At 62.8% G+C, this 56,642-nt stretch carries 57 protein-coding genes (2 of these 57 cut by a window edge); 35 read left to right on the forward strand and 22 right to left on the reverse strand.

Features of this window, described 5'->3' with window-relative positions; all coding sequences use genetic code 11:
• The 3 genes from VNH11_10820 to VNH11_10830 all read right to left on the reverse strand — a co-directional run.
• Positions 1-2,236: the 5' portion of a carboxypeptidase regulatory-like domain-containing protein gene (locus tag VNH11_10820; GenBank protein HVA46847.1), read on the reverse strand. Its footprint begins 722 nt before the window's first position; 2,236 of the gene's 2,958 nt are visible here — the first part of the coding sequence; its start codon is at positions 2,234-2,236; its stop codon lies off the left edge, out of view.
• Positions 2,233-2,619: a BlaI/MecI/CopY family transcriptional regulator gene (locus tag VNH11_10825; GenBank protein HVA46848.1), complete on the reverse strand. Its 387-nt coding sequence runs from the start codon at positions 2,617-2,619 to the stop codon at positions 2,233-2,235. The genes VNH11_10820 and VNH11_10825 overlap by 4 nt, the downstream gene beginning before the upstream one ends.
• 130 nt (positions 2,620-2,749) lie before the next feature.
• Positions 2,750-2,986: a hypothetical protein gene (locus VNH11_10830; GenBank protein HVA46849.1), complete on the reverse strand. Its 237-nt coding sequence runs from the start codon at positions 2,984-2,986 to the stop codon at positions 2,750-2,752.
• Positions 2,987-3,129: 143 nt separating this feature from the next.
• Here VNH11_10830 and VNH11_10835 point away from each other — a divergent pair, with 143 nt between their 5' ends.
• From VNH11_10835 to VNH11_10850, 4 genes are read left to right on the forward strand one after another with little or no spacing between them, the layout of a single operon-like run.
• Complete coding sequence (locus tag VNH11_10835) at positions 3,130-3,495, forward strand: response regulator (GenBank protein HVA46850.1); 366 nt, start codon at positions 3,130-3,132, stop codon at positions 3,493-3,495.
• 28 nt (positions 3,496-3,523) lie between these two features.
• On the forward strand, positions 3,524-4,312 hold the full coding sequence (locus VNH11_10840) for a class I SAM-dependent methyltransferase (GenBank protein ID HVA46851.1): 789 nt from the start codon (positions 3,524-3,526) through the stop codon (positions 4,310-4,312).
• Between the two features lie 44 nt (positions 4,313-4,356).
• A complete protein-coding gene (locus VNH11_10845) occupies positions 4,357-4,611 on the forward strand; it encodes a hypothetical protein (protein HVA46852.1) in 255 nt (84 codons plus the stop codon).
• Positions 4,612-4,613: 2 nt separating this feature from the next.
• Positions 4,614-4,991, forward strand: a complete 378-nt coding sequence (locus VNH11_10850) for a type II toxin-antitoxin system PemK/MazF family toxin (GenBank protein ID HVA46853.1) — start codon at positions 4,614-4,616, stop codon at positions 4,989-4,991.
• A 362-nt stretch (positions 4,992-5,353) separates the two neighbouring features.
• Here VNH11_10850 and VNH11_10855 read toward each other — a convergent pair whose 3' ends face one another.
• Positions 5,354-7,003 carry a S41 family peptidase gene (locus VNH11_10855; protein HVA46854.1) on the reverse strand — a complete coding sequence of 550 codons (1,650 nt, stop codon included), beginning with the start codon at positions 7,001-7,003 and terminating at the stop codon, positions 5,354-5,356.
• A 607-nt stretch (positions 7,004-7,610) separates the two neighbouring features.
• On the opposite strand from VNH11_10855, the gene VNH11_10860 reads away from it, so the two are divergent.
• From VNH11_10860 to trpD, 3 genes are read left to right on the forward strand one after another with little or no spacing between them, the layout of a single operon-like run.
• Entirely contained in the window at positions 7,611-7,922 is a 312-nt protein-coding gene (locus VNH11_10860) for a hypothetical protein (protein ID HVA46855.1), read from the forward strand.
• A gap of 34 nt (positions 7,923-7,956) precedes the next feature.
• Positions 7,957-8,412, forward strand: a complete 456-nt coding sequence (locus tag VNH11_10865; GenBank protein HVA46856.1) for a hemerythrin domain-containing protein — start codon at positions 7,957-7,959, stop codon at positions 8,410-8,412.
• 32 nt (positions 8,413-8,444) lie between these two features.
• Positions 8,445-9,479, forward strand: coding sequence for an anthranilate phosphoribosyltransferase (trpD, locus tag VNH11_10870; protein ID HVA46857.1), 1,035 nt, complete (start codon positions 8,445-8,447; stop codon positions 9,477-9,479).
• 22 nt (positions 9,480-9,501) lie between these two features.
• Here the strand turns inward: trpD and VNH11_10875 are convergent, their stop codons facing one another.
• Complete coding sequence (locus tag VNH11_10875) at positions 9,502-9,918, reverse strand: helix-turn-helix domain-containing protein (GenBank protein ID HVA46858.1); 417 nt, start codon at positions 9,916-9,918, stop codon at positions 9,502-9,504.
• Between the two features lie 236 nt (positions 9,919-10,154).
• Here VNH11_10875 and VNH11_10880 point away from each other — a divergent pair, with 236 nt between their 5' ends.
• The 5 genes from VNH11_10880 (at position 10,155) to VNH11_10900 (ending at position 15,533) form a co-directional block, all read left to right on the forward strand.
• A complete protein-coding gene (locus tag VNH11_10880; protein HVA46859.1) occupies positions 10,155-11,495 on the forward strand; it encodes an adenylosuccinate synthase in 1,341 nt (446 codons plus the stop codon).
• A complete protein-coding gene (locus tag VNH11_10885; protein ID HVA46860.1) occupies positions 11,464-12,222 on the forward strand; it encodes an isoprenyl transferase in 759 nt (252 codons plus the stop codon). Before VNH11_10880 ends, VNH11_10885 begins: the two co-directional genes overlap by 32 nt.
• A gap of 485 nt (positions 12,223-12,707) precedes the next feature.
• Positions 12,708-14,069 carry a DUF3696 domain-containing protein gene (locus VNH11_10890; protein ID HVA46861.1) on the forward strand — a complete coding sequence of 454 codons (1,362 nt, stop codon included), beginning with the start codon at positions 12,708-12,710 and terminating at the stop codon, positions 14,067-14,069.
• The gene (locus VNH11_10895; protein ID HVA46862.1) at positions 14,059-14,511 is read left to right on the forward strand and encodes a hypothetical protein; all 453 of its coding nucleotides are present in this window, start codon (positions 14,059-14,061) and stop codon (positions 14,509-14,511) included. The genes VNH11_10890 and VNH11_10895 overlap by 11 nt, the downstream gene beginning before the upstream one ends.
• A 146-nt stretch (positions 14,512-14,657) precedes the next feature.
• A complete protein-coding gene (locus tag VNH11_10900; GenBank protein ID HVA46863.1) occupies positions 14,658-15,533 on the forward strand; it encodes a phosphatidate cytidylyltransferase in 876 nt (291 codons plus the stop codon).
• Positions 15,534-15,624: 91 nt separating this feature from the next.
• Here VNH11_10900 and VNH11_10905 read toward each other — a convergent pair whose 3' ends face one another.
• The 3 genes from VNH11_10905 to VNH11_10915 all read right to left on the reverse strand — a co-directional run bounded on the left by VNH11_10905 (position 15,625) and on the right by VNH11_10915 (position 19,425).
• On the reverse strand, positions 15,625-16,476 hold the full coding sequence (locus VNH11_10905) for a hypothetical protein (GenBank protein ID HVA46864.1): 852 nt from the start codon (positions 16,474-16,476) through the stop codon (positions 15,625-15,627).
• A gap of 4 nt (positions 16,477-16,480) precedes the next feature.
• The gene (locus VNH11_10910) at positions 16,481-18,112 is read right to left on the reverse strand and encodes an AAA family ATPase (GenBank protein HVA46865.1); all 1,632 of its coding nucleotides are present in this window, start codon (positions 18,110-18,112) and stop codon (positions 16,481-16,483) included.
• A 104-nt stretch (positions 18,113-18,216) separates the two neighbouring features.
• Positions 18,217-19,425, reverse strand: coding sequence for a hypothetical protein (locus tag VNH11_10915; GenBank protein ID HVA46866.1), 1,209 nt, complete (start codon positions 19,423-19,425; stop codon positions 18,217-18,219).
• A 114-nt stretch (positions 19,426-19,539) separates the two neighbouring features.
• On the opposite strand from VNH11_10915, the gene VNH11_10920 reads away from it, so the two are divergent.
• From VNH11_10920 to VNH11_10940, 5 genes are all read left to right on the forward strand, one after another.
• Complete coding sequence (locus VNH11_10920; protein HVA46867.1) at positions 19,540-20,217, forward strand: phosphoribosylanthranilate isomerase; 678 nt, start codon at positions 19,540-19,542, stop codon at positions 20,215-20,217.
• Positions 20,218-20,291: 74 nt separating this feature from the next.
• Complete coding sequence (ahcY, locus tag VNH11_10925; GenBank protein HVA46868.1) at positions 20,292-21,605, forward strand: adenosylhomocysteinase; 1,314 nt, start codon at positions 20,292-20,294, stop codon at positions 21,603-21,605.
• A gap of 199 nt (positions 21,606-21,804) precedes the next feature.
• Positions 21,805-23,106 (forward strand): DUF1015 domain-containing protein, encoded by a 1,302-nt coding sequence (locus tag VNH11_10930; protein HVA46869.1) that lies wholly within the window; start codon positions 21,805-21,807, stop codon positions 23,104-23,106.
• Between the two features lie 244 nt (positions 23,107-23,350).
• Positions 23,351-24,097 (forward strand): ParA family protein, encoded by a 747-nt coding sequence (locus VNH11_10935; GenBank protein HVA46870.1) that lies wholly within the window; start codon positions 23,351-23,353, stop codon positions 24,095-24,097.
• Positions 24,090-25,025 carry a ParB/RepB/Spo0J family partition protein gene (locus VNH11_10940; protein ID HVA46871.1) on the forward strand — a complete coding sequence of 312 codons (936 nt, stop codon included), beginning with the start codon at positions 24,090-24,092 and terminating at the stop codon, positions 25,023-25,025. The genes VNH11_10935 and VNH11_10940 overlap by 8 nt, the downstream gene beginning before the upstream one ends.
• Before the next feature lie 308 nt (positions 25,026-25,333).
• Here VNH11_10940 and VNH11_10945 read toward each other — a convergent pair whose 3' ends face one another.
• Positions 25,334-26,308: a UDP-glucuronic acid decarboxylase family protein gene (locus VNH11_10945; protein HVA46872.1), complete on the reverse strand. Its 975-nt coding sequence runs from the start codon at positions 26,306-26,308 to the stop codon at positions 25,334-25,336.
• A gap of 154 nt (positions 26,309-26,462) precedes the next feature.
• Here VNH11_10945 and VNH11_10950 point away from each other — a divergent pair, with 154 nt between their 5' ends.
• The 9 genes from VNH11_10950 to hypE all read left to right on the forward strand — a co-directional run bounded on the left by VNH11_10950 (position 26,463) and on the right by hypE (position 37,897).
• On the forward strand, positions 26,463-28,793 hold the full coding sequence (locus VNH11_10950) for a UvrD-helicase domain-containing protein (GenBank protein HVA46873.1): 2,331 nt from the start codon (positions 26,463-26,465) through the stop codon (positions 28,791-28,793).
• A 444-nt stretch (positions 28,794-29,237) separates the two neighbouring features.
• The gene (locus VNH11_10955) at positions 29,238-29,897 is read left to right on the forward strand and encodes a hypothetical protein (GenBank protein HVA46874.1); all 660 of its coding nucleotides are present in this window, start codon (positions 29,238-29,240) and stop codon (positions 29,895-29,897) included.
• 193 nt (positions 29,898-30,090) lie between these two features.
• Positions 30,091-31,800, forward strand: a complete 1,710-nt coding sequence (locus tag VNH11_10960) for a carboxypeptidase-like regulatory domain-containing protein (GenBank protein ID HVA46875.1) — start codon at positions 30,091-30,093, stop codon at positions 31,798-31,800.
• A gap of 15 nt (positions 31,801-31,815) precedes the next feature.
• Positions 31,816-32,214 (forward strand): hypothetical protein, encoded by a 399-nt coding sequence (locus tag VNH11_10965; GenBank protein ID HVA46876.1) that lies wholly within the window; start codon positions 31,816-31,818, stop codon positions 32,212-32,214.
• A gap of 294 nt (positions 32,215-32,508) precedes the next feature.
• Positions 32,509-34,671, forward strand: coding sequence for a carboxypeptidase-like regulatory domain-containing protein (locus VNH11_10970; protein ID HVA46877.1), 2,163 nt, complete (start codon positions 32,509-32,511; stop codon positions 34,669-34,671).
• An 80-nt stretch (positions 34,672-34,751) separates the two neighbouring features.
• Positions 34,752-35,114: a hypothetical protein gene (locus tag VNH11_10975; GenBank protein ID HVA46878.1), complete on the forward strand. Its 363-nt coding sequence runs from the start codon at positions 34,752-34,754 to the stop codon at positions 35,112-35,114.
• Positions 35,115-35,171: 57 nt separating this feature from the next.
• Entirely contained in the window at positions 35,172-35,480 is a 309-nt protein-coding gene (locus tag VNH11_10980) for a HypC/HybG/HupF family hydrogenase formation chaperone (protein HVA46879.1), read from the forward strand.
• Positions 35,481-35,502: 22 nt separating this feature from the next.
• Complete coding sequence (hypD, locus tag VNH11_10985) at positions 35,503-36,618, forward strand: hydrogenase formation protein HypD (GenBank protein HVA46880.1); 1,116 nt, start codon at positions 35,503-35,505, stop codon at positions 36,616-36,618.
• Between the two features lie 241 nt (positions 36,619-36,859).
• Positions 36,860-37,897, forward strand: a complete 1,038-nt coding sequence (hypE, locus tag VNH11_10990; GenBank protein HVA46881.1) for a hydrogenase expression/formation protein HypE — start codon at positions 36,860-36,862, stop codon at positions 37,895-37,897.
• Here the strand turns inward: hypE and VNH11_10995 are convergent.
• Positions 37,894-38,493: a hypothetical protein gene (locus tag VNH11_10995; GenBank protein HVA46882.1), complete on the reverse strand. Its 600-nt coding sequence runs from the start codon at positions 38,491-38,493 to the stop codon at positions 37,894-37,896. The two genes, hypE and VNH11_10995, sit on opposite strands and share 4 nt — an antisense overlap.
• 50 nt (positions 38,494-38,543) lie before the next feature.
• Positions 38,544-39,317, reverse strand: a complete 774-nt coding sequence (locus VNH11_11000; GenBank protein ID HVA46883.1) for a cyclase family protein — start codon at positions 39,315-39,317, stop codon at positions 38,544-38,546.
• 94 nt (positions 39,318-39,411) lie between these two features.
• Here VNH11_11000 and VNH11_11005 point away from each other — a divergent pair, with 94 nt between their 5' ends.
• Positions 39,412-40,458: an SMP-30/gluconolactonase/LRE family protein gene (locus tag VNH11_11005; protein ID HVA46884.1), complete on the forward strand. Its 1,047-nt coding sequence runs from the start codon at positions 39,412-39,414 to the stop codon at positions 40,456-40,458.
• A gap of 312 nt (positions 40,459-40,770) precedes the next feature.
• Here VNH11_11005 and VNH11_11010 read toward each other — a convergent pair whose 3' ends face one another.
• From VNH11_11010 to VNH11_11045, 8 genes are all read right to left on the reverse strand, one after another.
• Positions 40,771-41,121 carry a type II toxin-antitoxin system PemK/MazF family toxin gene (locus VNH11_11010; GenBank protein ID HVA46885.1) on the reverse strand — a complete coding sequence of 117 codons (351 nt, stop codon included), beginning with the start codon at positions 41,119-41,121 and terminating at the stop codon, positions 40,771-40,773.
• Positions 41,118-41,354 (reverse strand): hypothetical protein, encoded by a 237-nt coding sequence (locus VNH11_11015; protein ID HVA46886.1) that lies wholly within the window; start codon positions 41,352-41,354, stop codon positions 41,118-41,120. Before VNH11_11015 ends, VNH11_11010 begins: the two co-directional genes overlap by 4 nt.
• A gap of 69 nt (positions 41,355-41,423) precedes the next feature.
• The gene (locus VNH11_11020; GenBank protein ID HVA46887.1) at positions 41,424-42,920 is read right to left on the reverse strand and encodes a DUF1501 domain-containing protein; all 1,497 of its coding nucleotides are present in this window, start codon (positions 42,918-42,920) and stop codon (positions 41,424-41,426) included.
• 12 nt (positions 42,921-42,932) lie between these two features.
• The gene (locus VNH11_11025; protein HVA46888.1) at positions 42,933-43,355 is read right to left on the reverse strand and encodes a hypothetical protein; all 423 of its coding nucleotides are present in this window, start codon (positions 43,353-43,355) and stop codon (positions 42,933-42,935) included.
• Between the two features lie 28 nt (positions 43,356-43,383).
• Positions 43,384-43,911: a hypothetical protein gene (locus VNH11_11030; protein HVA46889.1), complete on the reverse strand. Its 528-nt coding sequence runs from the start codon at positions 43,909-43,911 to the stop codon at positions 43,384-43,386.
• Between the two features lie 25 nt (positions 43,912-43,936).
• Positions 43,937-45,217: a tyrosine--tRNA ligase gene (gene tyrS / locus VNH11_11035; GenBank protein HVA46890.1), complete on the reverse strand. Its 1,281-nt coding sequence runs from the start codon at positions 45,215-45,217 to the stop codon at positions 43,937-43,939.
• A 1-nt stretch (position 45,218) separates the two neighbouring features.
• Positions 45,219-45,956, reverse strand: a complete 738-nt coding sequence (ispD, locus tag VNH11_11040) for a 2-C-methyl-D-erythritol 4-phosphate cytidylyltransferase (GenBank protein ID HVA46891.1) — start codon at positions 45,954-45,956, stop codon at positions 45,219-45,221.
• Positions 45,957-46,179: 223 nt separating this feature from the next.
• On the reverse strand, positions 46,180-47,118 hold the full coding sequence (locus VNH11_11045; protein HVA46892.1) for a protein phosphatase 2C domain-containing protein: 939 nt from the start codon (positions 47,116-47,118) through the stop codon (positions 46,180-46,182).
• A 517-nt stretch (positions 47,119-47,635) separates the two neighbouring features.
• Between VNH11_11045 and VNH11_11050 the strand changes: the two genes are divergently transcribed.
• Complete coding sequence (locus VNH11_11050) at positions 47,636-48,502, forward strand: glycosyltransferase family 2 protein (protein HVA46893.1); 867 nt, start codon at positions 47,636-47,638, stop codon at positions 48,500-48,502.
• Here VNH11_11050 and VNH11_11055 read toward each other — a convergent pair.
• Positions 48,499-48,888 carry a PilZ domain-containing protein gene (locus VNH11_11055; GenBank protein ID HVA46894.1) on the reverse strand — a complete coding sequence of 130 codons (390 nt, stop codon included), beginning with the start codon at positions 48,886-48,888 and terminating at the stop codon, positions 48,499-48,501. The genes VNH11_11050 and VNH11_11055 overlap by 4 nt on opposite strands.
• A gap of 269 nt (positions 48,889-49,157) precedes the next feature.
• Between VNH11_11055 and VNH11_11060 the strand changes: the two genes are divergently transcribed.
• From VNH11_11060 to VNH11_11075, 4 genes are all read left to right on the forward strand, one after another.
• The gene (locus VNH11_11060) at positions 49,158-50,933 is read left to right on the forward strand and encodes an aspartate kinase (GenBank protein HVA46895.1); all 1,776 of its coding nucleotides are present in this window, start codon (positions 49,158-49,160) and stop codon (positions 50,931-50,933) included.
• Positions 50,934-51,737 carry an ABC-2 family transporter protein gene (locus VNH11_11065; protein HVA46896.1) on the forward strand — a complete coding sequence of 268 codons (804 nt, stop codon included), beginning with the start codon at positions 50,934-50,936 and terminating at the stop codon, positions 51,735-51,737.
• 63 nt (positions 51,738-51,800) lie between these two features.
• A complete protein-coding gene (locus VNH11_11070; protein HVA46897.1) occupies positions 51,801-52,628 on the forward strand; it encodes an ABC-2 family transporter protein in 828 nt (275 codons plus the stop codon).
• Positions 52,629-52,860: 232 nt separating this feature from the next.
• On the forward strand, positions 52,861-53,757 hold the full coding sequence (locus tag VNH11_11075) for a TIM barrel protein (GenBank protein ID HVA46898.1): 897 nt from the start codon (positions 52,861-52,863) through the stop codon (positions 53,755-53,757).
• A 19-nt stretch (positions 53,758-53,776) separates the two neighbouring features.
• Here VNH11_11075 and VNH11_11080 read toward each other — a convergent pair whose 3' ends face one another.
• Both VNH11_11080 and VNH11_11085 read right to left on the reverse strand, forming a co-directional pair.
• Positions 53,777-54,286 (reverse strand): hypothetical protein, encoded by a 510-nt coding sequence (locus VNH11_11080; GenBank protein ID HVA46899.1) that lies wholly within the window; start codon positions 54,284-54,286, stop codon positions 53,777-53,779.
• Between the two features lie 157 nt (positions 54,287-54,443).
• The gene (locus tag VNH11_11085; protein ID HVA46900.1) at positions 54,444-54,626 is read right to left on the reverse strand and encodes a hypothetical protein; all 183 of its coding nucleotides are present in this window, start codon (positions 54,624-54,626) and stop codon (positions 54,444-54,446) included.
• Between the two features lie 668 nt (positions 54,627-55,294).
• Between VNH11_11085 and VNH11_11090 the strand changes: the two genes are divergently transcribed.
• The 3 genes in view from VNH11_11090 to VNH11_11100 are tightly spaced (at most 8 nt apart) and all read left to right on the forward strand, a layout consistent with a single transcriptional unit that may run on beyond the window.
• Positions 55,295-55,930 carry a hypothetical protein gene (locus VNH11_11090; GenBank protein HVA46901.1) on the forward strand — a complete coding sequence of 212 codons (636 nt, stop codon included), beginning with the start codon at positions 55,295-55,297 and terminating at the stop codon, positions 55,928-55,930.
• Entirely contained in the window at positions 55,920-56,234 is a 315-nt protein-coding gene (locus VNH11_11095; GenBank protein ID HVA46902.1) for a transcriptional regulator, read from the forward strand. The genes VNH11_11090 and VNH11_11095 overlap by 11 nt, the downstream gene beginning before the upstream one ends.
• 8 nt (positions 56,235-56,242) lie before the next feature.
• Positions 56,243-56,642, forward strand: the start of a protein-coding gene (locus tag VNH11_11100) for an alpha/beta fold hydrolase (protein ID HVA46903.1). Its footprint extends 1,058 nt past the window's final position; only the first 400 of its 1,458 coding nucleotides appear in the window; the start codon lies at positions 56,243-56,245; its stop codon lies off the right edge, out of view.

Consider the following 56,642-nt stretch of genomic DNA (forward strand, 5'->3'; position numbering starts at 1 on the left):
GCAGGTCGAACAAAACGGCGTCGTCCGGCGCTGAGCGAAACACGGCCTTTCCCTGAGCGTCAGTCCGCGCGCTCAGCTTCAGCGTGCGATAGCCGCGCCAGGTATCGCTGACCACCCATACCTCGTTGAGGGCCTTGCCGTTTACGTCCGTGACCTGAACGCTCAGCGTGTGGCCCGGTTGCAACTCAAATCGCAAATCTTTGGTCTCTTCGCTGAGGGCCAGCTCCTGGAACGTGGGTGAAAAGCCTTCGCCCTGCACCGTGACCAGCGATCTGCCCGGCTTGCAGTTCTTCAAGACGAACCGCCCCTGAGCGTCCGTCGTTGCTTCGGGCTCGTTCGTGCCGAAGCGGCTGAAGCCCAGCCGCGCCTGAGCCCCTGCAACGGCCTTGCCATCTCGATCGACCACTTGCCCTGCCACTTGCAGGCCCTGCTTGAGCACAGCCACATTGCTTAGGCCTCGATTGGCTGTCGAGTAGCCCGACAAATAATCCGCATGCTCAACGCGAATGCCGACCGCGCCGATGTCGGCTGGCGCATCATCCCAAGTCCAATGGCCGTCGGCATCCGTGTTGAGCGTGGCCGCCGTGAACATGTAATTCGCCAGCTTCGGCCAAGTGACGGGCATGGAGACATCGAGCGAGGCGCCCGCGATCGGCCGGCCTTTTTCGTCCTCGACCATGCCACCGATTTGTGTGCCTTCATCGAAACGCAGGTCGATGCGCGCCGGCATTTCGATCTTCTGCTGCTCGCCGCGCCAGACGTGATGAATCGAAACGAAGCCAGCCTTGGCGGCCGTCATCCAGAGGTGATTGATCTCTTCCTTGGCCGGCCAGGTCAGCCGCGCTTGGCCATCGCGGTCGGTCGTCACGAATTGATTGAAGTTCTGCCCGCCGATTCGGCCGCCGAACCGCAGGCCCGCGCCGGCCAGTGGCTCGTCCGTGTCGGCGCTGACCGCTTGAATCAACGTCGTTTGATTCGTCTTGTCCGGCGCGTTCGGCTCGGTCTCCTTGGCGGCGTGGTTGTTCTCGGTTTTGCTCGCCGTCGCCTTGTCGGGCGACTGCCGCGCGGCGGTGGGCGGTTCGGCGATCGTTTCGCTGATGGTGAGGCCGCCCCACAGCAAGCTGGCGGCGGCGACCACGGCAACCGCCGCGGCCACTCGCCATTTAGGCAAACTTATGATTCCGGTTTGCCGCCGCATCGCCTCGATGCGGTGCAGGACGCGAGAGCTGCGCGCCATCGCCAGGCCGACCACTTTGGGCTGCTCCGCAAGGCGCAACGCGAGGCGCGCCAAGATGCAAACATAGAAATCGGCGTCTTTGATGCAGCCGGCGGCCAACGCGTCGCAGACGTAGTCGCAAGCATCGACATGTGCCCGCCGCGCCAACCAGATGAGCGGGTGAAACCAGAGCGCGATCGACAGCGCGTGCAGCAGCAGATTGAACGCGGGATCATTCCCCTTCAGGTGAGCGAGCTCATGCGCCAGAATCGCGCCCAGTTCCTCGCGTCGCGCCGCCTCGCATTGGCACGAAGGCAGCAAAACGAGCGGTCGCCAAACACCGATCAGGCACGGCGTTGCGAGGCGCTTGGTCTGTACGATCCGAAAGGCACGCCGCAGTTGCAACCGGGCGGCCGCAACGGTCGCTTCACCGGCCACCCAGCCGGGCACGGCGAACGAGTCGGTCCTGATAAGGCGCAGGCGGACAATTCCGACCGCCGTCCAGAGAATACCGACCAGTGCGCCGATGGACCAGCAAGTGAGCGCCAGAGCAGCCAGCGACAAGGTCCGCGGCGCCAGGTGGGCGGCCGTTGTTTCAGCGCGTTCGCCCGTCGCGTCGCAAGCGTCGTCTGAAGACGGCGGTTGGCCGGGGGGGCCGTGATCTGCACTCGTCCCTTCCTGGGCGATGGCCGGCGCCTGCCGGGCCGCGGCGCCTTCGCTCGCCGGAGGCGGCGTGGTGCGGGCCGCCGTGAATGAAACGTCGCGCATTGTTTCGCCGGCGTCAAGGTGTGTGGATTCGATGGCACTGGTATTTTCCATCGCCTGTCGCGGCCGCAACAGGCGGAGATTCACCAGCGGCGGAGCGAGCGACAATGCCGCCACGGCGAGCATTGCCAGCGCCGTCATCCGCCAAACGAGCACGCGCCAACGTGGATTCGAGCGGGCCAGGATGGCATGAAATATCCAGGCCATTGCCAGCACGACAGTCACCTTGCTTAGCAGCACCAGCGTCGCGTTCATCGTCGTTCCTTTGGCGCGGAGCGCCGTAAGAGTTGTTCGTCGGCGAGACGTTTCAGCTCGATGAGATGTTCTTCGCTCAGCTTTTCGCTACGGATGAGATTGAGCAGCAGCGCCTGCGTCGAACCGGCACAATAGGTGTCGATCAGCTCGCGCAGCGTTTTGCGCAGGGCCGATTGCCGGCGCGTGACGGCCTGATAATAAAACGCCTTGCCGACCTTTTGCCGTCGGACGTGTCCCTTCTCGCACAAGATGGTCAGGTACGACCGCAGCGCGGGGTTCTTGATCGGCTCCGGATAGAGCCGATGGATTTCACTCGGCTTCATCTCGCCATGCTCCCACAGCAGTCGCATTACGTTCAGTTCGCCGGGCGTAAATCGAGGCATGGCAGTTTAACCGCGTCGAGAGGCCAATGTGCAGAGAATACTGCACGTGATGATCGCTGTCAAGCGCCGGTCCCCTGTGGGGAAACGCAGGGTTCAACGATGGCGATTCTTGGGACGCAGGGCCCCTCGTTCAGCTCCGCTGCAGGCGCAGTCCTTTGGGGACCAGCCAGCGCTCGGCCGCCTCGAACAAACCCTGCGTGACGATCGCCAGCAGGGCGGCCGGCACGGCGCCATCCAGAATCAGGCCGACGTCGTCCAAGCGAATGCCGCTGAGGATCGGTTGTCCGTAGCCGCCGGCGCCGATCAAGGCGCCGGGCAAGCGGACGTCTGCCGAGCTTTCAGAAGACCGCTCATTCGTCGTTTTCATTCTGGTTCGCCTGCCCGGCCATCCCTTGCACGGCCGCCGGAGCGGAAGTAGAAACGGTTCACAAGGATTCGCTCCAGCGAGGCGGCGAGGCATGATATCCGATCTACCGGGCCGCTTCTTTTTTTTGGGAGGAGAAAAACGCGATGCGGCTGTTGGTCATTGAAGATCAAGTGGATTGTGCTCTCGTTCTTGAAAAGCGGCTGGCGTTGGAAGGGCACGAAGTGCGCGTGTGCCACAACGCGTGCAGCGCCTTGCTGGATGCCCCGGAGTTTGAGCCCGATGCCATCCTGCTCGATATCGGGCTGCCCGGAATGGATGGCTGGCAACTCGCCCCCTTGCTTCGCGATGCGTTAGCCGACAAGCAGGTAGTCTTGATCGCGATCTCCGGGTATCAAACCGAGAAAGATTTCCTTCGGTCGAGAGCCGCCGGCATCGACCATCATCTCACGAAGCCCAACTACTTCCAGCAACTGACGGAGATATTGAAGCAGCGACCATCGCAATCGTGAAGGTGCCGGAACCGATTCGCAGTTTCTCATGGATTCTCGTTCTCACAACCGTGCCGCGTGGAACAAAAAGGCCGAAGAACACGACCGGTGGACAGTGCCGGTCAGCAGCGAGGCCATCGAGCAGGCCCGCCACGGGCAGTTTCGCATTCTCCTGACGCCGACGAAGCCGGTGCCGATGGCCTGGTTCCCGCTTCTGCAAGGGACGCCAGCGCTGTGCCTGGCCTCCGGCGGCGGACAACAGGGGCCGTTGCTCGCCGCAGCCGGTGCCGTCGTGACCGTGTTCGACAACTCGCCGCGGCAGCTTGAACAGGACCGGTTTGTCGCCAAGGGCGAGGGCCTCGCGATCGAAACCGTCGAGGGCGACATGCTTGACCTGTCGGTGTTTGCGGATGAAACATTCGAGCTGATCGTGCATCCCTGCTCGAATTGCTTCGTGCCGGCAGTCCGGCCAGTTTGGCGCGAGTGCTTTCGCGTGCTTCAACGCGGCGGCGTGCTGCTGGCCGGCTTCGTGAATCCCGTTCGCTACCTCTTCAACGCGGACGAAATCCAGAACGGTAATTTGGCGGTTTGCCACCGGATTCCCTACTCCGATCTTCGCGATCTGGACGGCGCCGAGCTGCGGCGGATCGTCGTCGACCCAGGTGCGCCACTCGAATTCGGCCATACGCTGAACGACCAAATCGGCGGGCAGCTCGATGCGGGTTTTTTGCTCACCAGCGTCTACGAGGATCATTACGCCGAGACCGACGGCGATCCGCTGTCGCGCTACATCGACAGCTTCATGGCCACGCGTGCCATCAAGCCGCATCGTGCGTGATGCAGTTGCTTGCCGCCGCGAAAGAGGTGTGATAGAATGCCGGCATGACTGAGCTGAGTCGCGAATTGCAGCAGGCCCTCGATAGTCAGGCGGACGCACCGCCGCGGCTCGTCGATCCGCGCACGAAGAAAGCCTACGTGCTTCTGGCCGCTGAGCAGTACGAGCGGATCAGGGCGCTTTTGGAGCAGGACGACGATCTGAGCCACACGTATCCGGCGCAGATGGAGGCCGCGATGCGTGCCGGCTGGGGCGATGCGTCGATGGATGACTACGACCGTTACGATGATCTGCGCGGCTAACGATGTCTCTCTCCCGTGGTGACATTGTTCTGGCGGAACTGCCCTACGTTCTGGCGGAACTGCCCTACAGTGATCGCAGCGGGGTGAAAGTGCGGCCGGCACTTGTCGTGCAAAACGACCTCAACAATCGCCGCCTCCAGGACGTCATTCTCGCGCTCATCACCAGCACGACGCGCCGCGCCTCGCTGGAACCGACCCTGCTTTTGATCGACATCACGGCCCCCGATGGCAAACAGGCCGGGCTTCTACACACCTCCGCCATCAAGTGCGAACACCTGATCACGCTGCATCAGCGATTCGTCAAGCGCGTCATCGGCCGCCTGCCGCGGGCAGTCATGCAGCAGGTCGACGGTTGCCTCAAGGTTTCGCTTGGCATTTAATCGCTTTCCCCAAGTCTCGGCGTTGATCGCCAGTCGTTGGAGAATCGGCCGCAAGTCCTCAGGAATCGCGGCGCTTATCCGAGCGGATCTGCCGCCCAGTGCAATCGAGCAAGGCCAGCTAATCGTCGAGCGACAGCGGCAAGAAGCCGCGGTCCGACGCTCGTGCGGCCGGGCATTTAGGCATAGCGTCGCCCGCAGATTGCGCTGCATTGCTGTCCCGGACGGACTTAACCATCCGTCTCGCGCAGTGTCGGGGGGTAGAGGCTTCGCGGCAAAACGTCTCATTCTCGGCTGCGTGAACTATAAATCCGTCTGGCCGTCAGGCCTGGGCACGCTTCCGCGGCATCGTGGGGCGTACGGACCTACCGATGCGCCACTTGAAAGCGCGCCTCCCGCAAGGCCTGGTCGAGAGCATCGTCGGCCGGGGCCGGGGCGGTCTGCTCGGTGTCGTCGTCGTAGTTCGGACGCGCCACGCGATGGGCCACCGGCACGTCGGGTTTCACGCCGATCCCGCTATAGGGATAGCCCTTCGGCGAATAGAACTTGGCCGTGGTCAACCGCAGACCGCTGTTGGCCAGGTTGAGCGGAAAGATGCCCTGCACCGAGCCTTTGCCGTAGCTCGTGGCGCCCACGATGCGGCCGCGGCGGAAGTCGCGGATGGCACCGGCGAAAATCTCGCTGGCGCTGGCGCTGTCGCCGTCGATCAGCACGACCAGCGGCACCCGCCAGGTCCCGGCCTCTCGCGCCGAATAGGTGTAGTCTTCCTGGCGGCTGCGGCCGCGCGTCGAGACGATCGTGCCGCGATCGACGAACTTGTCGACCACTTCCACGGCCGTGTTCAGCAGCCCGCCCGGATTGCCCCGCAGGTCGACGATCAGCGTCTTCATGCCCTGACGGTGCAGCCGCCACAGGGCGGCGTCGAGATCGCGGGTGGTCGTTTTCTGGAAGCAGGTGAGCTTGACGTAGGCCACGCCGTAGCCGGCGTCGAGGATGCGGGCTTCGTCGATGCTGGGCACTTCCACGTGCTCGCGGCGAACCCGCAGTTGCCGCGGCTGCTGGCCCGATGTGAGGGCCGTCACCAACACGTGCGAGCCTTCTTTGCCTTGCAGCAGGTTGGCGGCCTGGTCGGTGGTCAGGTCGGTGGTCGAACGGCCGTCGACCGCGATGATGCGGTCGCCCGCCACAATGCCGGCCCGCTGTGCCGGGCTGCCGGAAATCACCTTGACGATCAGCAAGGCCCCTTGGTCCGATTTCAATTCGACGCCCAGGCCCACAAAGTTGCCTTCGATCTGCGAATAGACTTCGTTGAGCTGCGACGAGGTGAGGAAGGCCGAATAGGGATCGAGCGAGTTGGTGGCCCCGCAGACGTATTCGTGGATGCAGGCCGATTCCGCCAGGCCCAGCTCGTCGTGGCAGATCCGCGCGGCCAACGCAGCGACTTCGCTGGCGGCGTGACGGTTGTTGACGTGGACGGTGGTCGCCCGGCCGGGCAGCGCGCGGCGCAACTGGTCGACCTTGGCGGTGCTTACGCCGGGCAAGTTCGCTTCCAGGAACAACGGGTCGGCCAGGGCCACTTGCAGGCTGGTATGGCCGAAGTCGGCCAAGCGGCGCCAATCGGGCGTGTCGACGTAATGGGCCTGGATTTTCAGCAGCACCTCGGAATACAGGTCGAGGGCCTGCCGCGGCGAGAGGGCGGTGATAGTCTCGCGAAAGTTACGGTCGCCGTAGCGCCGCGCCAAGTCGTAGTGAATGCGGCAGAGTTGCAGCCGCTGCTCGATGTGACGGACCGCCGGGTATTGCCGGTGGCCGTCTTCGTAGAGCGTGAGCGCCTCGCCCCAGCGGCGCTCGCTTTCGAGTCGCTGACCGCGGCTGAGCAACTCATCGACGTCGGTCTGCGATGCGGCGACCGGCGTGGTGGTGGCCGCGGTCTGCTGGGCCGCGAGCGGTAGGGGAAACGAAAACAGAACCGCCAGGCAGCAGGCCCAGGCGCCGACAAAGACCCTTAATCGCATGGTGTCTCGCATCTCTCGGGGTGTGACAAACGCCAACCGAAGCGTGCGCTACAGGGCCTCTGGCCCGGCGAGGGCCATTGCCCGCAGCATTGCGGCGGGAACCGTTTCTTACGGTCTGGGGATGTCAAAGGGTAAAAGCAGGTTGCCGAGAAGCGGGTCCAGAATCTCGGCTAAGAGAGTATAGTCCACGAATACGCGGCCGTCAAAAGGCTGCCAAAAAAAGACAGGCCAACCCGCACGCACGCACGGAAAAAACGCTGAATCGCCACCCGCCCGTGAGGGTCGTAATGGACATGACGATGGGAAGGGTGGCGGAATTCGTGAGAATTCCGGCGCAGCCTCGATCTTCATCGGGCACGACCTTTCTCTAAGGGACGAACGCAATTTCTGAATCTGGTGCGGGTTGACCCGCGAGGGCGTGCGCTCATCCCGGAGCAAGAAGTGCTTTTCGCGGCCATTGTTGACCGCTTCCATGAAAGTCGCCCGTCTACCACCCTTACGCGGCGCGGCGGAAGGTGGTTCGCAGACTGGCAGAATCCACCCGGATTCGCGACAATGATTTCGGTGGGCGGCGCGAATCCAGGCAATCGAAGAAAGGAGAATGGCGATGTTGCGATACGTGTTTGCGGCCGTTGTGTTGCTGGCGGCGATCGAGGGCGAGACATGCGCGGCGGACCGCTTCGCACGGGCCATCGCCGGGCCGCCCTTGCCCGCCGCTTTCGCCGGCCGCTATGGCTACGGTCCCGGCTGGGCCTATAGCGCCTATTACGGCGGCCCGGTCTATTACTACTATGCCAACCCCAACGCCAGGCTCCCGCCGGCGCCGAGTTATCCGACCTGGCCAAGCTACGGCTTCGTCTACTCGAATCTTTACCCGCGCGGGGTCTATAACTATGGCTGGTACACGTTTCGCTACTAAAACGGCGTTTGGCGTTGGGGCACAGGAGACGATCATGAATCTTGACGAAATCGCGCAACAGGCGGCCATCGAACATGAAATGCTCAAGCACATCGCAGCCGCGCTGCGGGCCACCATGCAGTGGAAGCTGAGCGGCGACGACGTCTCGCGCAAGCTGGGAAGCCTGCGGTTCATCTCCCAGTCGTTCCAGCGTCATCTGGAGCACGTGATGACGCTGGAAGAATACGACGGCTATATGAACGTGGTCACGGAATCGTATCCGGAGCTGACCGAGCGGACCGAAAAACTGCGTCTCGATCACGACCGCTTTCGCGACGCCATCGGCCGCCTCAACTACCGGCTGGAGCGCGTTTCGCCCGCCGACGTGGCCGCCTTCGAAGAGACCTGCACGGCACTCAACGAGTTGCTGGAAGAGATCAACGACCACAACCAGCGCGAAACCGCTCTGATCCAGGAAGCGTTTTGCGACGACGTGGGGGGCGAAGGCTGAGCGCAAATGGCCATTGTTTCGGCGATTCTCGCATGATCGAGGCGACGCTTGCCCGTGTGGCTGCCGGACACGATCTGTCGATGGACGAGATGGCCGCTGCCGTCGATGGCATCATGCGCGGCCTGTGGCCCGAGTCGAGCATTGCCGAGTTGCTGCTCGGCCTGCGCGGCAAGGGAGAAACGGTCGACGAGATCGCCGGCGCCGCGGCGGCCATGCGCCGGCACATGACGCCCATCCGTAGCGGGCGGGAGGCGATTGTCGATACCTGCGGCACCGGCGGCAACGCGTCGGGCATCTTCAACGTGAGCACGACGGCGGCCTTGGTGGCGGCCGCCGCGGGCGCCTCCGTGGCCAAGCATGGCAACCGGCGCGTCACGAGCAAGAGCGGCTCGGCCGACGTGCTGGCCGAGTTGGGCCTGAATTTGGCGGCCGACGTCGATTGCGTCACCGCTTGTCTCGACGAGCTGGGCCTCTGTTTTTGTTTCGCGCCGCTGTGCCATGCGGCCATGAAGCACGTGGCTCCGGTGAGGCAGCGGCTGGGCGTGCCGACGATTTTCAACTTGCTTGGCCCGCTGACGAACCCCGCCGGTGCGCCGCATCAGCTTCTCGGCGTGGGCCGTGACGAATTGCGGCCCTTGCTGGCGGCAGCTCTCAGCCGTTTGGGCACGAAGCGCTCCGCGGTAGTGCATGGCGCCGACGGTTTGGGCGAGATCACAGTGGCGGCCGAAACGCGCGTCACGCTGGTCGATGATGGCCGGCTGACGGAGCTCGTTTGGACGCCGGCCGATTTCGGCCTGGCGGTTTCCTCGCTCGACGCGCTGCGTGTGGACGGGCCTGTGGAGAGTGCCCGATTGGTGCGGGCGGTCTTGTCGGGCGAAGCGGGTGCCGCGCGAGACATCGTGCTGCTGAACGCCGCCGCGGTGCTTTGGCTTTGCGGTCGGGCGGGCGATCTCGTCGGCGCCGCGCGCTTGGCCGGAGCGGCGATCGACTCCGGTGCGGCCGCGGAGCTTTTGCGGCGTTTGGTCGAGCGATCCGACCGGCCCGGCGGTGGCGAGCGGGAGGCGTAGTAACCTTGCCGTAGTATCTGAATTAGCTAGTGCTCTCGGGAAACCCGAATGCCGCTGGAGTCAGGCCGAAGTACCCGGCGAGGCGCCCGATTTGGTCACGGTTCAACTGCCGCTTGCGGTGCAACACCGCCGACAAGGTCGTGTTGACGATCCCGGTGGCCGCTGCGAGCTCCCATTGCGTCATGCCGCGCGACTCCATCAGGAACCGCAACATGTCGGCGTCGGGAACCGGTTCCACGGGGTCGGTGGCATTCTCGTATTTTTCCACCAAATCGGTCAGCACGTCCAGGTAGTCCTGCTCCGCGCGCGTCAGCTTGGCGCGGTCCAAGAGCGAGTCGAGCATTTTTATGGCGCGGTTCAACTCGCGACCGTTGCGGATGGGCCGTAGCGGAAGCGCCGTCACGAGCTCGATGTAGGTGTCGTGGTCGAAGCCCGTCATGCTCACTGGCATCCTCCTTTCCATCGCTCGCGGTCATAGGCGGCGTGCGTCAAGACGTTTCGCACATAGACCACCGCCGTATTATAGTGAATCGCGGCAATCAGCCGGTATTTATCGCCGCCAATGTTGAAGCCCTTGACCCCTGCCGCAAGTCGTTTAGACTGAACCTCTTTGGGCAACGCTGGCGGCGTCTGCCGCTGCGCGCTTGTGGATGTTCAAAAAGTAAGGATTGAGACGTGCCCGGTACTTGTGTCATCGGTTTGCAATGGGGCGACGAAGCCAAGGGCAAAATCGTCGACCTCTTGACCGAGGACCACGACGTCGTCGTCCGCTATCAAGGCGGAGCCAACGCCGGCCATACCGTCGTCACCGGCGGACAAACCTATAAGCTCTCGCTGATTCCCAGCGGCATCCTGCGGCCCGACGTGCAGTGCGTCATCACCGGCGGCGTCGTGCTCAATCCGCCGAGCATCCTGAGCGAAATCGACGGACTCCGGGCACGCGGCATCGAAGTCGGCAAAAACCTGGTCATCAGCGACCGGGCACACGTCATCTTTCCCTGGCACCTGGTCGAAGACCGGCTGACCGAAGGAAGTGCCCGAAACGGCGAGGCCATCGGCACGACCATGCGAGGCATCGGCCCTTGCTATCGCGACAAGGTGGGACGCACCGACGCCATTCGCCTGGGCGATCTTTACCGAGCGTCGATTCGCGAGCGGATCGAGCACGTGGTGGCCCACAAGAACATGATAATCGCCGCCATGGCGTGCGACGCGACTGCCGCGGTTGAACGGCTCGACGCCGCCCGGATTCACGCCGAATATCAGGGCTATGCCGAACGCCTCAAGCCACACGTGGCCGATACCACCGCGCTTTTGCTGGATGCCTTGGAGGACGGCGAGCGAGTGCTGTTCGAAGGCGCCCAGGGCGCGTTGCTCGACGTGGATCACGGCACGTTTCCTTACGTGACCAGCAGCAACAGTTCGGGCGTGGGAATCGCCTCCGGTTCCGGCGTGCCGGGCCGATATCTGAATAAGATCATCGGCGTGGTGAAGGCCTACGGCACGCGCGTGGGCGGCGGGCCGTTTCCCACCGAGCAAGACAACGCGCTGGGGCAGCACCTTCGCGACCGCGGCAACGAATATGGCACGGTCACCCGCCGGCCCCGACGCTGCGGCTGGTTCGACGCCGTGGCCGTGCGATATACTGCCCGCCTGAGCGGCGTCGATACCTTGGCCGTAATGCTGCTCGACGTGCTCAGCGAGCTCGACGAAATCAAGATCTGCACGGCCTACCGGGTGGGTGGCCGGCGGGTCTCTGTGTTTCCCAGCCACGTCGAAGACTTGCGTCAGGCCGAGCCGGTCTATGAGACGCTGCCGGGCTGGAAGCAAGAGGTCAGCGAGGCCCGTTCGATGGCCGACCTGCCCGATAACGCACGGAAGTACCTGGCTTTCCTCAGCAAGGTGATCGGCCGGCCGGTCGAGATTGTCTCGGTCGGGCCGGACCGGGAACAGACCGTCCTGGCCGATCCGCGGAGCACGACGAGTGGCGAACGCCTTTACCAGCCCCAGTCTTGATCTGGCCGACGTGCCGCTGGACAAGCGTCCGCGGCACATCGCCATCATCATGGACGGCAACGGACGATGGGCACAACGTCGCGGCCTGCCGCGCATCGAAGGGCACCGCCGCGGTGTGGCCAGCGTGCGTTGCGTCAGCGAAGAATGTGCCCGGCTGGGCGTCGAGCAGCTCACGCTCTACTGCCTCTCCAGCGAGAACTGGAAGCGGCCGAAGCGCGAACTCGATCTGTTGATGCACCTGCTGGAGCAGTACCTAATCGAGGAACGCACGACGCTCATCAACGAAAACATCCGGCTGAGCGTGATCGGCCGCCGCGACGGCCTGCCCGACAGCGTGTTATGCGAGATGGACAAGACGGTCGAGTTGAGCCGTCACCACGGCGGCCTGCAGCTTTGCCTGGCGATCAACTACGGCGGTCGTGCGGAGATGGTCGATGCGGTGCGTTCGATCGCCCAGGCCGCGCGGGCCGGCACGCTGGACGCCGACGACGTGGATGAAACGACGATCGCCGATCATCTTTACACGGCCGGCATGTCGGACCCCGACCTGTTGATTCGCACGGCGGGCGAGATGCGGATCAGCAATTTTTTGCTCTGGCAGATCAGCTATGCGGAGCTGTGGGTGACGGAGCACTGCTGGCCGGAGTTCCGCGAGTCGGATTTGCACGCGGCGATCCGCGATTTTGCGGCACGGGACCGCAGGTTTGGCGGGCTGAGCTTGGAGTAGTCAGCCATGTCGGTTGATGCGGTGGCGATTCGGTATCGCCCCCTCGGGAACCAACCGGCGAAGGGTCATGCGCGAGACGTCGCTCCGGCTGCATAGCTCGCTGGCTGTGATGAGGTTCGCGGAATCACTCATCCGGCACCGGCGCGGCCTTGCGGGGGACTGTTGGACGGCGATGCCGCCGAGACAGCAAGCGACCGCCAGAATGGCCACAAGCAACGCTCGCAAGCTGAACCGAAAACCGTCGGGGCATGGGTCAATCGTTAGGTCCGCAAAGCCTTTCTGGTAAAGTCCTTGCACCGACAGCGAATTGCCCCGAAAAGACCGGCTTGACGCAAGCCTAGTGGCCGCTAGACTTTAAGCGGCGCTGGACTTGCCCAGATTGCGCAATTTGCGAACGTTTCGCCTGCTTGGCTGGTCCAGTGGTGCCCAGCTGACCGAAGTAGATGAAGGGAGTCGGTGCGCGCCCTTGGAACCTCTGTGATCGTATGTTCAAGTCAATTCGCCTACAGAACTTCAAGTCGTACAAGGACAGCGGCGAAATACCGCTTGCACCTCTAACCGTTCTTGTTGGGCTGAACAACTCTGGCAAGTCATCCATTTTGCAGGCAATTCTTGCGCTTAAGCAAACCGCTCTGGATAGTGCCAGCGTTGCCCCAAATCGGCCGGCCTTTATATCTACCGGGAGCTATGCCACGCTCAATGGATTTTATGATATCTTGCACAAGCCCCAAACGGAAGCGTCTTTTTCGATTTCTCTTGAGCTTGACAAGACCGAAGAACAAAGCTTCATATCCGGTGGAGATCGCCCGGAAACGAGACAAGCTTGGAAAGTGCCTATCGCCAACAAGCTGGATGTATCGTTCTGCCTTGGGGCTGAAACAAAGGAAATCGAAGTTGAGCGTTCCGTTTTGACGCTCAATGACGAGAAGATTCTTGAATACCAAAGGAACGGACACGTCGCCTGGAGCTCTGACAAGTTTCCATTCTCCACGGAAGGCGCTGGGGTTTTTCTCAGAGGATTCACACCGGCGCTGGTCGCGTTGCCCACGGGAACGCCAAACCCCGGAACTGGTGATTTCTTTACAGCGCTTCAACAGATATCCGCTCATAGCTACATGTGGATTACATGGCTTGGCAGCAGGGTTCATCGTGTCGGTGCCATAAGAACAAGGGTTCCATACACAACGAGCGTTGGCGTCAGAACGCCGCCTGAATTTGGGCTTGGTGGCGAGAACCTGCTGGCAGCACTTGCGAACGAAGAACGGCGCGGTCCAGCGAATAGGACTCTAGTAGATGAGGTAAACGACTGGCTCTCAAAGACTAGAATTCTCAACAAAGTCCACCTGAAAACAGATAAGGCGAACAATGTGCGCATGCTTTTAGGCGACGAAATGAGGGGGGGCCCATCAGACATCAATGTTGCGGGAATGGGGGAAGGCATTTCGCAGATACTCCCCATTATCGCCCTAGCAGTTTCCGTAAATCCTCGTCATTGCCTGTTGATCGAACAACCTGAGATTCATTTGCACCCTGCGTTACAAGCAGACCTTGCCGACCTGTTTATAAGCGTATCTGGGGAGCACGATCGGCAAGTAATCGTTGAAACTCACAGCGAACACCTAGTCTTGCGGATTCGCCACAGGATTGCTTCTGGAACGCTTGACCCACAAAACGTCAGAATTCTTTTTGTTGAAAAGTCGGCTGGCGAGAGCACGGTAAGACCACTCGACGTCAGTGATACTGGCGAGGTCACTAACTGGCCAGATGGCTTTTTTGATGAAGCCTACAGTGAAGCAATGGCGATGGTAGAGGCGGCTGCAAAGAGGAGAGCGACGAGTGCCCATTGAAGATTTGACACTTGACGTGAACGTCCTCATAAGCCACAATAAGAGCAATATCCCGTGCGAGGATAAGCACCGGAATCTCATGAAGGCGTTTGAATCGCTAGTGTTTCTGGCGCTCGATGATGCTGGCCATATCAAGCAACTCTACGTTAATCGACTCGGCTCAAATTCCCTTGCAACAAAATGGCTTGCGAGCCTAGCAAGTAAATCTCGCATCCATCTTTTTCCGTTGGGGAGAATCCCGAAGCCACTCAAAGTCAAGTTTGACGAGACGGGTTTTCACTGGGCGGACGACAAGTATGTTAGGCTCGCTATGATGACGCCGGACAAGCACTGGGTCACCGAAGATACTGGAATAAACGCGAGTCACAGAAAGCTTATCTCTGACCACGTGGGCGTGACGACTCACGACACGCAGTCTGCTTGCGATCTTCTTGGTATTTGATGTTCGGTGAACCATATCTCGTGATCGACGTCCATATCGGTCATGAAACTTTTTCTGCTTTAAAGCGAACAATCCGGCAACACGATGGAGAGCGGTCCGCGCCTTCGCGGCGCAGCGGCCTTATAAACCGCGTTAGGGGCGGGAGCATGCTTGTTTGGCGACTTCTCCTGGGCGCGGTCTTCATCGGCGGCATCACTGTGCTTTGCTGGCTCGATTACCACGCCGCCACGCCAGGCGTCTGGCTGTTTCCGTTGGCGGTGCTGTTGGCCATGCTGGCCAGCGAAGAATTGCTCTCGATGCTGGCGGCTCGCGGCTTGCGGCCGGCGGCTTGGGCCATCTACGCCGGCAATGTTGCGATCGTGGCGGCCAATTGGGTCCCGCACGTCCCAGCGCTCGTCATTCCTGTCGGGGCCTTCGATGCTCCGGCGGTCGCCTTCGCCCTCTCGTTGCTGGTGGTCTTTCTCGCTGAGATGGTGCGGTATCGAGAGCCGGGACAATCGACGGTGCAGCTTGCCACGGCTGTGCTCGCGCTGGCCTACGTCGGCTGGCTGCTCACGTTCCTCATCGAGTTGCGGTTCGCGGGTGGTGCCCGGCTCGGCATGGCGGCGCTGGCCTCGCTGATCGTAGTGGTGAAGATGTGCGACATCGGCGCCTATACGGTGGGCCGCTTGATCGGGCGGCACAAGATGTCGCCACGACTCAGCAGCGGCAAAACCATTGAAGGGCTGGCCGGCGGACTCGCTTTCGCTTGCCTCGGATCGTGGTCCGCTTTCCACTGGATTGTGCCGGGCTTGGGCGGCCTGGGCGGGCCGGTTCCCGTCGCGACGTGGCTCATCTTTGGATTGGTGGTCGGCATTGCGGGCGTGCTGGGCGATCTGGCCGAATCGCTGCTGAAGCGTGACCTGGGCTGCAAAGACTCCAGCCAGTGGATGCCCGGCTTCGGCGGCGTGCTCGACGTGATCGACTCGCTGCTGCTGGCGGCGCCGGTGGCCTATATGCTGTGGTGTTGGCTGGTGGTGTAGCGGGCATCGTCGCCTTTCGCTTCGCGAAAAACGACTTTTGGTGGGCCGGGGCCAGTGCCACCCTGCGCGCGATTTTGGGCCAAAGCGAAGCCTACTGCAGTACCAGACAGCCGCAGGGCCGGCCGCCGACGGTGCGGATGCGCTCGAGCTCTTGCTCAACCCGGCGACGATGCGTGCCGCCCAGCCGCAGCACTAAGAACGTGGCATCGCTGGTTGCCAGAATGGGCGTCGTTACGGCCGCATTGCGCGATGTCGCATCGACGACAATGTACGCGAACTGGTCCTGCATCGTCTGCCATAATTCGAGCAACGCGCGGCAAGACATGCTTCCGGACTGTTCCAATTCTCCGCGATCGAGCACGCGAAACCCGCCCGACGGATCGGGCAATAACGCGGTTTGCCAGTGGGCGCGTCGCTCCGCCAGATTGCCCGCGAAAGCACCGCCTCGCGCGGTCTCGCGCGGCGACGCACCGGGGACGTGCCGCACCGCCAGCACCGCGGCACGTTTCCACGCGGCCAACTCCGAACAGAGCTCGTGAAGTACCGGCCACATTTCGCCGCCGTCCAGGGAGGTCAGCGCGATCACCGAGCGATCTTCTTCGGGCAAGAGCCGCTCGACTTCCTCCGCCAGCCGGCAGCGCGGGCTGACGCGCGAAGGCGGTTTCGGCGGCGTCGATTCGAGCGTTGCCTGCACGAGCGGAACCTCGCCCACGTGGGCCGGGCCGGCCACGGCAATCTCCGTGGCCGTTTCCGACGGATCATAGACCCGGATCAGCTCATAGCTTCCGCCGTAGGCCGAAAGTTCCTCACTCGGGCCGCGTGGCGAGGCTGGAGCAACGGGCCAATCCGGCTTTTTCCCCTCGATCTGACGCAGGGCCTGCAAAAGCAAGCTCATCGGACGATGGCCCAGCGGCACCGCGCGGTCAAGACTTGGCGAGCTCATGCTTTTAACCGCGACGTAGGGATGAGAAGAGTTGCCGGTATTCTTGACGCCGCACCTGGGGCGGCCGGGTTAACGACGGAGTGTGCCTTTCCGCGCGCGGGTCGTCCTCCACGACCATCAGGTCGTCGTCGGCGCCGATGGCCCAATCGTCGTTCCTGACGAGCGGAATCGCCGCGGCTTCCTCCAGCTCGTCTTCTGCCACGGCCACCTCACGACGACCGTCTTCGCGCGACGCTGCCTCGTCGGTCGCCACGGCGTCGTAGGTGGATGCCGAGAAGGGAGCCAAGGAACCGATCGCCGCGGTCTGGAACCAGGGCTGCTCCGCGGCACTTGCCGCCACGATCGAATTCGTGTTCTCGGCAACCGGCTCGTCCAGGGCGTCCAACTCAGTCGGATTTGCGGGCAGGCACGGTTCGAGCAAGGCCGACAACGATCGGCTTTCGTCGCACTCCACCTGTTGTTGGTCCGTGATCGCACCGGGCTCCAGAGTGCAATAGCGATCGACGAGCACCTCTTCCTCCTCGAAGTGTTCGCCAAAAGGATCGCTGGCGCCACGATCGGCCGGCTGATAAAGGTAGTCCGTCGTCGATGCGGCGAAATCGCGATCCAGCTCGCGCAGATGGTCGTCGATTTGATGGAGCAACAGCGTCGCTTCAGCCGCCGGTCCAGGTTCTGCAGCCGGCGCGAAGTCGCTGTCGTCCAAGGCAGAATCCTCCGTTGCGAGTTCCGCTTCGTCATCCAGGCTGCCGAACTCGATGAAGCCCTCCCTCGCTGCTTCCCTCGCTGCTTCCGTCGCCGTGCCGGGGCGTGCGGCGACGTTCCAGGGTGTGGGCAACTGTTGCAGGTCGGACCAGGCTTCTTCCACGCCCGCCCGGTCGATTTGCTGTGCTCCGCCCGCGAAAGCCAAAGTCAACGCGTGGTCGCAAACCTGATTGATCAATCGCGCCACGCCGTCGGTCGCGCGATATACGGCCTCCAGGGCATCGGGCGTAAAGATCGCTTGCGCGCCGGCAGGCGCGGCGAGCTGGGCTACGATGAATTGTTGCGTCTGCGAGTAATCGAGGGCCTCCAGGTAGCAACGCGTGGCGATGCGTTGGCTCAGCGCTTCCAACAGCGGGTCGGCGAGCAACTCTTCCAGGCTTGGATTGCCGGCCAGCACCAGTCGCACGCGCGGCTGTCCGTGGCGCACGAGGTTGGCGATCAAGCGGACCTCTTCCAAAAGCCGGGGCGCCAGCGTATGGGCCTCATCGACGAGCAACAGCAGACCGTGGCGCGCGTTCTGCTCGTTCGAGACATAGTCGATGAGCGACAGCCGCAATTCGCCCTCCTCCAGCCGCCGATAGGGAAGTCCGAGCTCGAACAAGATGGCCTGCAACAATTCGCGTCGCGTGTCGAGATGGCCGTTGGAGAGAAGTGCCACCGCGTAGGGCCCGCGGAACTTCTCGGCCAACAGGTGGCAAAGCAGCGTCTTGCCAGTGCCGGCGGGTCCGATGAGGAGCGCGGCCCCTTCCGCTCGTTCAATCGAGCGCACCAGGGCCTGTCGCGAGGCTTCGACGGCGCCCACCGGAAAGTAGCGATCGACGCTGGGGGCCGCGGCGAACGGCCGTTGCTTCAATTGGAAAAACGACTCGTACATGCTGCGATCCTGTCTTGGTCGGGACCCGACGTGGTCGCGCCACGGCGCGACGGCACCTTCCATAGATTCGGCAGGGACGGGGTGGAAGCTACAACTTGAAGCGATCAATTCAGCGTCACGCGGTCGATCACGACGACCGGCAGACGCGTGCTGGAGCGCACTTCCTCGACCGAATGAAAAGTCCGCCGCCGGTCCGGCCAGGTGGCCAGCACCAGACCGCCAATGGCGACGGCGGTCATCGTCGCGACGGTCCATCGCTGCCAAGGTAACGGACGCGCGGTGACATGCGGAGTGTCTCCCACGACCTCGATTTCCGTAACCACACGACTGTGCGCCGCGGACCATCGGCGTTCGCACGCCCGCTCGGCTGCAATCGCCGCGTCACGTCGGTCCTGAGCCGCAAACATCGCCTGGCCAAGTTGTTGAATCTCGGCCGCCGTCACCGGGGGCAAAGGACCGGCGTCCGAGCGGTCCACGTTTTCCACCACGGCGGCCGCAACATCCGGTTCGACGGCCGGCGTCGGCTGATTGTTGAGCGCGGCCCGCAGCACATCGGTTTTTTCGTCGAGGGCCTTCATTTCCGGATGTTCCGGCATCAGCCGGTCGGCCAGCGCTTGGCGGCGGTTCTCCAGCTCGGCCAGCTGCTGCCGGGCCAGAAACCAGTCGGCATGGTCCGCTGCCTCCGCCGGCGCGGCATGCCTTGTGGGGACCGGCGCCGTCGAAGCTGCGCCGGATGGTGCCGAGCCGTGGCCAACAAACCGCAACGATTGCTCGAACCTTTGCCTGGCGAGAGCGACCGCATGCTGTGCGGCGGAGGCTTCGGCATGCGCCGCATCGAGTTGGGCTTGCAGCCCACGCAGATCCGCCGACGGGGGAACCGCCAAACGGCGCGCCAGCGTATGTACCAGTCTGCCGGCGCCTGGTGTTCCGGCTTCGCCCGTCCAGTGGACGACCAGCGTCTTATTGCCCGTCCTGTCGGTCGCACCGAAGTCAATCCGCACCTTGTCGCGCGCCCACTCGGCAAGCCGGGCAGGGTCTCGCGACGGGATTTCGCCTGCTTCCAAACCAGCCTCTTCGACCGCACGAATGAGGCTTTCGGGACGTAGCAACTCAGCCACAAGCCGCTCGACCTGTTCGGTGGCGTGGCCGCTTTCCGGCATGGCTTGGTACACGACGGCCGTGGGCGGCGATTCGATTCTTGCCGCCGGGGCCAGCAGGAACCAGACGGTCGCATAGGCGGCCAGACCCATGCCGCTCGCCGTCAGCAGGGTGGAAACGCTCGGTCGGTGATGCGATAAAGCGACGCGGCGCATGAGCAGATTAGTCCAGCGGTGACGAGTCCCCCGTTTCGTCATCGCCCACGACACCGCTCGAACTTGAACCACGAGACATTGGCCATACCAGACCCAACGCGTTACGATGGATTTGTGTTTCGCATTAAGATCTGCGGCATAACCCGGCCCGAAGACGCGCTCGCCGCCGCCACGGCGGGGGCGGACGCGATCGGTCTCAACTTTTATCAAGCCAGTCCTCGGTTTGTCGACCCCCGGCGGATCGAGGCCATTCGGTCTGTTCTGCCCGCACACGTGGCGAAGGTGGGGGTGTTCGTCAATGCGGCGGCGGACGCCATCTGCGAGGCCGCCAAGCTTGCTCAGCTCGACTATGCGCAGTTGCACGGAGACGAGCCGCCGGACGTGATCGGGCAACTGCGCGGGCTGCCCGTCATCCGGGCTTTCCGATTGGCAGACCGGTGGCAGCCGATCATCGAATACCTGCAGCATTGCCGGGGGCTTGGCTCGCTTCCCACGGCTGTTCTTGTCGACGCCTGCCGGCCAGGTTCTTACGGCGGCACCGGCGAACTGGCCGATTGGTCGATGACGCGGCAGTACCATGATCTTGGGCTCGATCTGCCGCTGATCCTCGCGGGCGGGCTTCGTCCGGACAACGTCGCCGCGGCCATCGCTGCCGTTCGACCGTTTGGGGTCGACACGGCCAGCGGCGTGGAGCAATCGCCGGGCAGCAAGGACGCTCAGAAGATTACCGACTTTGTGGCGGCCGCGCGCAACGCCCTTGTCAATCTGGGCAAGCCAACTTATTATCTGTGAGCACGGAGGCCATCCCGATTGCTGCCGGCGCGGGCATCTCTTCGCGCAACCCGTTGAAACTTAAGGAGTTACTTGTGCCACAGGTCGAAACCAAACTGCCCTATAAAGTTGCCGATTTGTCGCTGGCCGATTGGGGCCGCAAAGAAATCATGCTGGCCGAAAACGAGATGCCGGGGCTGATGGCCCTGCGCGAAAAGTACGGCCGCAGCCAACCGCTCAAAGGCGCCCGCGTCGCCGGTTGCCTTCACATGACCATTCAGACCGCGGTGCTCATCGAGACCCTCAAGGCACTCGGAGCCGAGGTCACCTGGAGCAGTTGCAATATCTTCTCGACGCAGGACCACGCAGCCGCGGCCATCGCCGATGCCGGCGTCCCCGTCTACGCCTGGAAGGGCATGAACAACGAGGAGTTCGACTGGTGCATCGAGCAGACGCTGTTTTTCCCCGACGGTCAGCCGCTCAACATGGTGCTCGACGACGGCGGCGATCTGACGGCGATGGTGCATCAAAAGTACCCGGAGCTGCTGACCGCTATTCGCGGCATCTCGGAAGAAACGACCACCGGCGTCAGCCGCCTCTATCAGATGCATGCTCGCGGCGAGCTGAAGGTGCCGGCCATCAACGTCAACAACTCGGTGACCAAGAGCAAATTCGATAACCTTTATGGCTGCCGCGAATCGCTGGCCGACGGCATCAAGCGGGCCACCGACGTGATGGTCGCCGGCAAGGTGGTGGTCGTGTGCGGCTATGGCGATGTCGGCAAGGGCTGCGCTCACGCCATGCGGTCGCTGGGCGCTCGGGTGATCGTCACCGAAATCGACCCCATCAATGCCTTGCAGGCCGCGATGGAAGGTTATGAGGTCACGACGATGGAAGACGCCGCTCCTCGCGGCAATATCTTCGTCACGGCCACGGGCAACTGCGACGTGATCACCGGCAAGCATCTCGCGGTGATGCCCAACGACGCCATCGTCTGCAACATCGGACACTTCGACCTCGAAATCGACATGGCCTGGTTGAACAGCCAGAAAAACGTCCGCAAGATCGAGGTCAAGCCGCAGGTCGACCGCTACACGTTTCCCAACGGCCGGTCGATCATTGTGCTGGCCGAAGGCCGGCTGGTGAATCTCGGCTGCGCCCACGGGCACCCGTCATTTGTGATGTCGACGTCGTTCTCCAACCAGGTGCTGGCGCAGATCGCGCTTTGGACGGAGCAAGAGAACTTTCCCTTGGGCGTCCACGTGCTTCCGAAGCAACTCGATGAAGAAGTTGCCCGGCTGCACCTCGGCAAGCTGGGCGTGAAGCTGACCAAGCTGACCGCCAAGCAGTCGGACTATCTGGGTGTGCCGGTCGAAGGGCCGTTCAAGCCGGAGTTTTACCGGTATTAGCGGCGAGGGAGGATGGCTTTCCCAGGCAGTCCCGTCGCACTTTAATTCACGGGACGGCCTAGGAAGGCCATCCTCCATAGCGTTCGCGTTTGACAACCCCCAAGGGCTTCGGGCATAAAACACCCGAAGCCTCTTTTATTTCGCACTCCATTACGGTGGGCCGGCGCTCGCAAGCTCGTTGGTCCCACCTTACAGCACCATGCCACAAATCGAAGCCTTTCGAGCACTTCGCTACGACCTGGGTCACGTCGGCTCGCTCAGCGACGTCGTCGCCCCGCCCTACGACGTGATCGGCCCGGACCTGCAGGACCAGCTTTATAAACGTCACCCGGCCAACTGCATCCGGCTGATCCTGAACCGAGAAGAACCTGGTGACGACGTCCAAAACAACCGCTATAGCCGGGCGGCCCGGTTCTTGAAGAACTGGCGCGACGAAGGCGTGCTGCGGACCGAGCCCGACCCTGCCGTCTATGTCTACCACTCGCAATTCGACTACGCCGGCAAGACCTATCGCCGCCGGGGCTTCATGGCCCGCATTCGGTTGGAGCGGTTCGGCGAAGGAAAGATCTTCCCCCACGAAGAGACGATGGCCGGTCCGAAGCAAGACCGTCTAATGCTCACCCGCGCCTGCAAAGCCAACTTGAGCCAAGTGTTTGGGCTTTATCCCGATGCCGATAGCGAAGCGCAGCAGTTGCTGGAAGCGGCGATCGCAGGCGCCGCGCCGATCGAAGCGACCGACCACCTGGGCGTCATCCACCGGATCTGGCCCGTCGCCGACGTGAAGACGATCTCGCAGCTTGCGGCGCTGATGGGACCCAAGCCCGTGTTCATTGCCGACGGGCATCACCGCTATGAAACGGCCTGCAACTATCGCGATGAGCTGGCTGCCCGCGGGCCGCTGCCGGCGAGCCATCCGGCGAACTACGTGCTGATGATGTGCGTAGGAATGAGCGATCCGGGCATGATCGTGCTTCCCACGCACCGTCTTTTCCGCGGCCTGCCGGCCATGAACTCCGGGGAGCTGATCGCCAAGCTGGGCAACGCATTCACCACGCGCATCGCGGGCGAAGGCGCCGACCTGGCCCCAACGGTCTGGGAAGAAATCGAGTACTCCGGAGAGCAAGGCACGCTCGGTCTTTACACCGCTGCCGACGAACGCTGGGTGGTGGCGACCGTCACGGACGCCGGTCGCGCCAAAATGGCGGAATTGGCCGCCGATCACAGCCCGGCCTGGCACGGGCTGGGCGTGGCGGTCCTGCACCGCCTGGTGGTCGATCACCTGCTGGCGGCCCGCGACTTGCCAAAACCACGATACGTACACTTGGTAGAGGAGGTCGTCGAAGGGTTGGCGGGGGACGAGTTTCCACTGGCGGCGCTGGTCATGCCCGCCACCGTCGATCACGTGCGGCAGATCAGCGAGCACCGGGAACGCATGCCGGCCAAGAGCACGTATTTCTATCCCAAGCTGCTCAGCGGTTTGGTCTTTAATCCGCTGGAATGACGGCGTCCGGTCGGCTTGGCCCACCTTACGCCCGCAACGCATGTCGGACCGGTTTTGCCGCATAGCGCGGGTTTCACGTGAAACCCGGATCTGCCCGCTGCTCCGTTGGTGCGTTCCACGTGGAACGCGACGGTTGTTCCGTCGCGGCCGACGCTTTGATATTCCGCGCCGGGCAACCACAGTGCTAGAATCCCATCCGCGAATCGTGGCGGCCAGGTCGAGCTTTAGAACCAAGGAACCAGCCGTGGGCCGGACTTTGTGCGTGGCCAATCAGAAGGGCGGCGTGGGCAAGACGACCACCGCCGTCAACCTGGCCGTTGCGCTGGCCAAAAGCGGCGCCCGCACGCTGCTCATCGACCTCGATCCCCAGTGCAACGCCACCAGCGGCCTGGGCCAGCGTCCGGCCGAACATCATCCACTGGTCTCGTCGCAGCCCTTCAAAGAGGCACTTTTCCAGACCACCACCGTCAATTTGGAGTTGTTGCCCGGCAGCCGCAACTTCCGCGACGTCGACGCCTTGGCCCAGGGCAACGAGAGCCGGTCGGCCACGCTCAGGCAGCACCTCGACGCCGGACTGACCGCTTACGACTTCGTGCTGATCGATTGCCCGCCCTCGCTCGGGCAGCTTACGCGGCTGGCCCTGGCCAGCTCTACGGAAGTGCTGATGCCGATTCAGTGCGAGTATTTTGCGATGGAGGGCCTGACGCAGATGATCGAGGTCATTCGCGAAGTGATGCAGCAGGAGCCCGGCCGGCTGCGGTTCGGCGGCATCTTGCTGACGATGTACGACCACGCTTTGGAGCTGGCCCGCGAGGTCGACGACGAGGTCCGCGACTTCTTCGGCGAGATCGTTTACCGCACTGTGATTCCGCGTGACGTGGCGGTGTCGGAAGCGCCCAGCCACGCGCTGTCTGTGATTGATTACGCGCCGCGCACGAGGGGTGCGCGGGCTTATGTCGAACTTTGCATGGAGGTTTTGGAAAATGAGTAAAGAGCGACGTTTGGGACGTGGTTTGGAGGCACTTCTCGGCACGCCGCCGGCCGGGCAAGCGGCGCCTACGGCCAGCGCGACTTCGGCCGGGCCCTTGCGGGTGAGCGTTTACGATATCGAAGCCAACCCTTATCAGCCCCGCCGCGAGTTCGACGAAACGGAGATCGACCAGCTTTGCGAGAGCTTGCAGCAGCACGGCCTATTGCAGCCGGTGCTGGTCCGCCGCATCGAAGAGCGCTATCAGCTCGTGGCCGGCGAGCGGCGGCTGCGCGCGGCCATCAAGGCGGGCTGGGCCGATGTGCCGGTGCAGCTCATCGAGGCCGACGATCGCAAAACGGCCGAAATCGCCATTGTCGAGAATCTGCAACGCAAGGACTTGAACGCATTGGAAAAGGCCGCCTCGTTCCAACGCTATTTGGAAACCTATCAATGCACGCAGGACGAGTTGGCCCGCCGCCTGCAACTCGATCGCTCGACGATCGCCAATCTGATTCGGCTGCTGGAATTGCCCGAGCCGGTCCAGCACTCGGTCCGCTCGGGCGCGGTCAGTCCCGGACATGCTCGTGCTTTGCTTCCGCTGGGCGACGAGCAGCAGCAGGTCGCGTTCTGCCAACGGATCGTGGCCGAAGGGCTGAGCGTTCGGGCAACCGAGACGCTCGTTCAGGACACAATTCGCACGGCCGACGAGGAGCCGCTGAGCGTTGTGTCGGGCGACGGTGAGCCGGCCAAGACCCCTCGCAAACGTCAGCCGAACCTAACCTCGCTGGAGCAGGAGTTCCGCACGGCGCTGGGCACGAAGGTCGACGTGCGCCAGGGCGCCAAGGGCCGCGGTCGCATCGTGATTCACTTTGCCAACGCCGACGAATTTGAGCGACTTCACGCCTCCCTTTGCGCCGAGGGTCGGCAGTTGCGGAGCCAGGTGGGATGAGCACCGGATTCGCCCTAAGCTGTGCGCGACTCGCTTTGATATGTAAGGTGGGGCAAGCGAGCTCGCGAGCGCCGGCCCACCGTTGTCGACGAACTGCGGCTGGGTGGGTCATTAGCGGTCGCCGTCTGGTCGTGCCTGCCGCAACCGACGGACTTCCGCCTCAAGCTCCGCGACGCGCCGCCGTTCGGCTTCAGCCTGTCGCTCTGCCCTGGCCGCGCGCCGCTTGACATCGTCAGGTTTCGATGGGCTTGATTGCCAAGTATTCGAGCCAGATTTATTGCACCGCGCAACGATCGCGAAGTCAAACCTCAATAATTCGGCGTCGGGGGGCGGTAGTGCCGCAGGTCGATGGAGCGAAACCAAGCGATGGTCGGCACCAGTCCCTCGCGCAGCGGCACCTTCGGCTCCCAGCCAAGACGCTGTTTCGCCAAAGTGATGTCGGGCCGGCGTTGCTGCGGGTCGTCCGCCGGTGCCGGCTCATAGACGAGCTTTGACTTGGATCCGGTCAGTTCCAGCACGAGCTGGGCCAGTTCTTTGATCGTGAACTCGCCTGGATTGCCCAGATTGACCGGGCCGACAAAATCGTCCGGCCCGTTCATCATGCGGATCATCCCCTCCAACAGGTCGTCGCGGAAGCAGAAGCTACGCGTTTGCTCGCCCGTGCCGAAGATGGTGATGTCGCGGCCGGCCAGCGCCTGCTGGATGAAGTTCGACACGACGCGACCGTCGAAGGGGTGCATGCCCGGCCCGTAGGTGTTGAAGATCCGCACCACGCGAATATCCACCCGGTTCATGCGGTGATAGTCGAAAAACAGCGTCTCGGCCGCCCGCTTGCCTTCGTCGTAGCAGGCCCTCGATCCGATGGGGTTCACCGATCCGCGATAGCTTTCCGGCTGGGGATGGACCTCGGGGTCGCCGTAGACCTCGCTGGTCGAGGCTTGCAGCACTTTGGCCCGGCAGCGTTTGGCCATGCCCAGCACGTTGATCGCACCCATCACGGAGGTTTTCATCGTCTTGATGGGATTGTACTGGTAATGGCCCGGCGCGGCCGGACAAGCCAGGTTGTAAATCTCGTCGACCTCCAGCCAGACCGGCTGCGTGACGTCGTGGCGGACCAGCTCGAAGTTGGGCCGTGCCAGCAGGTGCGAGACGTTGCTCTTCTGGCTCGTGAAGAAATTATCGAGGCAGATCACGTCGTGCCCTTCCTCGACCAATCGCTCGCAGAGCTTCGAGCCGAGAAAGCCGGCGCCGCCGGTCACGAGAATGCGTTTGATGTTAGGCACAGATGAGGGTTCAGGGTTCAGGGTTCAGGGTTCAGGATCCGCGACGGCCATCCGCAGTAATCTTAGCTCATGCCGTTTGGGAGGTATACCGACCGCGGTCCCGGCGTGTTGGCGTCGCCGGGCGATGCGGATAGGATTGTGCAGGATGGAGCGAGTGAGCGACGTTCTTGATTCCCTTACCCCGGCCCAGCGCCAGGCCGTCGAACATATCGACGGGCCGCTGTTGATCCTGGCCGGACCCGGCAGCGGCAAAACGCGCGTCGTCACGCACCGCATCGCCAACCTGCTGCGGCACGGCATCGCGGCCAGGCAGATCCTCGCCCTGACGTTCACCAACAAGGCGGCCGACGAAATGAAAAGCCGCGTCGAGCGGCTCGCGCCGGGCCAAGCGGTGTGGATCGGCACCTTCCACCGCTTTTGCGCGCGGCTGTTGCGGCAGTATGCTCCGCTGGTCGGCCTGCAAGAGAACTATACGATTTATGACACCGGCGACAGCGCCGCCGTACTGCGTCGCGCCTGCCACGAGGCCCATGCCGACGGCAAGCACTTTACGCCCCAGCAGGTTGCCACCGCCATAAGCTGGGCCAAGAACAACCTCATCCTTCCCGACGACTACCAGCCCCGCATCGGGCAACCGCTGGGGGCCGTCGTGGCCAAAGTTTATCCGACCTATCAGCGACGGCTGCTCGCCTCGAACGCCGTCGATTTCGACGACCTCTTGCTTCACGTGGCCACGCTGCTGCGGGCCAACCCCGAGCTGCGCGAGACGCTCGACGCGCGCTACCGCTATATCCTGGTCGACGAGTATCAAGACACCAATCTGGCGCAGTACGCCATCGTGCGGGCGCTGTCGGTCAGCTATCCCAATCTCTCGGTGACGGGCGACCCCGACCAGTCGATCTACGGCTGGCGCGGGGCAAACATCAACAACATCCTCAACTTCGAGCACGACTTTCCGAACGTGCATGTGGTCCGCTTGGAGCAGAACTATCGCAGCACCAAGCGCATTTTGCGGGTTGCGGCCGAGTTGATTTCGCACAATCAGCGCCGCAAAAAAAAGGGGCTGTTCACCGACAACCCCGAAGGCCCGCCGGTGCGCTACGTGGCCTACCCGAACCAGGCCGAAGAGGCCGACCACATCGCCGCGCAGATCGCCGAAGCCATCCACAGCGGCCGCCGCCGGCCGAGCGATTTTGCCATCTTTTATCGGGTCAATGCCCTGTCGCGGGCCTTGGAGTTCGCCCTGCGTCGCGCCGGCATTCCCTATCAGATGGTCAACGGCGTCGAGTTCTACCAGCGAAAGGAGATCAAGGACGTACTCGCCTACCTGATGCTGCTCAACAACCCGCGCGACGACATGGCCTTCTTGCGGACCGTCAACACGCCCCCGCGCGGCATCGGCAAGTCGACCCTCGACCGCCTGGCGGACTACGCCACGCGCCGCGGCAAGTCGCTCTTGGAAGCCGCCCGCGAGGCCGGCATCATCGAAGCCATTCCCAAGAAGGCCGCCGTGGCCGTGGCACGGTTTGTGGCCCTCTTCGACCGCTTGAACCTGGTGTCGATGCGGCCCGTCGAAGAGATTCTTGGCCACGTGCTCAATGAGACCGGCTATCAGGCGCCGCTGGCGGAAAGCGGCCTCGAGGAAGACCAGGAGCGGCTGGCCAATATCCAAGAGCTGCTCACCGCCGCCCGTGAGTTCGACGAGCTGGCTCCGGGCGAGGGACATCTCGAAGAATTCTTGGAGGAAGTCTGTCTGATCAACGACGTCGACGTCTGGGAGCCCTCGGACGACCGCGTGGCGATGATGACCCTGCACGCTTCCAAGGGCCTGGAGTTCCCCTGCGTCTACATCGTGGCCATCGAAGAGGGAATTTTGCCGCACGAACGCGCCCAGAACGACCTCAATGATCTGGAAGAAGAGCGGCGGCTGCTGTTCGTCGGCATCACGCGGGCGGAGGAAGAATTGCAGCTTAGCCTGGCGCAGTACCGGGAGTTTCGCGGCCGGCGGAAGATGTCGGTGCCGAGCAAGTTCCTGATGGAGTTGCCGCGCGACGAGCTCGACGCGACCGAAGCCGTCTGGGCGGAGCCGGCCGCAGCCCTGCCCGACGTCCACGAGTGGGAGGATGCATCGCCGCACGATATGGTCGAGCTCCACGCGCATGAGGACGAGGTTGTGTGGCAACCGCCGGAAGCGACGGAGAATGCGGGCCGCGGCCAGGCCCGTTTACCGTCGTTGACCACTGCGGCGCAGCTTGCTTCGGCTGCCGGGAGTGCGACGGGGCTCTCGCCCGAAGCGTTTCATCAGGGCATGGTCGTGTTGCACCCTGAATACGGAATCGGCAAGGTTGTGGCGTTGTCGGGCAGCGGCCTGCGCCGCACGGCCACCGTCGCCTTCGCGACCGCCGGGCAGCGGAAGTTCGTCCTGGCGCAATCTCCCTTGCAGCCCCTCCGGCAAGAACCGCCGGCACAGCCGCCGCCGGCATGACGTCCGGACCCTTGGCGGGCACGAAAGAAAGTCAACCACCCGCCTCAACAGCAGAAACGCAACGGCGGTGGCTGGAGCAGAGCCGCGCCGATTGGGCAGTTCCTCGGAAACCGCTCCGCCGCGGCGATGCCCCGGTAGCGCCACCGGGGCATCGCTGGCCGGCGGTACGTATTGCGCTGGCCGGATCGACTGCGGCCAGCTTCTGCCCCAGCCACCGGACCTGTCCCCGTGGAATACAGCAACTTGGCGGGCGGTTGAAGAAAGCCGTGGCGCGGGCGGCTTTTCACGGCGCCGTTTTGAGACGTCATCTATGTGAATAGTAATGTAACAAATAATTGTACTAGAACCACTTGACTATTAAATGGGCGTGGGTACACTTAACCGTAATCGCGGCTCCGACGGTCGAAGCCGCATCCAGAATCGTTGTTTCAAAGGAGTTTGACCATGAGTGACGAATTGAGAGCGAATGAAAATCAGCCGCCCGACCGCCAGGCCGACTTGGCGCGGCTGGCCCGGCGGGCCAACGAGGCGCACGGGCGGGTGGCGGAATCGCTGCAGCAAGCGGTGGCCAACGCCCTGGAAGTGGGCCGCGCCCTCTTGCAAGCGAGAGAAATCTGCGAGAAGGGGAAGTTCACCGCCTGGCTCGGGGCGAACTTCGATGGCGGACCGAGCACCGCCCGAGGTTATATGCGCCTGGTCGTGAATTGGAACCAGGTGGGGGGTGATCACCAGCGCGCTGGTGATCTCAGCCAACGGCAGATCGCCAAACTGTTGAAGGGTCTGCCGCGATCCGACGGCCGCGCCAACCCGCACGCCGGCGCGGCAAATCAATTGCCGGCGCCGGCGGCCAGGGCGGTCGGCTCCGGCCAGCCCGCCTCCAGCAGTCCGCCGGAAAAGACGCCGGCCGTTGCCGCGGGCGGCGATCCGTTCGATCTCGTCGCGCGGCTGCTGGACCAACTGGTGGCCGAGTTGCAGCGTCTGGCCGGCGCGTGCCCGCAGCCGGACTCGTACGCGCAGCACCTGTTGCAGCCGCTGGATTACATTCGGCGGGGCATTCCCAAGCGACGCTGGCTCTGGGACATGGTGCGGGCCATCGGGATCTGATCGCGGCGGCCGCCCGCCGCTTGCGATCGAACTGGCCGGTGAGACCACCGGCGCTCTGGTGGTCTTTGCCGGCCTACTTCGGTTCCGCGAACTTCTCGCCCACGAGGCCCAGACGCGCCTGTCTTTCTCGGGCGTGTATAATCGAACTCGGTGGGTCAATATGCGCGCAGCCTTTATTTCGGTAGGTGTTTTCATGCGACGGTTGTTCTTCCTCGGGTTGGGGCTGGTGCTTGCAAGTTTGACACGATCGCCGCGCTCGACTGTCGCGGCGACCATCGAAGGCCGCGTCGTCGATTCGGCCGGCAAGCCGCTGGCAGGGGCGGAGGTGCGAATCTGGCAAAAGCTCAGAGCGCCCGATGGCCGCTTCGCCGATCGGCCGGTTGAATTCGACGGCGGCGACGTACTGCTCACCGACGCCGACGGGCGGTTCGTTTCGCCCGACGTGCTGGCCGGCGAGGCGTTTGCCCGCATCGTCATTGAAGCCGACGGCATGCTCGCCGGCCGAAGCGGCTGGATTGAGATCGGCAACGACGCGGCTGTTGCGGCTCCCGACATTCTGCTGAGGCGCCTGCGGACGGTCACCGGTGATGTAAACGATCGCCGCGGACAACCGGTCGCGCGCGTCACTGCGTTCAACTCAGGCGACGGACACCGGCGCGTCGAAGCGAAGACAGGCCGCACCGGCAAGTTCCTTCTCGAGGGCGTTCCAGAAGGCCCCGTTTTTCTGTTCGCCGAGAAATCTGGATATCGGTTTACCGGCCAGCGGCTAGAGGTTGGTCGATCGATCGCCGGCTTTACGTTGGCGTTGGTCGATGAGGAGGTCGAACCGCTCGCCACGTTGCCGCCGCTTGTTTCGCCCGACGACGAGAAGGCCCTCGCTCGCCAGGTCCTCGATCCGTGGCTTCGCGAAGCACGATCGGGCACCGAGATGCAAAAAATGTTTGCACTGGCGTCTCTCTCGCATATCGACCCGTTGGAAGCGTTCGAGGCCATCGACGCAATCGGCGTTCAATCGCCGAAGTATCGCACCGCGTCGCGCAATGAGTTTCTCAACATCGCCATTACGCGGGAGGTGTCGATTTCCACCGATAAACTCCAGGAGTTGATCGAAGCGGGCGACCAGCCGTTCGCAATGGCTTACCAGTATGTTCTGGCGACCCGTCATCTAGGCAACGGCGATCGGCAACAACAACGGGCTTGGCTCGATGCGGCGCTGGTTCATGCGCGACGCATCGACGGCCCCGCGCAGCGTGCGCAACTCCTGGCGGTCATCGCTGGTAGCCTCTTTTCGGTCGGCGACCGCGATCGGGGCACGGCGGTCTTGGCCGAAGCCGAAACATCAGCCGAGTCGATTCCTCACCTTGCCGCGGCGACGAACGCGATCGGCGAGCTGGCGTTGGCGACCGTTCACCAAGACCCCCAACGTGCGTTTCGTTGGTGGGAAAAAGTCCAAAACGGCCCGGCTTATGAGCGGCGCGACGGCGAGCTTGCCTCGCGGTTGCTGCGCCAGCGGCCCGAGCTGGCAGAGAAGATTTGGGACTTCGCCATGACACACCACGGAGCCGCCGATGCGCGGGCTCCGCCGCGGGTTTCATCGTTCCTGCCCGATATCTGTTACGGCTTGACAAAGGTCGATATCGCTCGTGCCGAGCGGTTGGTCGTCGCGACCGAACAGGCCGCTTTGCGCATTCGGGGTCAGGGCGCCATCGCGTTGGCGTTGGCGGAGTGCGACCCGGCCGGGGCGCGCAGGCGGTTGGAGCTGCTGATTCGCGACGAATTCTCGCGGCTTGCGACCGACGAAAGCCGCTGGTTCCGTTCGTGGTCGGCCCCGGCTACGGCGGCCTGGCTCTTGCCCATCGCCGAGCGCGTCGCCCCCGACTTGTGCGCTGAAATCCTGTGGTGATCGTTGGCGTTGCGGTTGCCCCGTCCGCGCCGCGACCATTTTAACGAAGAAGTCGAGGCCACCGATCTGGAACTGGCGAAAATGCTCGCCAGGTACGACCGCCACCTTGCTCGGGCCTTGCTCGATCCCATTGTCGAATCCGTAGAGCAGTTGATGCTGCCGGCCGCGACGGAGCTGAAGTCGCCTCAGGCATTGCAGGCGGCCCAATCCGCGGCGCAATTCGCCCGCGATCTGATCGCTGCGGCGGTGTACGTCGACTCGCACGCGGGCCGCGAGTTGCTCGATCGTGTCGCCGCCGCCGTATCCGCGTCGAGAGTTTATGCTGTCGAAGGCGCCAGACAGAGCTTCGTTTGGACCTTGGCGCGGCGCGGACCAGATCGTTGGTACGGCTTCTGGGATCCAGACCGTCAATGAGCAGCCATAAGGTCGTAGCCTTCTTGTTTGAACATGAGATCATCCTTACACAAGCATCTTCGAGAACACTAAGCGACACTAGTCTTCGCTAATCGACGAAAGAAAACCAATATTCCGATTAGTGTGAATCAGCGTTGATTATTATAGTGTTCCGATAGCGCCGATCTGCCCGTGTACCGCTTCTGCCTGATCTGCGATGCGGCGCCAAGAAGCGGGACGTTGGCTTGCCATCGCGGCAGGGGTAATATAACCACGATGCGTCCACTCGCGGCTGTTCTTTCGGGAGCTGTGCTTATGCGGTCCTTGTTCCTCGTCGTCTCATTGGGGGTAATGATTACTAGTTTGGCGCGCTCGGCGGTCGCGGCGACCATCGAAGGCCGCGTCGTCGATTCGGCCGGCAAGCCGCTGGCAGGGGCGGAGGTGCGAGTCTGGCAAAAGCTCAGAGGGCCCGATGGCCGCTTCGCCGATCGGCCGGTTGAATTCGACGGCGGCGACGTACTGCTCACCGACGCCGAAGGACGGTTCGTTTCGCCCGACGTGCTGGCCGCCGGGAACGCACAGATCGTGGCCGAGGCCGGGGGCATGCTCGCCGGCCGAAGCGGCTGGATTAAAGTCGCCAAAGACGCCGTGGCAACCAAAGCGCCCGACATCACGCTCAAAGGTCTGCGCCTCATCACCGGGCTGGTACTCGATCGCCGCGGCCGGCCGGTCGACGGCGCCACGGTGTTCAATTCGGGCGACGGACACGAGCGGGTCGAAGGGAGGAGCAAAGGCGGCGGAAAATTCCTCCTGACGGAAGTGCCGAAAGGCGGCGTGTTCTTGTTCGCCGAAAAGCCCGGCCACCGTTTTACGGGCGTGCGCTTGCCGGCCGATCAGGCTGAGGCAACACTCGTGCTGACCTCGCTCGACGAGCCCGCCGAACCCAAGGCCACCTTGCCGCCCCTGCTCTCCCCAGACGAGGAGTACGCTCTGGCGCGTGCCGTGCTCGATCCCTGGCTTGAGCGGTTGGCGAAATCCGGCACGCCTGAACTGAAGTTCAGAGGATTCTCGTGCTGGACCCAAATCAACGGCCTGGAAGCTTTCCAACATCTCGATTGGTTGGTCGACGTCGATAAGCCGGCCCGCGATCGACTTCGCAATTTCGCCGTTCTTTCGGTCATAACACATCGCGACCGCCTCTCGTGGGAGGAGGTGCGCGGGATGATCGAAGCGGGCGACGACGAGTACCACAAGGCCGCGGAGCTGATTCAGGCTTCCGATGAGATGCATAACGGCGAGATGGACGAGGGCGAGCAGGCGATGCGGCTTGAATGGCTCGAGTTGGCAGTGCCGCACGCGCGAAAAATCCCAGATCCCATACGGCGCGTGGGGGTTTTGGCAAGCGTGGCCGAACGCTTGTTTGCCCTGGGAGAAGTTGCGCGCGCCAGGCAGGTGCTTGCCGAGGCTGAGAACGACGCGAAGAGTTTGATTCCTGACGGAGCGGCGCAGTCTGCGTTCTTTCGTGTTGCGCTGGCGGCGGCGCATGACGATGCGGACCGCGCCATCGACTGGCTTGCAAAAGCGGCCTTTTACTTACGGCGGTCCGGCGGCCGCGTGGCCGCCGGATTGCTGCCCGATCATCCCCAGCGGGCCGTCGAAGCCTGGAATCTGGTTGCGGAGGCGATGCGCAAGGATCGAGGGCGAACGGGCGTCGAAGGCCGTGCGGCCGCGGAATTCTGCTATCGGCTGGCGAAAGTCGACCGCCCGCTAGCCGAACAGGTCGCCGCGGACGCCGAAGAAGCGATCATGCGCTATCGGGAAAAAGGCGCCATCATTCTGGCGCTGGCCGAGACGCAGCCGGCCGAGGCACGCCGGCTCTTGGCGGCGTTGGTGCGAGAGGAGCTTCCGCGGCTTCCCATCGACGAGAGTTGGCTTGCGGGGCTGCCTCTGGAGTCGGCGCCGGCGATTGCGGCGTGGCTCTTGCCGGTGGCCGAACGGGTCGATCCCGATCTCTGCGGCGAACTGTTTTGGCGGTCGCTGGCCTTGCGGCTGCCGCGCCCCGGTCGAAACAATCTCAATAATCAAGCTGAACGGGCCGACATCGAGTTGGCGAAGCTGCTCGCCAGGTACGACCGCGACGTTGCGCGGGCGCTGCTGGAACCGTTGGCTGCGAATGCCTGCGCAGGGCCCACAGCGGAACAACCGGACATGATCCTGCATGCGCTGCTGCATGTCGATCCGCGGTGGGCGAAGAGCTTCATCGACGCGCTTGCCGATGCGCCTTCATCGAAGATGCAACCACGTGCTGAGGCCGCTGCCGCGCGGGCCGCCTTCCCCGAAGTTGACGACCGCTTGCGGTTTAATCTCCTCTACGCTTTGGCGCTGCCACTGCCCGAGCGCTGGAACGGGCGGAACGAGTATTCCAATTCCGCCCCCTTCTGGAAGCCTTCTGCGATGGACAGGCCGTTGCCGCCCTAGCCGCCGATTTCAGGCGATACTCTCCGGCCTCTCCCGAAGGAAACGTCGGTCAGGCGTTTCGTGCGGGCCAGGAGATCATTGTGGCCAACGAGGGCACACCGCTGATGCGCGGCTGGCACACTTTGGCCGCGCTCTCGCAGGGGCAGCGATTGAAGGTCTTAAAGATGGAGGGCAACTGGGTGGGCACCAGTGCCACCGTCAACGGTCGAAGAATCAGCGGCTGGGCCTGGAATCGGCAGGTGGCCACGCCGTCGCAGTATGCCCGGCGGTGGACATCACAGCGCCGCTACTCCTATCAGCCCAGCGCGATGCTGATTCCCTACAGGCATCGGTACTCGACAAGTCCGTTGGACGAGGCGCGGGCGGGCCGCCGCTTGATTATGGGCGTGACTCCTTACGGCCCGGCCTACTGGCGCGCCGATCGGAAGATCGTGGGGTATTAGCCGCCACACCTCCTGTCGCTTCTCTTCACGGTTGACAGCTTTTTTGAACCGTCAACAATGCGTGAAGTGATCTTGCCTCTCACTTGCGAACCGGTCTCGAACATGTGCCTTGCCATTCCCGCCCAAGTCAGCGAATTTGCCAATGACGACAACGGCACCGCGACCGTCGACATCATGGGCGTGCGCCGCAAGGTGAGTCTGCAGTTGCTCGAAGACGATCCGCCCGACGTCGGCGACTGGGTGCTGGTCCACGTCGGCTTCGCCATGAGCAAGATCAGCCAGCAGCAAGCGGCCGATCAGTTGGAGATACTCCGCCAGTTGGGCGAGGCGGGCGCGGCGCAAGAAGAAGCCAGCGGCTACACGTAGGGCACCAAGGCAAAGGCGTGACATGAAATACGTCGATGAATTCCGCGACCCGCAACTCTTGCGCAACGCCCTATGCGAAATCCGCTCGCTGGTCGAACCGGGCCGAAAGTACCGCATCATGGAGGTTTGCGGCGGGCACACGCACTCGATCTATCGCTTCGGCCTGAAGGAGTTGCTCCCGCCGGAAGTGGAGCTGATTCACGGGCCGGGCTGCCCTGTGTGTGTGTTGCCGATGGGGCGGATCGACGACGGCCTCGATCTGGCCAACGATCCGAACGTCATCTTCACGGCCTTTGGCGACATGATGCGCGTGCCCGGCTCGAAAGGCAGCCCGCTGGAGAGCAAGGCCCGTGGGGCCGATGTGCGGATCGTCTATTCGCCCTTGGATGCCTTGCGGATCGCCCGGCGGCATCCGGACCGGCAGGTGATCTTTTTCGCCATCGGATTCGAGACCACGGCTCCTTCGACCGCGCTCACGGTATTACGGGCACGCGAGCTGGGGGTGCGGAATTTCGCCGTCTTTTCCAACCACGTGACGATCGTGCCGGCGATCCGGGCGATTCTCGAGTCGCCCGATATGCGGCTCGACGGCTTCATCGGTCCTGGGCACGTTTCAACGGTCATCGGCTGCCGGCCTTACGAATTTATTGCCCGCGATTATCGCTGCCCGATCGTGGTGTCGGGCTTCGAGCCGGCCGACATCTTGCAATCGCTGGTGATGCTCTTGCGACAGTTGCGGGCCGGCGAGAGCAAGGTCGAAAACCAATACGGCCGCGTGGTGCCGTGGCAGGGCAATGTGGCGGCGCTCAAGTCCTTGGCCGAGGTGTTTGAGATTCGGCCGCACTTCGAGTGGCGCGGGTTGGGATTTATCTCGCAGTCGGCCTTGCGGATCCGCGAAAACTATGCCGCCTGGGATGCCGAGCAGGTGATGTCCATTCGCGGCGTGTGCGTGGCCGATCCGAAAGCGGCCCAGTGCGGAGAGGTGCTCAAAGGGGTGCTCAAACCGCACGAGTGCAAGCTGTTCGGCACGGAATGCACGCCCGAACATCCAATTGGTGCGCTGATGGTCTCTTCCGAAGGCGCCTGCGCGGCCCATTTCAAATACTCCGGCGTGCGGTTGCCGGTCGTTACGGCTTGACCGCACGCCGCGGGCAGTGCAGGGTAGAAGTAACCGCCGTGGGTGGCAGAATCACTCAGACAATAGCGGCGGTTGGGGCAGAGTCTGGCCGAAGAACGGCTGGCATCTCGATAAGCCATGCGGCCAGGCGATGTCCCGGTCGCGCGGCGTCGGGGCGTCGCTTAGGCTCTCCCCCCGGCCACCGTGTTTTTCATCATTCAAGTGCCGAGAGCCGACCAAACACCAAACGCCCCAAAATCGCATGCTCGAACCGCCCGCCGTTCATTTCCACGACAAACAAATCTTCATGGCCCACGGGGCGGGCGGCGAAGCGTCGCGGCGGCTCGTGGAGGGGCTGTTTCGGCCCTTGTTTTCCAATCCGGCGCTCGACGCTTTGTCCGACGCGGCCCTGTTGGCGGTCCCCTCAGGCCGCCTGGCGATGACGGTCGACAGTTTTGTCGTTCAGCCGCTCAAATTCGCGGGCGGCTCCATCGGCGAGCTGGCCATCAACGGCACGGTCAACGACCTGGCCGTGTCCGGCGCCCGGCCCGTGGCCATCGCCGCCGCCTTCATCCTTGAGGCCGGCTTGCCGTCGGAAGTTTTACGCCGCGAGGTCGAGGCGATGGCCGCGGCCGCGCGTCGCGCGGGCGTCGACGTCGTCACCGGCGACACCAAAGTGGTCGAACACGGCAAAGGCGACGGAATGTACATTTCGACCACCGGCGTGGGCATCGTCGATGCTCGTGCCGATCTGGCGATCTCGCGCGTGGCGACCGGCGACCGCGTGTTGCTGTCTGGACCCATCGGCAACCACGGCATGGCCATCATGCTGGCCAGGGCCGAATTGGAGATCGAGGCCGACATTCTTTCCGACACGCGGCCGCTCGTCGAGCTGATCGATCGCTTGTTGGCCCGTGCCGGCACGGGCGTCAAATGGATGCGCGACGCCACGCGCGGCGGGGTGGCGACCGTGCTCAACGAACTGGCCCGCGAGGCGAACGTGGCGGTGACCATCGAGGAAGAGGCGGTGCCGCTGGATGACGACGTGCGCGGGGCCTGCGAGCTGCTGGGCGTCGATCCCCTGCACGTGGCCAACGAGGGGCAGTTCGTCGCGGTGGTGGCAGCGGAGGCGGCCGACGCGGCGCTCGACGCACTGCGGCGCACGCCCGGCGGCGAACGGGCCTGCATCCTGGGCGAAATCACCGCGGCGCCGATGGCGCGGGTATTGGCCAGGTCGTCGTTCGGCGGCGTGCGGGTGGTCGATATGTTGATCGGCGATCCGTTGCCGCGGATTTGCTAGCTTGTTGCCCGCGCGACGATGGCCTCGAACACGGCCAAAATGCCACCGACATTATCGATGTAATAACGCCCCTGATCGATTTGGCCGAGGCTGCCCGCCAGCTTGAGAAACTGCCAGTCCTCGCCGGTCGTCACGCAGCCATACATCTCGGAGCCGTTCTGCCCCGACCGCTGATTGAACAGTCGCGCGCCCGCCATTTGTGCGAAACATTGGCCGATGCCGCCTTCCACGTCATTCTTCTTGGCTTCGACGACCGTCATAATCGGGGAGCGGAGAGTGGGCAGCGGGGCGCCCGCCGCGAGGATGAAATCGCATTCCCCCACCAGGCCCTGATTGGGATCGACATCCAATCTTTGGCCGGAGTAAATCGCCAGCGATTTTGGACTTAGTTCTTGCGTCGCCAAAAGAATGGGAACGACGATGAATTCGCTACGGGCCTTTTCGCTCACCAACGCCTGGCGCAAGCCGCGACCGAGCGCCTCTTGGAGCCAGACTGGCGCGGCGACCGGTGCGAGTTGGGCAAACAAAACGGCTGGTTCAACGGAGATGCCCAACGCCGCCGCGGCAGAATCGAGCGTGAAATCGGCGTAGGACATCGGGGTACTGAAAAAGTTTCATGTCGGTCAGCGGAATGCAGGGTAGTCGATTATACATCGGCCTCCGGCAGCAGTGCCACCACGCGTGCCGGGCCGGCCGAGCCGCCTTTGACTTTTAATGGAAACGCGCAAACCGTGAAGCCGTGCGGCGGAAGCTGGTCGAGATTCGTCAGCCGCTCGATGTGGCAGTATTCTTTGTCGATGCCGACGTAGTGGGCCGCCCAGAAGATGTCGTCGCGGCGTTCGGCCTTGGCCCGCTGGGCGAGTACGGGCAACGGTACGTCCCAGCCCCAGGAGTCGATGCCGGTCAGCTTGACGCCCTGGTCGAGCAGCCAGCGAGTGGCCTCGGCGCTCATGCCGCAGCCGCGGGTGAAATACTCCCGGCTGCCCACCAGCCGGTCGTTGCCGGTCTGAATGAGCACGATGTCGCGCGGCTGCAAGGCATGGCCCACGCGCACCAGTTCGGCCCGCAGATCGGCGACGGCGATCGCCTCGCCGTGGCCTTTGTGCCGCAGGTCGAGCTTGATGCCCGGCCCGTAGCACCACTCCAGGGGCACTTCGTCGATCGTTTTGGCGGGCCGGCCTTCGCTGATCGGGCCGTAATGCCAGGGGGCGTCGACGTGGGTCGTGCCGTGGGTCGAGAGCTTGATAACGTCGTTGGCCCAGCCGAGCCGGGTGCGAAGGTATTTTCGCGGCAGGCCGAACAGCCAGCCGACGGCCCGTGCCCCGAAGCGGTGGTCCTGCCGCCAAACATGGCTGCGTGCCCAACGCGGGGCCCAGTCGGCATCGTTGTCCAAAGGCAGGCTGAGATCGACGATTCGCACGAAAAAGTTCCTCTTCCTTCTGCTGGCTTCTCAGAAGTTCATTGATTAAACTCCAAGGGACTTCTCTCCGCCAGAACAACTGCCAGGAACTGCCATGTACGCCCGCTTACTCTGTTTCACTTTCGCTTCGCTCGTGGTTTGGGCCTGGAATGCGGTCCAGGCCGATGAGCCGATCGTGCCCCCCGACGCCAAGCTCGAGCTGCTCTTTACCCGTTCGGCCCCGATCACCGGCGGTCTGACTGAAGGCCCGGCGGCCGCGCCCGACGGCAGCATCTACTTCACCGACATCCCCGACGGCAAGGCAAAGGGACAGATTCTGCGGTTCGACCCGGCCAGCAAGGAGACGACGGTCTTCGCCGCCGACAGCCATAAGGCCAACGGTCTGATGTTCGACGCCGAAGGCTTTTTGATCGCCTGCGAAGGCGCCGACTATGGCGGCCGCTGCGTCTCGCGCTGGGACGTCAAGACGGGCAAGCGCGAAGTGATCGCCGATCGCTACCTGGGCAAGCGTTTCAACGCTCCCAACGATTTGTGCATCGACCTGCGGGGACGCATTTACTTCACCGATCCGCGCTATTTGGGCGACGAGCCGCGCGAGTTGGAGCACCGTGCCGTCTACCGCATCGACCACGATAAGACGGTCATGGAAGTGACGCACGAGATCGAAAAGCCCAACGGCATCGCCCTGTCGGCCGATCAGAAGACGCTCTATGTGGCCGACAACAACAACGGCACCGACCGGATCGACCGCAGCGCTCCACCGCCGGAAAAAGGCGCCATGAAGATCCGCGCTTTTCCGTTGGGCGAAAACGGCCTGGTTTCAGGCGCTGGCCGCGTGGTCTATGATTTCGGCAAAGAATCGGGCTGCGACGGCATGACGCTCGATACCAAGGGGAATCTTTACCTGACGGCCCGCAGCTCGAAGCGGCCCGGCGTGCTGATTCTCGATCCGAATGGGCGTGAAATCGCCTTCATTCCCACCGGTCCTTCACAGCCCGACGCCAAGGAGCCGCACGGGCTGCCGAGCAACTGCGACTTCGGCATCGGCGACGAGAGCAACGTGCTTTATATCACCGTCGACACCAGCCTCTATCGCATCCGGTTGAACGCGACGGGGTATCATATTCCGTGGAAGGAATGACCAGCACTATGCCGACAGTTTTGCCGACGAATTTGGTGCGAACGCCGGAAATATGCGGTGGCCGGCTCCGCATCGACGGCACGCGAATGACGGTAAACCAGATCGTCACCCTCCACAAGCAAGGTCTGAGTGCCAAGGACATTGTCGCGCAATATCCACGACGAACGTTGAGCGAAATCTATACTGCGTTGGCATGGTACCATGCCAACAAAGAGCAGTTCGACAAAGAACTTGCCGCCGAAGCTGCCGACGACGAAAGAGCGCATTGTGAGGCGATCGGGGGGCATGGTTCGCGGGCTTCGGCTTCGTTATCTATCGAATGGCGAGGGCGGCTTTTAGTGCATCGTTCAGCATCTGGTGGTGGGCTGTCGACAACGCCCCAATCGTTGCCTTGACGTCCGACTGCGGAACAGTGTGAAGACGTTCGCACCGGATTACCGAATTAGTGAGCAACCCCGTGGCCGCCCCTTCATGCGTTGAGATATCGATGAACACTTGGTGCGCCTTACCGGCGCGCGAGATGTTCGACGTTATCTCGGCGATCACGGTCTCTCTGATCGAGCGGTTCAACGCGTCGCACTGCACGACCACCGCGGGTCGAGTCTTGCCGCCCCGCGATCCGACGAAAGGCACGAAGAGGAGCACGATGTCGCCGCGATTCATCGGTGCTTGTCGTATTCGTCGTAGATGTCCATCGACGGATCGAGCCAATCGCTCCCCTCAGCGGAGCGCGCCAGCACGGCGCGCAACTCGTCGTGGCTAAGCTCGTCCGCTAAAATCGCTCGAAGTCTTTCGTAGACGTCTGCACGCACTACCACGCAGTCGATCCCGTCGATGGTCATCCCGACCGAACCGCCGGTCTCAACTGCTTCGCGTTGTGCCTTGCTGAGGGTCATTTGGTCTCATTCTTTCAATCAATTTCGATCGAATCAAGTCCCATAGAGTGACGCCTCAACGCATTCAAGCTACGCCAGCATCTCCCTCACCACATGCCCCTCCGCCACCAGCGGCAGCGGGCGGCCGAGGCGGTCGTGCAGCATCGTGCCGGCATCAACGCCGAGCAGATGATAGATCGTCGCCAAAATATCCTTGGGCGAGACGGGGCGATCGACCACGTCGCCGCCGTGCTTGTCGGTGCGGCCGACGACGGCGCCGCGCTTGATCCCGCCGCCGGCGAACAGCCCGCCATAAGCTCGCGACCAGTGCTCGCGGCCGCCGCCGCGTGAATTCGTGATTCGCGGCGTGCGGCCATGCTCGCTGATGCAGGCCACCAGCGTCGTGTCGAGCATGCCGCGCGACTCCAGGTCGAGCACCAGCCCGGAAAAAGCCCGATCGAGCCCCGGCAACAGTTCGTCTTTCAGCCGCGTGAAGTGGTCGAAGTGCGTGTCCCAGGCGCTGTTGGCCGTCGTATATTCATCCCAGAAGACGGTGACCAGCCGGCTGCCTGCCTCGATCAACCGCCGCGCCGCCAACGTGGCTTGGCCAAACAGCGTCATGCCGTACTGTTCGCGCAGCGCGGCGGGCTCTTGCTGGATGTCGAGCGCCGAACGGACCGCTGGGGAGGTCATCAGCGAAAAGGCCATCTGCTGAAAGCGGCCCTGCGTCTCGACCGCGGCATGCGCGTCGAGCTGGCGTCGGGCCAGGTCGAACTGCGCGAGCAGGTCGCGGCGGCGGCTCAGCCGGTCGAGCGTGATCTCCGGTTGTAGTTGGGCCGCGCGCGAGAGCACCAACCGGTCGGAGGGCGAGATGCCCAGATACGGATCGGCGACCGGCACGTCGCGCTCGCCCCGCCAACGATTGACGACGCCGGTCGATTTGCCCTCGAACTCGGTCCACACCGGGTTATACGCCTGGCCCAGAAAGCCGCCATAAGGTCCGCCACGGGCAAACTCCCCACAGCGGCTGCTGAACTGAAACGGCAGACCCACATTGCCCGGCACCTCGCGCACCAGGCCGGGCCGGTCGCGACGCTCGAGGTAATCGAGCACGGAGCCGATGAACGGCCAATGCCGCGAGTCGTAGGGGTTCAGCTCCATCGGGATATCGACCTGCGGCACCCCCGTGAGCGCGTAGGCGGCCGAATGGATGTTGTACGGATGGGTCATCGACCGCACCACGGCGGCCCGATCGAGCACGCGGGCCAGGTTGGGCAGATACTCGCAGACCTGCATGCCCGGCACGGCCGAGTCGATGGTTGTAAACTCGCCGCGGATTTCGACGGGCGCGTCGGGCTTCGGATCGTAGGTTTCCAGTTGGCTCGGCGCGCCGTAAAGATAGAGCAGAATGCACGCCTTGGCCTGGCCAAAACCGGCCGCCGCCGCGGCCTCGCCGGCGTGCAGCGTTTCGTGCTTGAGAAGGTCGGCGGCCGAGAGTCCCAGCAAACTGAGTCCGCCCGCCCGCAGCAATTCGCGGCGGCTCAGGCCATCGCACAGCCGGCGGTTGGAACCCAGAATGCGGAGCATACGGAATTGCTGCTAGTTGTGTGCTTCTTGGACCGGAGTCTGTTGCGTCTGGTGCGCTTCGATCACGTGACCAGTTGGCGGCGTTACCGAGAGGCGCTGCCGTTCGTCGAGCGACAAACGCGCAACTTGGATAGCGGTCGGCATTTCAGCCAGTTCTAATTGCGCCAGGTCATGAGTGTATTCCTCGGCGAAGTTGCCTGCGCGTGTTTCGAGCGCGACGCAAACAGCCGCAACCGCAGGTTCATGATGAAACCTCTTTCCGGGCTGGAAGTCGCTCATGAGCGAATTGACGAATTGCCTTGTCGCGTCGTCAGCCAGTTCGCCGGTGCTCAGTGCCTGGCGAAGCTCGATGACTTCTGGCGACCGCGCCAGGTACCGTCGCACGGCGGCTGGATTCGGCAGAGAAGCCACGGTTCCGGAGAACTCCGGATCCAACAGACGGCTCAATAGAGGTGACATGCAGCTACAGCCTCCGATCCGTGAGGTAACGGATCTCAAAGTTGAAGCCCCACTTGGCGAATGGTACATCGTACTCACGATGAATTGATTCCCCCGCGGCGGAATTCCACTTGCTGATGATCATAGGGACGCGGCGGCCTTCTGCGCTCAAACCTTCAACGTGATAAGCGACTCTGCCCACGTGCAGCAACTCGTCAGCGTCCAAGTCGACGTAGGCAGCAACATCTCCGGGCATTGGAAACACACTCTTCGGCAACCATTCATAACCGTCATCGTCAATGATCTGCTGCCACAAACGCGGATCGAGAACGCTGGTCCGCCGGCTTGCCCAAACCATCCCAGCACAATTATACACGCCCGTGGCTGGGGTGCGTGAAATCCAGCCGCCTCCATGTTGGGCTGCGAATCTGGCATAATCCGCGATCCCTTTTGCGTCTGGCATCAACTCGACCAGATTCGCGATCGAACGGCCGGCTTTGGTCTCGACGGCAATCGTTCTCTCGGTCCTAAAGATTTTCACCTCCTCGAACATAGCATGCTGTCCATGACCCGATGATCTACGTGAACCGCAGCAGCGCGTATTTCTTCCTGCCCGATCGAAGCACCATCACGGTCTCGCTGGCAAGGTCGGCCTCGCCAAGCTGGCGGTCGATCGACTCGATGCGGCGGTTGTTCACGTAGCCGCCGCCCTGCTCGATGGTCCGCCGCGCCTCGCCTTTGCTCTTGGCAAGACCGGCCGACACAAAGGCATCGACGATATTCAGCCCCGCCGCCAGCTTGATGCGCTCCAGCTCCTGACTCGGCACGTCGGGAAAAATCTCGCCTAGTTCCAGGTCCGACAGCTCGCCGAACTCCGCGCCAAAAAAGATCTCGGTCGCGCGGCGGGCCTTGGTCAAGCCCGCCTCGCCATGCACCAGCCGCGTGATCTCTTCGGCCAGGCGGCGCTGGCTTTCACGCCGTTCGGGCTGCTGGCCGCGGGCGGCGTCGAGCGATTCGATCTCTTCGCGGCCCAGGTCGGTGAAGTAACGCAGGCACTTGCCGGCGTCCGAGTCGTCGATGTTGATCCAGTGTTGATAGAACTGATAGGGACTCGTCCGTTCGGGCGAAAGCCACAACGCTCCCGCCTCGGTCTTGCCCATCTTCGTGCCGTCGCTCTTGGTCAACAGCGGCGTGGTGATGCCATAAAGCTGCACGCCGCGCATCCGCCGGCCCAGGTCGATGCCGGCCGTAATGTTGCCCCACTGGTCGCTGCCGCCCACCTGCAGTTCGCAACCATGATGGTCGTGCAAATGCACAAAGTCGTATGCCTGCAAAAGCATGTAACTGAATTCCGTGTAGCTCAGCCCGATGTCGCTCCGTTCGAGCCGTGCCCGCACCGAGTCCTTGGTGAGCATCACATTGACCGGAAAGTTCTTCCCCACGTCGCGCAAAAAGTCCAGAAAGCTGTAGCGGCTGATCCAGTCGTAGTTGTTCACCAACAGGGCCGAGCCGGTCCCGCGATGAAAGTCGAGAAACGACGCCATCTGCGTCTCGATCGTGGCCACGTTGGCCCGCAGCTCTTCCAGCGACAGCAGCTTCCGCTCTTCGCTCTTGCCGCTAGGGTCGCCGATCATGCCGGTGGCCCCGCCCACGACCGCAATCGGCCGGTGCCCCGCCTGCTGAAAGCGGCGCAAGATCATCAGCGCCACCAGGTGCCCCACGTGCAGGCTGTCGGCCGTGGGATCGAAGCCGGCGTAAAGCGTGCGCGGCTTTTCGCGCAGCCAGCCGGGCAGTTTTTCGTCGTCGGTCGTCTGGTGAATCAGTCCGCGCCAGCGCAGCTCGTCGAAGATGTCGGTCACGTCATCTCCACATGTTATCGTCGGCGAAGGGATGCCCGGCCCCTTTGAACTTCGGCTTGGGCATCGCCCTCAGCGCCTGCTCGGCCAGCCGCAGGTCTTCTTGCGTGGTGATTTTCATGTTGATGGGCGAGCCTGGCACGACCGTCACGGGATGCCCAATCCGCTCGACGAGCTGGGCGTCGTCCGTGGCCTGAAACGATCCCCGCTTGGCGTAGGCGTCGAGCAAAAGCTGCCGCCGAAACACCTGCGGCGTCTGGGCCTCCCACAGCCCTTCGCGAGAGACCGTTTCTTCGATGGTCTGGCCTTTCACCCGTTTCAGCGTGGCCGCGACGGGCAAGGCCAGGATGGCGGCCCCGCTTTTTTCGGCCGCCTCGAACACGCGGGTGATCCATTCGTCGGCCAGGCAGGGCCGAGCGGCGTCGTGTACGGCGATGAAATCGACGTCGGCCTTCACGCGGGCCATCGCTCGTTCGATCGAATCGGCCCGCTCCTTGCCGCCTTCGACCACCTCGATGCCCAAAACGACCACGTTCGACGAGAACTTGAAGTCGAAGTCTTCGCGGTCGGCGGCGGAAATCACCACGATGAGCTGCTTCACATCCTGGCGGTGCAAGAAGCGTTCGGCCGAATGCAGCCACACGGCCCGATCGGCCAGTGGGGCGAACGGCTTCTTGTAGTTTTTGTCTTTGAAACGGCTGCTCGCCCCGGCAGCGGGTAAAATCACAGCAAACTTGGCCATTATGACGCTCCTTGGCACAATACGCGGTGATCCATTGTTCCCGCTGGAGCATCGCCGCTCAAGAGCGCCTGGGAGCAGTCCCAGGCGAGCGGGAACCGGCTCGCATCTGTAGGGAACGGACTCCGTGCCGTTCCGCGCGCACCGAACGATCATCAATCGGGATTCGGCGGAACGGCACGGAGTCCGTTCCCTACAGACTCTTGCCCGCTCGGCGTCCGGCGACCTACTCCGGGAGTTCCACCGTGTCGGTCAACGAGCTGCCGTTGGCCCGTCCGTTGCCATCGCTGCCGGCGATGAATTTGGCCACGACGACGGTGCAGTTGTCGTCGCCGCCCGCGTTGTTGGCTCCGCCCACGAGCCGCCGGCATAGGTCGGCGGCCGGCTCCGGCCCGCTCAGGATTTCGGTGATCCGCCCGTCGTCCAGCTCCTTGGTCAAGCCGTCGGTGCAGAGCAGCAACACGTCGCCCAGCGCCAGTTCCAGCTTGTGCGCCTCTCCCTTGACCGAGTCGGAGCTGCCGCCGATCGCATTCCACAACACATGGCTGAACCGAGAACGGCTGGCCTGCTCCGCCGGAATCATGCCCGCCTCGACAAATTTCTGGGCCAGCGTGTGGTCCGTCGTCACCTGTTGCAGTTGGCCGTCGCGCAGCAGGTAACAACGACTATCGCCGGCGTGCATCACGTAGGCGTTCGGCCAAGCGACGTAGGCCAAGGTCAGCGTGGTCCCCATGCCGCGGCGCTCAGGCCGGCTCTCGCCCTCGGCGTGGACTTGCTGGTCGCATTGCCGCAGGGCCTGCTGCCATTCGGCAAACACCTGTTCGTCGTCGCAGTCGTCGAGCCGGGCACACCAGTGCATGGCGTTCACCGCGAAATGGGCCAGGCAATCGACGGCCAGCGTGCTGGCCCGTTCGCCCGAAGCGTGCCCACCCAGGCCGTCGGCCACCAACAGCAATTGGCCGTGCGTTCCGCCCGTCAAATACGCGGGATCGGCAGCGGGCAGGCTGGTATGGTGGACCTGCAGCGATTTTCGCAGGTCGGCCACCAGGAACTGGTCTTCGTTCATGTCGCGGACGATGCCGCGGTCGGTCATGCCGAAGCAGTCGATTTTACCCGGCGGCGATTGACGGTGGGCCTGGGGAACGTTGAAGGTATCAAGAATCATAACGTAGCGGTCGTTTCGGCCCTGGCAGTAGAACAAAGCAGAGGTGCAATTCGCGTGCCTCAGCTTCGGCACGCTGATTGCAATTCCACACTTCCACAATCATTCGCATCGACAGGCAAAAAGGAAATGAGCAATCCGCCCATCATCAAGAGCCTGATCTTAGGGGCAGTGCTGCTGCCGCACAACGTTAGCTTTCGATACGATGTGCCGACCAGGGAACGGCCATCCATCCCAGCCCCATCCGTCCCAGCCAAGGTGCCGGCCGGTGAGTTTTCGGCCGGCATCCGTGCTTCGATAAACGCACGGCTGCGGCCAAATCGCAGCGGGCGGCCTGTGCGCGGCGACTTTCCCGAATATCGCCCCGGCGCCCGTGCCAGCGGGGCGGAGACCTTTTGGCGGTGACCACTGGCACCCCACGCCCGGCCTTTGCGGGAACAATCTGGTCGTTGCCCGGCCAGCATTAGATCGGGCAAAACCGCTCTTGCCCGAGTTCCGCAGCCGAGCGTACTATGGTTGAATGACCTGCGACGAACCCTCCACTCTCAGCGTGGCCGAAGCCCGACAACTTCTGCTGCAATGGGCCGAAGCGTGCGCCCAGGGCACGGCCCGCGACCGTATCGAGCTGGTCGAGCGGCTTTTGGGCAAAAGCACGTGCCGGCGGCTGGGCATCTACCGCGTGCCCGACGATTTCCTGCTTTCGGTCGTCATCCCCGTCTACAACGAAGTGCGGACGATCGAGGAAGTGGTGGCCCGCGTGCGCGGTTCGGGCGTGCCGGTGCAGGTCATCATCGTCGACGACGGCAGCACCGATGGCACGCGCGAGTTGCTCAACGGGTGGAAAGGCGCCGCCGACCTGACGATCGTGATGCACGAAACGAACCAGGGCAAAGGCTCGGCCTTGCGCACCGGATTCAGCCATGCCAAGGGCGACGTGGTGATCGTGCAAGACGCCGACCTGGAGTACGACCCGGCCGAGTTCGAGAAGCTGATTCAGCCGATCATCGAAGACGAGGCCGACGTGGTGTTCGGCAGCCGCTTTGCCGGCGACAATCAGCGTGTGCTGTACTTCTGGCACTCGGTGGGCAACAAGCTGCTGACGTTCGTCTCCAATTGCATGACGAACCTGAACCTCACCGACATGGAAACGTGTTACAAAGCGTTTCGCCGCGAGGTGATTCAGCGCATCGCCCCCACGTTGCGCGAGCAGCGGTTCGGCATCGAGCCGGAATTGACGGCCAAAGTGGCCAAGATGCCCGGCGTCCGCATTTACGAACGGCCGATCAGCTATCGCGGCCGCACCTATGCCGAAGGCAAGAAGATTACCTGGCGCGACGGCTTTCGGGCATTCTATTGCATCCTGCGGTATTCGCTCTTTGACCGCTAACTGATTCCCACACGGTCGACGAACTCACAGCCAACAAGCACGCCTCCGCCGTTGGTGCATGCCACCTGACGCACGATGCGGGCCGCCACATAGGTGAGTTGCGGAGCTCGACCCAGGCCGATAATCACTTTGGCGAAATTCGCCCGTTGCGGCCAATAGAAGGCCAGCCCCGAGCTGGATAGATCGCGGCACTCCACCGGCACGAACTGCTCCGCCTTGGGCATTTTGCGAACAAACGGCGCCATCCACTGCTGCACGGGGAACTTTTGTCGCGGGCTGCGTCGTCGCTCCGGTCGTCCGCCGTCGCGTTCGAGATTCTCCACGATCTTCTCCAGCAGATCGGGATTCAGCTCGTAGAAGGCTTCGGTCTGGTCAACGGCATTCATAACGTTCGACTCTGCGCCAGCTCGGCTTTCGCTCTCTCTCCGGGAGAGGTCAGGTGCGGGGCCGTTTCCCTCTCTGGCAAGACTAGCTTTCTTTCACCGGCGGTGTTTGCGTCGCCAGCACCGGGGTTCCTGCCGGATGTAACGGATGTAACGATGGTATTGATGGAGACCATGGCGAGTGTTAGCGTGGTTTCTTTGACGGATGAGGGATGAGAGATGAGGGATGAGAGATGAGGGATGAGAGAGGAGAGATAAACGCTGGCCGTTCCATGCCCTTGATTGTCCAGAAATTCGGCGGCACCAGCGTCGCCGACAGCAAGAAGATTCTCGCCGCCGCCCGAAAGGCCATCCGCGCTCAACAAGACGGAAACCAGGTGGTGGTCGTCGTCAGCGCGATGGGCCACAATACCGACCTGTTGATCGACCTGGCCAACGAGATCACCGACAACCCGCCCGCCCGTGAAATGGACATGCTCCTTTCCACCGGCGAACAGGTGAGCGTGGCGCTGATGGCCATGGCCATCGAGTCGCTGGGCTACAAGGCGATCAGCATGACCGGCGCTCAGATCGGCATCAAAACCGACAGCACGCACACCAAGGCCCGCATTCATTCCATCTCGACCGACCGCATGCGTCGGGCACTCGACGATGGGAAGATCGTGATCGCCGCCGGCTTTCAGGGCGTCGATGAAGAATCGAACATCACGACGCTGGGCCGCGGCGGCAGCGATACGACGGCGGTCGCCCTGGCCGCGGTGCTGGGGGCCGATGCTTGCGAAATCTATACCGACGTCGACGGCGTCTATACCACCGATCCGCGCGTGCTGCCCGAAGCCCGCCGCGTGAAGCAGGTGAGCTACGACGAAATGCTGGAGCTGGCCAGCCTGGGCGCCGGAGTGATGCACAGCCGCTCGATCGAGTTCGCCAAGAAATTTTCGGTGCCGATTCACGTGCGGAGCAGCTTTTCCGACATTCCCGGCACAATGATCGTGACCGACGCCGAAGCGGCCGGACAGGCGGTGGGCGGGGCCACGCTGGTCAAGAACGAGTCGCGCGTGACGATTCTCGGCGTGCCCGACCGGCCGGGTACGAGCCACGCCATCTTCTCGAAGATCGCCGCCAAAAACATCTCGGTCGATATGATCGTGCAGAACGTGGGCAGCGACGCCCAGGCCGACATTTCTTTCACGGTGATCCGCGACGACCTGCCCGCCACCTTGCAGGCCGTGGCCGACGCGGCCAAGGAGCTGGGGGCCGAAGACTACACGCACGACGAGAATGTCTCGAAAGTTTCCGTCGTCGGCCTGGGCATGGCCACGCAGACGGGCGTGGCCCAAAAGATGTTTCGGGCCTTGGCCGACGCCAAAGTGAACATCGAGATGATCTCGACCAGCGAGATCAAAATCTCGGTGCTCGTCTCTCGCGACGACGGGCAGACGGCGTTGCGGACCGTGCATGGCGCGTTCCAGCTCGACAAAGAGCCGTCCGGTGCGCAAGCATCGCCGCATGAGGTTCCGCGCTCGCGCAACGGCGACGCCACGGCCATCGTCGCCCGCCTGCAAGGCATGGAAGACCTGACCATCAGCGACATCCGGCTCGATGAGACGCAGGGCCGGGTGACGATCTCAGGCGTGCCCGACGCGCCGGGCATCGCCGCCGCGGTCTTCGAGCACGTGGCGGCGGCCGGCATTTTCGTCGACATGATCGTGCAGAGCTACGGCCGCGGCGGCCGGGCCAACCTCAGCTTCACCGTGCCGCAGGCCGCCTTCGATAAGGCCATCGCTTCGAGTAAGGAAGTGGCACAACGGCTGGGCTGCGGACCCGTGAGCGGCTCGGCCCGCGTGGCCAAGCTGTCCGTGTCGGGCATCGGCATGCGCAGCCACACCGGCGTGGCCATTCGCATGTTCAAAGCGCTGTCGGAGGCCGGCATCAATCTGGAAATGATCAACACCAGCGAGGTGCGCGTGAACGTCGTGGTCGACGGCGCCGCCGGGCACGAGGCCCTCAAGCGGCTGCAAAACGCCTTCGCCGACGTGCAGCGATAGATGAAGACTTGGTGGACCATCCTGCGAATCTCGATCGAGGAGCGGCTCGTCTACCGCGGCGACTTCGCCCTGGGCACGTTGATGCGCTTTCTGCCGATTGTCACCCAGGTGTTCCTTTGGAAAGCGATCTTCGACGCCAACGAGCGGACCGACATCGCCGGCTACAGCTATCACGACTTCATCGCTTATTATCTGCTGACGATGCTCAGCCGGGCGTTTTCGAGCATGCCCGGCCTCGCGTCGGGCATCGCCCTGCAAATCCGCAACGGCGAAATCAAAAAGTTCCTGGTGCAGCCGATCGACCTGGTCGGCTTTCTGCTGTTGGGCCGCGTGGCTCACAAGCTCGTCTACTACGTCGTGGCGGCCGCGCCGTTCGCCTTGGTGTTCTTTCTCTGTCGCGGTTTCTTTCCAGGTTGGCCCGATGGATGGACGCTGGCCGCATTTGGCCTGTCGCTGGTGATGTCGTTTCTGCTCGGCTTCTTTCTCGAAGCCACGCTGGGGATGATCGGCTTCTGGTTTCTGGAAGTCAGCTCGCTGTTGTTCGTCTATATGCTTTTCAATTTCTTCTTTTCCGGGCACATGTTCCCCATCGACATGCTGCCCGGCATCTGGGGCAAGCTCGTGGAGATGCTGCCGCTCAAATACCTGGCCTACTTCCCGTCGGCCGTATTCCTGGGCAAAATCCAGGGGCCGCAACTCGTGCGAGAACTGCTGCTGGAGTTCTGTTGGCTGCTGTTTTTCATCGTCGCCTGTCGCCTGGCCCTTCGTCGCGGTTATCATCGTTACAGTGGATATGGAGGATAGGGTTCATGGTTCACTAAGCACTGACCACGGACTACTGACCACTGACTACCGACTACTGACCACATGTCCGACCAGCCCAACTACTTTCGCGTGTTCCTGACCTTCGCCCAAAACAGTCTGGTGCGCGACATGACGTTCCGGGCGAACTTCATCATCGATGGCGTCTCGTCGCTCTCTTGGGTACTGATGAACCTGGGTTTTTACGTACTGATTTTCGAGTATACGGGCGAAATCGGCGCGCGGACGGGATGGCACAAGTACGAGTTTTTCGTGTTTCTGGCCACGACGCTGTTCATCAACAGCCTCGTGCAGACCTTCTTCATGCCCAACGCCAACGAGTTCAGCGAGCTGATCCGCACCGGCAATCTCGACTTCGCGCTGTTAAAGCCGATCGACACGCAGTTCCTCATTTCCTTGCAGCGAGTGGAATGGTCGAGCCTGGCGAACTTCGTCTTTGCGGGCGTCCTGCTGGGGTATTCGCTGACGGAGTTGAGCCACCGGCCCCCCTTGCTGCAAATGGTGCTCTATCCGGTCTACGTGGCCTGCGGCGTGGCGGTGCTGTATAGCCTGATGATTGTGCTGTCGAGCGTCAGCGTCTGGTTGGGCCGCAATCAAAGCCTTTACGACTTCTGGTTTTACATCACCAATTTCTCGCGTTATCCGATGGAGATTTACCGCGGGTCGATCGGCACTCCGCTACGGCGGATCTTCACGTTCATCATTCCGGTGCTGATCGTGGTCAACGTGCCGGCCCGACTGTTGGCCAAGCCGCTGGAAAGCGACAACTGGCCCTTGGCGGCCTTTGCCCTGCTGGCCACCGCCGGCAGCCTGCTGGTTTCGCGTGCGATCTTCAACCGTGCCCTGGCCAGCTACCGCAGCGCCAGCAGCTAGCGAGGGAGGGACGGAGAGAGGGAGAGAAGGAGAGACGGAGGGAGACAAGGAGAAAACTACCTCGCGCGATGTGCTGCAATGCCGCTCCCCGTATCGCTCCTTCCCTCCGTTTCTCCTTCGCTCCCTCTCTCCGTCGCTCCGTCTCTCCTCCCTCGCCCTCCTTCCATCCGACGTGCGCCAGGGTATCATGGGAGAACCGCATTCACCCTTTTACCTTTCCGAGGCCCTTGCCATGCACCACGACGACCACGCGTTCCGTCCCGAGATTTCCCGCCGACAGCTTTTGACCACTGCCGCCGCCGGCACCGTGGCCTTGACGACCGGCGTGGCCCGCGCCGCGGAGGCGCCCGTGGCCGCCCGCGGCAACATCAAGCAGTCGCTCGTTCAATGGTGCTACAAGAAATACTGGAATGCCGACGAGATGTGCCGCGTGGCCAAACAGCTTGGCTGCGTCAGCATCGAGCTGGCCGATCGGAAGGACTGGCCGACCATCAAGAAGCACGGCCTGACCTGTGCCATCGCCACCAGCCACACGTTCGAGAAAGGGATGAACAACCCCGAATATCACGAGATGTGCATCGACAAGATTCGCTCGTCGATCGACGCCTGCGCGGAGTACGGCTTTCCGAACGTGATCACGTTCACGGGTTTTCGCGAGAACATTCCCGACGACGTGGGCCTGGCCAACTGCGTCAAGGGCTTTAAGAAGATCATCGGCCACGCGGAAAAGAAGAAGGTGAATCTCTGCCTGGAGATGCTCAACAGCCGCGTGAATGAGGAGATGAAGGGGCATCCCGGCTATCAGGGCGATCACACCGACTACTGCATGGAGATCATTCGCGAGGTCGGTTCTCCGCGGATGAAGCTGCTGTTCGACATTTACCACGTGCAGATCATGGACGGCGACGTGATCGTGCGGCTCAAGCAGTACGCCGACTACATCGCCCACATCCATACGGCCGGCAATCCCGGCCGCCGCGAGTTGGACGACCAGCAAGAAATCAACTATCCGCCGATCATGCGGGCACTGTTGGAAGTGGGCTACACGGGTTACGTCGGGCAGGAGTTCATTCCCACCCGCGACCCGCTCGACGGCCTGCGCCAGGCCGTGGCCTTGTGCGACGTGTGACGGCGACGCCTGGCCCGGATTATTCGGCCCGTAGCTGGCCTCGTGAGAGGTCAGGCCGTGGTGAACAAAAAAACTTGGTTGACTTCCCGCTTTCGGGCCGGACTCGGTTGTTGTGCAACCAGCCGGCGTACCGACGCACGCGTGTCCGCACGTTGCGTTGCGGAAAACAACGCCGTCGTTGCGGCGAGCTTGCAACGCAACTCGCATGGATGGCGGGTCTTCCAACAATCTTGAGGCCGCCTTGAAAAAAACCGGCCGCAACCACCGTGATGGAGAGTAGGCCGGCGATCCAGCCTTCGACCTCGGCGACGATTTTGGCCACGCGTTGCCGTGAGATGCCGTAATCCGCGGCCGGGGCGTCTTCCGTTTCGCCGTCGAGCACATGTCGCTCATAGATGCGGCAATCGCGGGGGTTGGGCGCTCGGCGGCCGTTCGTGGCGTGTGCCGGCGCGCCGGGGCTTGCATCGGCGTTTTCTTTGGCGGCGGTGCCGCCCTTTCGTCGCGGTTTTTTCACGGGAGGGTCATTCATGGCCTGTTCTTCTTTGTTGAAATGCGATGCGCGGGGTTGGTTCACACCATTACGGCACGCTCCGTCGGCCTCAAAGCTTCCCGCGTTCTACCTGCCGGTTGGCTTGGGACGTGCAAAGTAAGCGTCACGCCCGGCGCGACGACCGGCCCGCCGTGACTCAGAGGAGGTGTAACTGGTCGCTGGTCCGATCGGTGGCGCTGGCCATGGCGCAAATTTGCGCCAGTGGGAAAAACGCGGCGGATTTTGCGATGTCATAGACCACAGGTGGGGTTTCGTGCTCGGCTGGGCGCACGGTCTTTGCAAATTTGCAAAGACCGCAAAACACGGCGGATTTGGGCATGGGATACCTCAAAGCAGCGGACGTCGCGGTGGTTCCGCGTTCGCCAGTCCCCGTGAGCGCTCGCCTTGGACGACTACGGTCGCCGTTGATCTTTCCTGACTGTAGCCGGCGGCTGGCTTGCTTCCGCTCCGCGGCGCGGAAGGATCCCGTCTTCAACATCCGATGCTCAGAACTTAGGCACAGATGCGTACACATGCACACTTAATAGGCAGTCCCGTCGGAACCCTCTACTAAGGTATGAGACGTCAAAAAACGCCGGCAAAGTCCCGTTATTGCAAATTTGCACGAACGAGGCGCGGCGCGGCTTTTTCGCTCCGATCGTCAGCTTTCACGAGCAAGTTGGGCCGCCACCTTTCCTGCCGAATCGGGATTGATCCTGCCCGCGGTCCGACGCAACGCCATGATAGCAGCACGCGACCACCGGTCGCCGAGTTGTTCGGGCCGATTTTCACTTTCAGGGCCTTCGCTTCGGCGAGCTCGCCTTCGGCTAACGAATGCACTCGCGGGTTCGTCGTCTTAAGCTCTGGCGATCCTTGAAAATCGGACCCGCCCGTTTCGTCGCCCGTTTTTCTTCGCTAGTCTTGACCAAGGCGCTGGGCCAGGATACTCTTATAGAAAGAGTTCTCTTCTAACAAGAGTGTGACCTTTGGGAAATCTGGAGTACCGCAATGAATGAAGCAAATATGGAGCGTGTGCGCGAAGACCTGGCCGTTATGAAGCAAGCCATGGGACTTCATCTGCCCTTTCAGCGTGACCACGTTTGGGCCTGTCTTGCGCTGGCTGTCGTTGGGATCGTCATGGCGGCAGTCACGGCTTTCACGCGCATCGCCGCCGTGCCGGTCACGCAAGGCTCGTTGGCCCATCTGAGTTACATCGCCTTCGTCGTCGTTCCCGTCCTGTTGGTCATCATTGGCCTGGGCGTCGTGTCGTACCGTCGAAAAGCACTCGCGCCCTTGCTGTGGCGTGAATCCCGGACGACGGCGGTCGTCGCCACTGTCGCTGTGCCCGTGTATCTCAGTTTCCTTGCCTGGGCCGTATCGAGGGGCATCTCGCCGGCAGCTTTGACGGCTGCAACTCTTTTCCTCGCAGGACTATTCTGCCTCCTGCGTGCGCTGTCCGAACCGGGCCGGCTGTACGTTCTTGGTTGGGCCGTGTCAACGATGCTGGCCGGTGCGTGCGCTCCGTTGGGGAACTACGGCAACGCAGGCATTCTTGCGGGTGCTTGGCTGCTCGTCGGGGGCCTCTTCACGGCGGGAATCATGGCCTGGCAACTGCGCCGCAGGGGTGCTCAGGATGACCGTTGACTTTAATGGTCTGGACACGACCGTTCACGGCCCCGTACGGCTAGGCGTCCTTACCGCCTTGCAGACCGACGGCCCTTTGGACTTCACGACGTTGAAGAAGCGGCTCGCCGTGACTGACGGAGCACTCGGACTGCACCTGCAAAAGCTCGATGATGCGGGTTACATCGGCTGTGAGAAGGCATTTGTAGGCCAGCGACCGAAATCCACGTACCGCATCACGCCCCTTGGCCGCAAAGCGCTTGCCAACTACCTGAACGCGATGCAGTCAATCATTGATTCCGTCAAAAACACCAAGAAAAACTGAGGTTCCACATGATCCGTCTCTGCCACGTTCTCTTTTCCATCGTGATTTTCGTGTTTTTGTTTATTATTGGCGGTGCGCGCATCGGGGACGTCGGCGCGGGCGAATCTGCTGCTAAGAGCATTGCCGGCGCCTGGGAAGGAACGCTGAAGGTCGGCGACGTGAAAATATCCCTGGTCATCAACTTGACGGAGGCGGCTGCCGGAGGGTGGAGCGGTACGCTCGACGCTCCCGATTCAGGGCGTAAGGGGGTCCCAATTGATGACATTACGATCAAGACTGACCGCATAAACCTAACATTGAAAGACGTCCCAGCGAGCTTCGAGGGCGACTTGAACAACGAATGGTCGCAAATGAAAGGCGTGTGGAAACAAGGAGGCCAACGATTTAACGTAACCTTTCAACGAATCG

It is taken from the genome of Pirellulales bacterium, assembly GCA_035533075.1.
Taxonomy (GTDB): domain Bacteria; phylum Planctomycetota; class Planctomycetia; order Pirellulales; family JAICIG01; genus DASSFG01.

Bases quoted from the DNA above. Each gene is read 5' to 3' on its own strand.
- VNH11_11065 (HVA46896.1), top strand. From the start codon at position 50,934: ATGAAGACTTGGTGGACCATCCTGCGAATCTCGATCGAGGAGCGGCTC.
- VNH11_11070 (HVA46897.1), top strand. From the start codon at position 51,801: ATGTCCGACCAGCCCAACTACTTTCGCGTGTTCCTGACCTTCGCCCAA.
- VNH11_10890 (HVA46861.1), top strand. From the start codon at position 12,708: ATGTTCAAGTCAATTCGCCTACAGAACTTCAAGTCGTACAAGGACAGC.
- VNH11_10835 (HVA46850.1), top strand. From the start codon at position 3,130: ATGCGGCTGTTGGTCATTGAAGATCAAGTGGATTGTGCTCTCGTTCTT.
- hypD (HVA46880.1), top strand. From the start codon at position 35,503: ATGAAATACGTCGATGAATTCCGCGACCCGCAACTCTTGCGCAACGCC.
- VNH11_10905 (HVA46864.1), bottom strand. From the start codon at position 16,476: ATGAGCTCGCCAAGTCTTGACCGCGCGGTGCCGCTGGGCCATCGTCCG.
- VNH11_11010 (HVA46885.1), bottom strand. From the start codon at position 41,121: ATGAATCGCGGCGACATCGTGCTCCTCTTCGTGCCTTTCGTCGGATCG.
- VNH11_10970 (HVA46877.1), top strand. From the start codon at position 32,509: ATGCGGTCCTTGTTCCTCGTCGTCTCATTGGGGGTAATGATTACTAGT.
- VNH11_11075 (HVA46898.1), top strand. From the start codon at position 52,861: ATGCACCACGACGACCACGCGTTCCGTCCCGAGATTTCCCGCCGACAG.
- ispD (HVA46891.1), bottom strand. From the start codon at position 45,956: ATGGCCAAGTTTGCTGTGATTTTACCCGCTGCCGGGGCGAGCAGCCGT.
- VNH11_11045 (HVA46892.1), bottom strand. From the start codon at position 47,118: ATGATTCTTGATACCTTCAACGTTCCCCAGGCCCACCGTCAATCGCCG.
- VNH11_11080 (HVA46899.1), bottom strand. From the start codon at position 54,286: ATGAATGACCCTCCCGTGAAAAAACCGCGACGAAAGGGCGGCACCGCC.
- VNH11_10825 (HVA46848.1), bottom strand. From the start codon at position 2,619: ATGCCTCGATTTACGCCCGGCGAACTGAACGTAATGCGACTGCTGTGG.
- trpD (HVA46857.1), top strand. From the start codon at position 8,445: ATGATCGAGGCGACGCTTGCCCGTGTGGCTGCCGGACACGATCTGTCG.
- VNH11_10865 (HVA46856.1), top strand. From the start codon at position 7,957: ATGAATCTTGACGAAATCGCGCAACAGGCGGCCATCGAACATGAAATG.
- VNH11_11085 (HVA46900.1), bottom strand. From the start codon at position 54,626: ATGCCCAAATCCGCCGTGTTTTGCGGTCTTTGCAAATTTGCAAAGACC.
- VNH11_11055 (HVA46894.1), bottom strand. From the start codon at position 48,888: ATGAATGCCGTTGACCAGACCGAAGCCTTCTACGAGCTGAATCCCGAT.
- VNH11_11060 (HVA46895.1), top strand. From the start codon at position 49,158: ATGCCCTTGATTGTCCAGAAATTCGGCGGCACCAGCGTCGCCGACAGC.
- VNH11_11030 (HVA46889.1), bottom strand. From the start codon at position 43,911: ATGTTCGAGGAGGTGAAAATCTTTAGGACCGAGAGAACGATTGCCGTC.
- VNH11_11005 (HVA46884.1), top strand. From the start codon at position 39,412: ATGTACGCCCGCTTACTCTGTTTCACTTTCGCTTCGCTCGTGGTTTGG.
- VNH11_10915 (HVA46866.1), bottom strand. From the start codon at position 19,425: ATGCGCCGCGTCGCTTTATCGCATCACCGACCGAGCGTTTCCACCCTG.
- VNH11_10845 (HVA46852.1), top strand. From the start codon at position 4,357: ATGACTGAGCTGAGTCGCGAATTGCAGCAGGCCCTCGATAGTCAGGCG.
- VNH11_10955 (HVA46874.1), top strand. From the start codon at position 29,238: ATGAGTGACGAATTGAGAGCGAATGAAAATCAGCCGCCCGACCGCCAG.
- VNH11_10830 (HVA46849.1), bottom strand. From the start codon at position 2,986: ATGAAAACGACGAATGAGCGGTCTTCTGAAAGCTCGGCAGACGTCCGC.
- VNH11_10960 (HVA46875.1), top strand. From the start codon at position 30,091: ATGCGACGGTTGTTCTTCCTCGGGTTGGGGCTGGTGCTTGCAAGTTTG.
- VNH11_10840 (HVA46851.1), top strand. From the start codon at position 3,524: ATGGATTCTCGTTCTCACAACCGTGCCGCGTGGAACAAAAAGGCCGAA.
- VNH11_10910 (HVA46865.1), bottom strand. From the start codon at position 18,112: ATGTACGAGTCGTTTTTCCAATTGAAGCAACGGCCGTTCGCCGCGGCC.
- VNH11_11015 (HVA46886.1), bottom strand. From the start codon at position 41,354: ATGACCCTCAGCAAGGCACAACGCGAAGCAGTTGAGACCGGCGGTTCG.
- hypE (HVA46881.1), top strand. From the start codon at position 36,860: ATGCTCGAACCGCCCGCCGTTCATTTCCACGACAAACAAATCTTCATG.
- VNH11_10860 (HVA46855.1), top strand. From the start codon at position 7,611: ATGTTGCGATACGTGTTTGCGGCCGTTGTGTTGCTGGCGGCGATCGAG.
- VNH11_10980 (HVA46879.1), top strand. From the start codon at position 35,172: ATGCGTGAAGTGATCTTGCCTCTCACTTGCGAACCGGTCTCGAACATG.
- VNH11_11050 (HVA46893.1), top strand. From the start codon at position 47,636: ATGACCTGCGACGAACCCTCCACTCTCAGCGTGGCCGAAGCCCGACAA.
- VNH11_10900 (HVA46863.1), top strand. From the start codon at position 14,658: ATGCTTGTTTGGCGACTTCTCCTGGGCGCGGTCTTCATCGGCGGCATC.
- VNH11_11095 (HVA46902.1), top strand. From the start codon at position 55,920: ATGACCGTTGACTTTAATGGTCTGGACACGACCGTTCACGGCCCCGTA.
- VNH11_10930 (HVA46869.1), top strand. From the start codon at position 21,805: ATGCCACAAATCGAAGCCTTTCGAGCACTTCGCTACGACCTGGGTCAC.
- VNH11_10855 (HVA46854.1), bottom strand. From the start codon at position 7,003: ATGCGATTAAGGGTCTTTGTCGGCGCCTGGGCCTGCTGCCTGGCGGTT.
- VNH11_10875 (HVA46858.1), bottom strand. From the start codon at position 9,918: ATGACGGGCTTCGACCACGACACCTACATCGAGCTCGTGACGGCGCTT.
- VNH11_11020 (HVA46887.1), bottom strand. From the start codon at position 42,920: ATGCTCCGCATTCTGGGTTCCAACCGCCGGCTGTGCGATGGCCTGAGC.
- VNH11_10850 (HVA46853.1), top strand. From the start codon at position 4,614: ATGTCTCTCTCCCGTGGTGACATTGTTCTGGCGGAACTGCCCTACGTT.
- VNH11_10995 (HVA46882.1), bottom strand. From the start codon at position 38,493: ATGTCCTACGCCGATTTCACGCTCGATTCTGCCGCGGCGGCGTTGGGC.
- VNH11_11090 (HVA46901.1), top strand. From the start codon at position 55,295: ATGAATGAAGCAAATATGGAGCGTGTGCGCGAAGACCTGGCCGTTATG.
- VNH11_10940 (HVA46871.1), top strand. From the start codon at position 24,090: ATGAGTAAAGAGCGACGTTTGGGACGTGGTTTGGAGGCACTTCTCGGC.